The sequence below is a fragment of the Paenibacillus sp. J22FR21 genome (assembly GCF_056269135.1).
In genome coordinates this window covers 115,343-173,013 of sequence record NZ_JBWDNJ010000011.1, presented here as the reverse complement: position 1 = coordinate 173,013, position 57,671 = coordinate 115,343, and the positions used below count along the sequence as shown (strand labels likewise).

The 57,671-nt window shown below is 50.3% G+C and carries 53 protein-coding genes (2 of these 53 running past the window's edge); 10 read left to right on the top strand and 43 right to left on the bottom strand.

Annotated features, from left to right (window positions below; all coding sequences use genetic code 11):
• From AC0YNS_RS28645 to AC0YNS_RS28620, 6 genes are all read right to left on the bottom strand, one after another.
• Positions 1–1,046, bottom strand: partial view of a DUF8034 domain-containing protein gene (locus tag AC0YNS_RS28645; protein WP_475784329.1) — the 5' portion only. 877 nt of this gene lie to the left of the window's left edge; 1,046 of the gene's 1,923 nt are visible here — the first part of the coding sequence; the start codon lies at positions 1,044–1,046; its stop codon lies beyond the left edge, outside the window.
• Positions 1,047–1,066: 20 nt separating this feature from the next.
• On the bottom strand, positions 1,067–1,966 hold the full coding sequence (locus AC0YNS_RS28640; RefSeq protein WP_475784328.1) for an aldo/keto reductase: 900 nt from the start codon (positions 1,964–1,966) through the stop codon (positions 1,067–1,069).
• Positions 1,963–3,900 (bottom strand): right-handed parallel beta-helix repeat-containing protein, encoded by a 1,938-nt coding sequence (locus AC0YNS_RS28635; RefSeq protein WP_475784327.1) that lies wholly within the window; start codon positions 3,898–3,900, stop codon positions 1,963–1,965. Before AC0YNS_RS28635 ends, AC0YNS_RS28640 begins: the two co-directional genes overlap by 4 nt.
• Before the next feature lie 109 nt (positions 3,901–4,009).
• Positions 4,010–5,797 carry a type 2 periplasmic-binding domain-containing protein gene (locus tag AC0YNS_RS28630; RefSeq protein WP_475784326.1) on the bottom strand — a complete coding sequence of 596 codons (1,788 nt, stop codon included), beginning with the start codon at positions 5,795–5,797 and terminating at the stop codon, positions 4,010–4,012.
• A 45-nt stretch (positions 5,798–5,842) separates the two neighbouring features.
• On the bottom strand, positions 5,843–6,739 hold the full coding sequence (locus AC0YNS_RS28625) for a carbohydrate ABC transporter permease (protein ID WP_475784325.1): 897 nt from the start codon (positions 6,737–6,739) through the stop codon (positions 5,843–5,845).
• Positions 6,740–6,756: 17 nt separating this feature from the next.
• Entirely contained in the window at positions 6,757–7,707 is a 951-nt protein-coding gene (locus AC0YNS_RS28620; protein ID WP_475784324.1) for an ABC transporter permease subunit, read from the bottom strand.
• 153 nt (positions 7,708–7,860) lie between these two features.
• Here AC0YNS_RS28620 and AC0YNS_RS28615 point away from each other — a divergent pair, with 153 nt between their 5' ends.
• Positions 7,861–9,417, top strand: coding sequence for a response regulator transcription factor (locus AC0YNS_RS28615; RefSeq protein ID WP_475784323.1), 1,557 nt, complete (start codon positions 7,861–7,863; stop codon positions 9,415–9,417).
• A complete protein-coding gene (locus AC0YNS_RS28610) occupies positions 9,414–11,231 on the top strand; it encodes a sensor histidine kinase (RefSeq protein WP_475784322.1) in 1,818 nt (605 codons plus the stop codon). Before AC0YNS_RS28615 ends, AC0YNS_RS28610 begins: the two co-directional genes overlap by 4 nt.
• Positions 11,232–11,457: 226 nt before the next feature.
• Here the strand turns inward: AC0YNS_RS28610 and AC0YNS_RS28605 are convergent, their stop codons facing one another.
• From AC0YNS_RS28605 to AC0YNS_RS28570, 8 genes are all read right to left on the bottom strand, one after another.
• Entirely contained in the window at positions 11,458–12,789 is a 1,332-nt protein-coding gene (locus tag AC0YNS_RS28605; protein ID WP_475784321.1) for an ABC transporter permease, read from the bottom strand.
• Positions 12,782–13,684, bottom strand: coding sequence for an ABC transporter ATP-binding protein (locus AC0YNS_RS28600; RefSeq protein WP_475784320.1), 903 nt, complete (start codon positions 13,682–13,684; stop codon positions 12,782–12,784). Before AC0YNS_RS28600 ends, AC0YNS_RS28605 begins: the two co-directional genes overlap by 8 nt.
• A 3-nt stretch (positions 13,685–13,687) precedes the next feature.
• Positions 13,688–14,587 carry an ABC transporter ATP-binding protein gene (locus AC0YNS_RS28595; protein WP_475784319.1) on the bottom strand — a complete coding sequence of 300 codons (900 nt, stop codon included), beginning with the start codon at positions 14,585–14,587 and terminating at the stop codon, positions 13,688–13,690.
• Positions 14,580–15,011, bottom strand: a complete 432-nt coding sequence (locus tag AC0YNS_RS28590) for a GntR family transcriptional regulator (protein WP_475784318.1) — start codon at positions 15,009–15,011, stop codon at positions 14,580–14,582. Before AC0YNS_RS28590 ends, AC0YNS_RS28595 begins: the two co-directional genes overlap by 8 nt.
• A 29-nt stretch (positions 15,012–15,040) precedes the next feature.
• A complete protein-coding gene (locus AC0YNS_RS28585) occupies positions 15,041–15,763 on the bottom strand; it encodes a hypothetical protein (protein ID WP_475784317.1) in 723 nt (240 codons plus the stop codon).
• Positions 15,764–16,191: 428 nt separating this feature from the next.
• The gene (locus AC0YNS_RS28580; protein WP_475784316.1) at positions 16,192–16,902 is read right to left on the bottom strand and encodes a M24 family metallopeptidase; all 711 of its coding nucleotides are present in this window, start codon (positions 16,900–16,902) and stop codon (positions 16,192–16,194) included.
• A gap of 21 nt (positions 16,903–16,923) precedes the next feature.
• Positions 16,924–17,139: a hypothetical protein gene (locus tag AC0YNS_RS28575; protein WP_475784315.1), complete on the bottom strand. Its 216-nt coding sequence runs from the start codon at positions 17,137–17,139 to the stop codon at positions 16,924–16,926.
• 132 nt (positions 17,140–17,271) lie between these two features.
• A complete protein-coding gene (locus AC0YNS_RS28570; RefSeq protein WP_475784314.1) occupies positions 17,272–17,634 on the bottom strand; it encodes a hypothetical protein in 363 nt (120 codons plus the stop codon).
• A gap of 108 nt (positions 17,635–17,742) precedes the next feature.
• On the opposite strand from AC0YNS_RS28570, the gene AC0YNS_RS28565 reads away from it, so the two are divergent.
• Both AC0YNS_RS28565 and AC0YNS_RS28560 read left to right on the top strand, forming a co-directional pair.
• Positions 17,743–19,353, top strand: a complete 1,611-nt coding sequence (locus tag AC0YNS_RS28565; RefSeq protein ID WP_475784350.1) for an alpha-amylase family protein — start codon at positions 17,743–17,745, stop codon at positions 19,351–19,353.
• 179 nt (positions 19,354–19,532) lie between these two features.
• The gene (locus tag AC0YNS_RS28560; protein WP_475784313.1) at positions 19,533–19,895 is read left to right on the top strand and encodes a hypothetical protein; all 363 of its coding nucleotides are present in this window, start codon (positions 19,533–19,535) and stop codon (positions 19,893–19,895) included.
• Between the two features lie 418 nt (positions 19,896–20,313).
• Here the strand turns inward: AC0YNS_RS28560 and AC0YNS_RS28555 are convergent, their stop codons facing one another.
• Entirely contained in the window at positions 20,314–21,921 is a 1,608-nt protein-coding gene (locus tag AC0YNS_RS28555) for a (Fe-S)-binding protein (protein WP_475784312.1), read from the bottom strand.
• Positions 21,914–23,329: an FAD-linked oxidase C-terminal domain-containing protein gene (locus tag AC0YNS_RS28550; protein WP_475784311.1), complete on the bottom strand. Its 1,416-nt coding sequence runs from the start codon at positions 23,327–23,329 to the stop codon at positions 21,914–21,916. Before AC0YNS_RS28550 ends, AC0YNS_RS28555 begins: the two co-directional genes overlap by 8 nt.
• A 144-nt stretch (positions 23,330–23,473) precedes the next feature.
• Between AC0YNS_RS28550 and AC0YNS_RS28545 the strand changes: the two genes are divergently transcribed.
• Positions 23,474–24,199 carry a FadR/GntR family transcriptional regulator gene (locus AC0YNS_RS28545; protein ID WP_475784310.1) on the top strand — a complete coding sequence of 242 codons (726 nt, stop codon included), beginning with the start codon at positions 23,474–23,476 and terminating at the stop codon, positions 24,197–24,199.
• 483 nt (positions 24,200–24,682) lie between these two features.
• On the opposite strand, the gene AC0YNS_RS28540 is transcribed toward AC0YNS_RS28545, so the two are convergent.
• The 12 genes from AC0YNS_RS28540 to coxB all read right to left on the bottom strand — a co-directional run bounded on the left by AC0YNS_RS28540 (position 24,683) and on the right by coxB (position 36,106).
• Positions 24,683–25,237 (bottom strand): D-lyxose/D-mannose family sugar isomerase, encoded by a 555-nt coding sequence (locus AC0YNS_RS28540; protein ID WP_475784309.1) that lies wholly within the window; start codon positions 25,235–25,237, stop codon positions 24,683–24,685.
• Positions 25,238–25,245: 8 nt separating this feature from the next.
• The gene (locus tag AC0YNS_RS28535) at positions 25,246–26,493 is read right to left on the bottom strand and encodes a carbohydrate kinase family protein (RefSeq protein WP_475784308.1); all 1,248 of its coding nucleotides are present in this window, start codon (positions 26,491–26,493) and stop codon (positions 25,246–25,248) included.
• 2 nt (positions 26,494–26,495) lie between these two features.
• Entirely contained in the window at positions 26,496–27,656 is a 1,161-nt protein-coding gene (locus tag AC0YNS_RS28530) for a Gfo/Idh/MocA family protein (protein WP_475784307.1), read from the bottom strand.
• 1 nt (position 27,657) lies between these two features.
• Positions 27,658–28,506, bottom strand: coding sequence for a class I fructose-bisphosphate aldolase (locus AC0YNS_RS28525; RefSeq protein ID WP_475784306.1), 849 nt, complete (start codon positions 28,504–28,506; stop codon positions 27,658–27,660).
• Positions 28,507–28,625: 119 nt separating this feature from the next.
• Entirely contained in the window at positions 28,626–29,381 is a 756-nt protein-coding gene (locus AC0YNS_RS28520) for a DeoR/GlpR family DNA-binding transcription regulator (protein ID WP_475784305.1), read from the bottom strand.
• A gap of 28 nt (positions 29,382–29,409) precedes the next feature.
• A complete protein-coding gene (locus AC0YNS_RS28515; RefSeq protein WP_475784304.1) occupies positions 29,410–30,450 on the bottom strand; it encodes an aldose 1-epimerase family protein in 1,041 nt (346 codons plus the stop codon).
• Between the two features lie 263 nt (positions 30,451–30,713).
• Positions 30,714–31,178: a DUF420 domain-containing protein gene (locus tag AC0YNS_RS28510; RefSeq protein ID WP_475784303.1), complete on the bottom strand. Its 465-nt coding sequence runs from the start codon at positions 31,176–31,178 to the stop codon at positions 30,714–30,716.
• Between the two features lie 39 nt (positions 31,179–31,217).
• Positions 31,218–32,120, bottom strand: coding sequence for a cytochrome c oxidase assembly factor CtaG (gene ctaG / locus AC0YNS_RS28505; RefSeq protein WP_475784302.1), 903 nt, complete (start codon positions 32,118–32,120; stop codon positions 31,218–31,220).
• Between the two features lie 85 nt (positions 32,121–32,205).
• Positions 32,206–32,520, bottom strand: a complete 315-nt coding sequence (locus AC0YNS_RS28500; RefSeq protein WP_475784301.1) for a cytochrome C oxidase subunit IV family protein — start codon at positions 32,518–32,520, stop codon at positions 32,206–32,208.
• Between the two features lie 3 nt (positions 32,521–32,523).
• Positions 32,524–33,144, bottom strand: coding sequence for a cytochrome (ubi)quinol oxidase subunit III (locus tag AC0YNS_RS28495; protein WP_475784300.1), 621 nt, complete (start codon positions 33,142–33,144; stop codon positions 32,524–32,526).
• Complete coding sequence (gene ctaD / locus AC0YNS_RS28490; protein WP_475784299.1) at positions 33,141–35,051, bottom strand: cytochrome c oxidase subunit I; 1,911 nt, start codon at positions 35,049–35,051, stop codon at positions 33,141–33,143. The genes AC0YNS_RS28495 and ctaD overlap by 4 nt, the downstream gene beginning before the upstream one ends.
• An 11-nt stretch (positions 35,052–35,062) precedes the next feature.
• Positions 35,063–36,106, bottom strand: a complete 1,044-nt coding sequence (gene coxB / locus AC0YNS_RS28485; protein ID WP_475784298.1) for a cytochrome c oxidase subunit II — start codon at positions 36,104–36,106, stop codon at positions 35,063–35,065.
• A 350-nt stretch (positions 36,107–36,456) separates the two neighbouring features.
• Between coxB and AC0YNS_RS28480 the strand changes: the two genes are divergently transcribed.
• The 4 genes from AC0YNS_RS28480 to AC0YNS_RS28465 all read left to right on the top strand — a co-directional run bounded on the left by AC0YNS_RS28480 (position 36,457) and on the right by AC0YNS_RS28465 (position 39,176).
• Positions 36,457–37,197, top strand: coding sequence for a hypothetical protein (locus AC0YNS_RS28480; protein ID WP_475784297.1), 741 nt, complete (start codon positions 36,457–36,459; stop codon positions 37,195–37,197).
• Positions 37,198–37,438: 241 nt separating this feature from the next.
• Positions 37,439–37,882 carry a MarR family winged helix-turn-helix transcriptional regulator gene (locus AC0YNS_RS28475; RefSeq protein ID WP_475784296.1) on the top strand — a complete coding sequence of 148 codons (444 nt, stop codon included), beginning with the start codon at positions 37,439–37,441 and terminating at the stop codon, positions 37,880–37,882.
• Between the two features lie 82 nt (positions 37,883–37,964).
• Positions 37,965–38,357, top strand: coding sequence for a DoxX family protein (locus AC0YNS_RS28470; RefSeq protein ID WP_475784295.1), 393 nt, complete (start codon positions 37,965–37,967; stop codon positions 38,355–38,357).
• A 42-nt stretch (positions 38,358–38,399) separates the two neighbouring features.
• Positions 38,400–39,176, top strand: coding sequence for a pirin family protein (locus AC0YNS_RS28465; protein WP_475784349.1), 777 nt, complete (start codon positions 38,400–38,402; stop codon positions 39,174–39,176).
• Between the two features lie 64 nt (positions 39,177–39,240).
• On the opposite strand, the gene melA is transcribed toward AC0YNS_RS28465, so the two are convergent.
• The 5 genes from melA to AC0YNS_RS28440 all read right to left on the bottom strand — a co-directional run bounded on the left by melA (position 39,241) and on the right by AC0YNS_RS28440 (position 45,003).
• Complete coding sequence (gene melA, locus AC0YNS_RS28460; protein ID WP_475784294.1) at positions 39,241–40,749, bottom strand: alpha-galactosidase; 1,509 nt, start codon at positions 40,747–40,749, stop codon at positions 39,241–39,243.
• Positions 40,750–40,862: 113 nt separating this feature from the next.
• Positions 40,863–41,762 (bottom strand): helix-turn-helix domain-containing protein, encoded by a 900-nt coding sequence (locus tag AC0YNS_RS28455; RefSeq protein ID WP_475784293.1) that lies wholly within the window; start codon positions 41,760–41,762, stop codon positions 40,863–40,865.
• A gap of 57 nt (positions 41,763–41,819) precedes the next feature.
• On the bottom strand, positions 41,820–43,001 hold the full coding sequence (locus tag AC0YNS_RS28450) for a SulP family inorganic anion transporter (RefSeq protein ID WP_475784292.1): 1,182 nt from the start codon (positions 42,999–43,001) through the stop codon (positions 41,820–41,822).
• Positions 43,002–43,260: 259 nt separating this feature from the next.
• Positions 43,261–43,395 carry a hypothetical protein gene (locus AC0YNS_RS28445; protein ID WP_475784291.1) on the bottom strand — a complete coding sequence of 45 codons (135 nt, stop codon included), beginning with the start codon at positions 43,393–43,395 and terminating at the stop codon, positions 43,261–43,263.
• A 42-nt stretch (positions 43,396–43,437) separates the two neighbouring features.
• The gene (locus AC0YNS_RS28440; protein ID WP_475784290.1) at positions 43,438–45,003 is read right to left on the bottom strand and encodes a HEAT repeat domain-containing protein; all 1,566 of its coding nucleotides are present in this window, start codon (positions 45,001–45,003) and stop codon (positions 43,438–43,440) included.
• Between the two features lie 160 nt (positions 45,004–45,163).
• Between AC0YNS_RS28440 and AC0YNS_RS28435 the strand changes: the two genes are divergently transcribed.
• Entirely contained in the window at positions 45,164–46,054 is an 891-nt protein-coding gene (locus tag AC0YNS_RS28435) for an AraC family transcriptional regulator (protein WP_475784289.1), read from the top strand.
• 57 nt (positions 46,055–46,111) lie between these two features.
• Here AC0YNS_RS28435 and AC0YNS_RS28430 read toward each other — a convergent pair whose 3' ends face one another.
• The 10 genes from AC0YNS_RS28430 to AC0YNS_RS28385 all read right to left on the bottom strand — a co-directional run.
• Positions 46,112–46,837: an ABC transporter permease gene (locus AC0YNS_RS28430; protein WP_475784288.1), complete on the bottom strand. Its 726-nt coding sequence runs from the start codon at positions 46,835–46,837 to the stop codon at positions 46,112–46,114.
• Positions 46,830–47,756, bottom strand: coding sequence for an ABC transporter ATP-binding protein (locus AC0YNS_RS28425; RefSeq protein WP_475784287.1), 927 nt, complete (start codon positions 47,754–47,756; stop codon positions 46,830–46,832). Before AC0YNS_RS28425 ends, AC0YNS_RS28430 begins: the two co-directional genes overlap by 8 nt.
• Before the next feature lie 24 nt (positions 47,757–47,780).
• Positions 47,781–48,614, bottom strand: a complete 834-nt coding sequence (locus tag AC0YNS_RS28420; RefSeq protein ID WP_475784286.1) for an ABC transporter permease — start codon at positions 48,612–48,614, stop codon at positions 47,781–47,783.
• The gene (locus tag AC0YNS_RS28415) at positions 48,611–49,591 is read right to left on the bottom strand and encodes an ABC transporter ATP-binding protein (protein WP_475784285.1); all 981 of its coding nucleotides are present in this window, start codon (positions 49,589–49,591) and stop codon (positions 48,611–48,613) included. The genes AC0YNS_RS28420 and AC0YNS_RS28415 overlap by 4 nt, the downstream gene beginning before the upstream one ends.
• The gene (locus AC0YNS_RS28410; RefSeq protein WP_475784284.1) at positions 49,588–50,709 is read right to left on the bottom strand and encodes a hypothetical protein; all 1,122 of its coding nucleotides are present in this window, start codon (positions 50,707–50,709) and stop codon (positions 49,588–49,590) included. The genes AC0YNS_RS28415 and AC0YNS_RS28410 overlap by 4 nt, the downstream gene beginning before the upstream one ends.
• Positions 50,706–51,230, bottom strand: coding sequence for a sigma-70 family RNA polymerase sigma factor (locus AC0YNS_RS28405; protein WP_475784283.1), 525 nt, complete (start codon positions 51,228–51,230; stop codon positions 50,706–50,708). The genes AC0YNS_RS28410 and AC0YNS_RS28405 overlap by 4 nt, the downstream gene beginning before the upstream one ends.
• A gap of 813 nt (positions 51,231–52,043) precedes the next feature.
• Positions 52,044–53,666, bottom strand: coding sequence for an ABC transporter substrate-binding protein (locus AC0YNS_RS28400; protein WP_475784282.1), 1,623 nt, complete (start codon positions 53,664–53,666; stop codon positions 52,044–52,046).
• Positions 53,667–53,776: 110 nt separating this feature from the next.
• Positions 53,777–54,682 carry a carbohydrate ABC transporter permease gene (locus AC0YNS_RS28395; RefSeq protein ID WP_090985138.1) on the bottom strand — a complete coding sequence of 302 codons (906 nt, stop codon included), beginning with the start codon at positions 54,680–54,682 and terminating at the stop codon, positions 53,777–53,779.
• Between the two features lie 11 nt (positions 54,683–54,693).
• Positions 54,694–55,611, bottom strand: a complete 918-nt coding sequence (locus AC0YNS_RS28390) for an ABC transporter permease (RefSeq protein ID WP_475784348.1) — start codon at positions 55,609–55,611, stop codon at positions 54,694–54,696.
• A gap of 85 nt (positions 55,612–55,696) precedes the next feature.
• A protein-coding gene (locus tag AC0YNS_RS28385) for a beta-galactosidase (protein ID WP_475784281.1) crosses the window boundary here: on the bottom strand, positions 55,697–57,671 show its 3' portion. Its footprint extends 878 nt past the window's final position; 1,975 of the gene's 2,853 nt are visible here — the last part of the coding sequence; its start codon lies off the right edge, out of view; its stop codon occupies positions 55,697–55,699.

The following is a 57,671-nucleotide window of genomic DNA, read 5'->3' as shown; positions in this document are numbered from 1 at the left end:
AGCTTCCAGTTAGCGTCTAACTGCCCCCTTGCTAACCGCAGCCCATTCATATTCCCGGTTAGCAACACGGTATTCATGCATGCGTTCGTCAGCGGTTCAATAATCGTCATAAACCCATGTGGCCAGCGCCAACCGTAATATCCGCCCCACCATTTGCCGTCGTTATACTCTCCGATTTGCCCTGTCAATCCGATGTTGTCGGGAATGATGCCTCCGTTTATACGTGTCCGTTCCTGCCACGCATCCACATACTCGATCACCCAGTCTTTCAGCTTCTGATTCCCTGTGTGAAGAAATGCATGCGTAATCAATCCCGTAGCGTTCAAATTAAGCGGAACATCGCCGCGGTTCATTCGTTCATTCATTATTCGGATGATGTGCTCATAGATGCCGTCGTTCGACCAAGCGCATTTCATGCTATCGAAATCCACGCCCGGAATATCCTCATATGGAGCTAAATAATCGTCGAGGATGCCACGGTGCGTGCTCCAATCCTCTCCATCGACTTCAAAACGCGGCCCTCGGCTCCCATTTAGCGGGGAGCGGATTAGCTTCATATCGGAATCATAGTTCGGCGCTTCCGAGTCTTCCCCTGTGTACATGCGCGCAAAATTAACGGCGCGCTGGCGGTCCTTCAGCGTCGCTGGCCCCGCCAATCCAAGGAAATAGAGATAGAGATAGCCTTCTCCGTGGTGCATCCAGTCATAATAGGCATCAAATTCCCGGTGAAGTTGACCGTACTCTGTCCACTGCCAGGTGATACCGTCCCAGATCCTACGCGACACTTCATAAAGCTCGCTGCTTCCGCCAAGCACATAGAGCAGTGCCAGGTTCATGAAGCCTTCATAAGGATCGTCCGATCCGTCCATACCCGGCCAATGATCAAACCAAATGAGCGTCCCGTCCGGACGCGTATAACGTTCGACGAATTCCCTGGCCGCCTTGTTCAAGGTTTCGAATAGCTGCTGCTCCTGAAGCGCCCATTGCGGAGGAACGATACGTGTCTCCGCGCGTACTTTAGCCACCACGTTAATGCTTGATGTCATTACATTCACTCCTCTAAAAACTAGTCAAACAATGGCTGACCTTGGAACAGATCATAAACGCTCTGAAGTTCTTCCTCTTCCAAGCCTCTCCCATCGCAGTAGGACAGGTTGGTTCGAAGAGACGTTCGCGAGGATGTTCCCGTTAATGTCACATGAATAGCGGGATGGCTTATGCTAAACCGCATGGCCGGTTCAATAAGGCCCTTTGGCTCCGATTTGCGCAGGAATTGCAGCTGGTCGATGCGGCTTTGCGCTTTACTTGAGATTTCCTCTTCCAGAAAATGAGCGGGAGCATCCGCCAGCATGCCCAGTCCCAGAACGCTGCCGTTGATGACGCCGATACCGGTTTCCTGCGCAAGAGGCATCACTTCATCCTTAGCCGTATGGTCGATCAGCATATAACGGGTATAGAATTGAACGGCATCGAAGCTGCCTGTCCTCATATAGTCCATTAGTAGAGGCAGAACACGCGTCGTTACGCCTGTGAAACGAATTTTCCCATCCTGTTTCAATTTCTCGAGAGCAGGAACAGTTTCGCTCATAATGAGATCGACCGATTGCGATTCCACATCGTGCAGCTGCAGGATATCGATCCAATCGGTTTGCAGCCTCTGTAAGCTCTCTTCAACGGAGCGGATCGTGCTGTCGTAATCGTAGCGAAGATCCGAGCGGACCGCTTTCGATGCGAGAATGACTTTATCTCGACGTCCAGCAAGCGCTTTGCCGATTCGGCGTTCGGATTCGCCCATGCCATACTTAGGCGCGGTATCGATAAAATTAATTCCGGAATCGATTGCCTCGTGCACGAGGCTTTGCACCTCCGCTTCATCCGTCTTACCGAAGTCGCCTGCAAGCGGTGCACCGCCAAGGCCGAGCTTGGAGACTCTAAGGCCGGTTTGGCCGAATGTTGTATAAATCATAGCGTTACCTCTTTCGCTGCTTGATGTAAACGAGGAGGATTGCGAATACCGTTAACTTCTATTAACGCACTGACAGGCGTTGTTTGAATTGGCTCCCATGGGAAATCGCTCTTCAGACCGATCAAGCTCTGATCGATCGGTCTAAAACCGAGCGCCCAAGCAGGCGAGTCCGAACGAAGTCTGAAATCTCCACTCTCGGCATCCACGAAGAGCGGATCCTTGCCGAATACGGTATGTGCATCGTGTCCATAAGCCGCCTTCCAGTTCTCATAGGAGAGATAAACGGTACTTTTATCGCCCATAAGTACATCTGTTGACCCCATCGGCTCGTAAATGAGATTATGATCGAAGCCCGCAATCCTCTCTGGCAGCTCACCATCATAAACAGATGTATAAACGGGATTCCCCGCAAAGCCTTCGGGAAGGTGTTCAAAGCCATAAATCGCGGTCGTATTATTGTTGTATAGGATGTTGCAGCCAAGCTTCAAACCATAAGAGACCTCGGCAAATTCTTGCATCCAGATCGCCCAAGTCAGTCCGTTATTCGCAATTATGTTATTAAATACCCGATTCTCAATGCCTTTCTCCATAATGCCGAAAGCATGACCGCCGTGTATCCCATATACGATATTGTTCGTGACTGTCATGTAATCCGAGCAGTCATCTAAGTAGATGCCTCCGAACCAGTTGCGCCAATGGTTGAGATTGACAAAGTCGTGTACGCAGTTATGATCGTATACATTCCCCGTACCTACTCCCCAAGATTCAAGGCCTGCACCGTCTTCTGAATTCGTCATCACGTTGGAGATGTCATTAAACAAGATCCGATTATTTCGGGTATAAAGAAAATCATAGCGATTGTCTCTCGTCACCGGGATCCCATAGATAGCTCCATGATTTTCGAGGACTCCGTAACGATCGCCTTTCATGGAAATGCCATATCGAGGCGCCTTCAAAATGCGATTATGAGAGATCTCGTTGTCACCGCTTTGATGAAGCTGTATACCGGAGCCTCGCGTCAGCTCGAATTTGCCGCTGTCAAAGATGAAATTGTTGGATACGACATTGAACTTGTTGACATAAGCATCTTCTGCAGACAGAAACGGTCCTTGGTCAAAGGACCAACCCGTAAAATAAACCCCGTTTAAACCGGAGCCTTCAATCCAGTTTCCATAAATCTCGTTATGCTGTGCATGCTTGTTGAGCCATATTCCGCACACGCCGGCATTCAAGAGCTTGCAATTCACAACCCTAATGGATTCCGCATTTTCCATATAAATGAGACCGTGCTTTGTTTCTTCACGCTCTGCGTTGCCGTTTACAAAATCAATGGAGTCCACATAATCAAAATGCTGGATAGTATCCGTTAATTGAAGCTGCAGTCCAATAACTTGAATGTTCTTTACCGGGGTAGAAGGCGAGCTTCCAACCAGACGGAACATATCTGTCATGGTCGGTGCGGCAATTACCGCGTTCGTGATTTCCCCGCTTCGCGGCCAATAGAACAGTTCTCCTTCTTGTGTATCTAAATACCATTGCCCTGGGCCTGTAAGCGAGCTGCTTGCGCAACGAATCCCCCATTCATCGTGTTCGATTAAGGATTGAAATGACCAATTACGACCAACCTTCGCTTTATAGACGCTAAATTTGATGTGCTCCCAGTTTGTAATTCGTTGTCCTCCGTAGAGAATCGGCGTTTCGCCCGGGTAATTGCGGTACTGAACGTTAAATCCGTTTGAACCGCTATCTCGTTCGTCAAGCACGAACTCGCTATCCAGATAATAGATGCCTCCACGCAAATAAACGACGTTATCCTTCGTCATTAGGCCATTAATGGAGCGGACGCAGTCGCGCGCCTTCGCAAGCGTCGCAAACGGTTCTTGTTCCGTACCGGGGTTCCAATCACTACCATGAACAGATACGTAATAATTCAAGTTCAACGTCTCCTTCAACCCGTTCTTAAACAGAAAGCGGCTATATTTGGAGCCCGTAGATTCCAAATATAGCCGCGGCACCCATTACACTTATGGATAAATCAGTCTGTTATTGAACGTGATATTCTGTATATTTGGATGCTTTTGCAGATGCGGCAGCCAGCTCGGTTTGAGCCCATTGAAAGTTTTTATCCGCACCTAATTGCGTTGCCTTATCGATCAGCTCTTGCTTAAGCTCGTTGAATTGCGCGTCATTCTTCGCGTATACCATTTTCCATGACATCGTTTTGAGGATTTCACCCAGCTTCTGCTGGATAACCTTGATATCATCCGATGGAGCTCCTGCGAGTGCCACTACGCCATCGTCTTGAACAACCGTCAGATTCTTCTTGGCATAGTCATACACATTCAACGAATTATTCGCAGTCGCCCATTCCTGTTCGGCCGACGTCAGGTTTTTCTTCACGAACTGCGACCAACCTTCATGCGTAATCGACTCGTTCGTTCTTGGATCGATGTTCCATTTATTTAGCATCAAGAAGCTTTCATATCCGGCTGTGGAAGGATCGTTCTTCGCCACTTTCTCCAAGTATTCAGGGGCATACTCGGCTTTGCCGTTGTTGAGCGTCCATGCCTTGCCTTCGACGCCATTCATCAGCTCAGTCGAGCCCTGTACCGTCGCGGAATAGTTCAGCAGTTGGATAATACGGTCCGCATTTTTGGAATTTTTGCCGATGCCGAATACGTAACCGCCGCCGACCGGCAATTCTGCTTGTACAAGCATTTTCGCTTCGTCTTTCGGGAACAGCGGAATCATGCCTGCCATCGGATTGGATTTGACGAGATCATTGCCGTTAAAGATTTGCGATTGCCAGCCCCACATCGTCGTAAGTACACGGCCTTCTTTCGTTTTGCTCTCTGCATTCGGCCATTTTTGGGAGATCGAATCGGGATCAAGGATACCCTGTTGGTTCGCTTTATGGAAGAATTCTACGCCTTTCATGTAATCGCTGGAAGGATCAAATACACTCTTAAGCTGTTTGGTAGTTGGATCGTATTCCGTGAATTGCAGCGTTCCCGAGTTTGCGCTGACACCCATGTATCCCGGAATCGTAAAGTCGACCAAGCTCATACTGATGGAATCCCAATCGCTCCACAGCTGCAATGGATATACTTTCTGACCTTTGTCATTCTTCGGATATTCCGTTTGCATTGTTTTCAATGTGTTCAGCAGATCATCATAAGTTTTCAGTTCCGGAGATCCGGCATTCTTGTAGAGATCATATCTGGAATAGAGAGCCATATGAAGAAGGTTCGTTGGCTGACTGACGCCGATTTGCGATGCCAAGCCATACAGCTTGCCTGATCCATCGCTATAGTTGTCTCTCATGTATTGAAGCATCGAAGGCAGATTATTTGTGATGTCAGGACCGTACTGCGCGACCAGATCATCCAAGGACATCAGAACGCCTGCCTTGACAGCGCTTTCGAATTGCTTTTTATCCTTGAACTCGATCAGGTCCGGCATATCGCCGCTTGCCATGATTGCGGAGAGCCTTTCGTCGAATTTATCGCCGGCGAAGATATGATCGATTTTCAAGCCGAATTTCTTCTCGAAGATCTCTGTTGAAATCTCATCGCTCTGAACGCCGGAAAGACTGCTTGGCCCAATCAACGCCGAAATTTTGACTGCTTCAAGCGGCGCCTTCTCCTCAGTTGCAGTCGTCGTGTTATTCGAATTCGCCGCGTTCGCCGTGTCGTTCGAAGCCGCATCACTCTTCGTGTTTCCGGTAACATTACCGTTATTCCCCGTGTTCGAGCTTCCACAGCCAGCCAAACTTGCAGTGAGCATCGTAGCGATTGTCACCGCCGCTAAAGCTGAAACCTTCTTCTTCATTCTTGTGTGCCTCCCCATTTGTATACATGCGTCTATATTGTAGTTCTACCCTTTCACTGCACCTAGCATAATCCCTTTGGTAAAATAACGTTGCATAATAGGATAGATGCAGACAATCGGGAGAATAACAACCATGGCAATCGTCATGCTGACCGCGGTCGGTGTGAGCGTGAAATTCGAGGCCGATAGGCCCGCTCCACCGTTAACCATAATTTTGCTGGCTAACGCATCCGCTTCCGACATGAACTTGTACAAGACAAATTGCAGCGTATTCAGCCGTGAATCTGTGATGAGAAACAAATTATCGCGCAGGTTATTCCATTGATTGACCGATTCGAATACGGCAACCGTGGCAAGAATCGGTTTGGACAGCGGTACTAAGATGCTCCAGAATACCCGAAATATACCGGCTCCGTCGATTTGGGCTGACTCCTCCAAGGCGCTCGGGATGCTCTCCAGAAACGTCTTGATCAGAATGATATAGAACGGAGCAACGATGTACGGAATGATATAAACGGCGAACGTATTCATCAGATGAAGGTTTTTTATGTTGATAAACCATGGAATCAAGCCTGCATTAAAGTACATCGTGACCAGCACGAACCGGTATAGAAATTTCCTCATAAACATGTGGGGCTTTGTGAACAAGAATGCAAGGAATGACGAGCCTGCGAGCGTACAAGCTGTACCGACAACCGTTTTGAGAATCGTAACCCACAGCGCCATGCCGATTCCGTCAAGCTTTAGAACTTGAATATAGTTCTGGATATTGAATCCCTTCGGGAATACGACCAGCGCACCGGAAGTTACCCATTTGTTGTCGCTCACCGTGAGCACGAAGATGTAATACAAGGGAAAAATACATAACAGCGCAAACAGGATAAACGCCGTACTGTTGATGAAGCTGAAGCTGAAGCTCCCGAATGATGCCTTTTGTTTCATGATGGGCAATCCCCTCTTTAAATGATTCCTTCTCCGCGAACCTTCTTCGAGGCAAAGTTCACCGAGAACAAGAGCGCAATGCTGACAACCGACTTCAGTATGCCGACCGCCGTGGCAAACGAATAGTTATAGCCTGACATGCCGTTTCGTATGCCGACATTGTACACATAGAGATCGAGCACCTCGATGGAATCGGTGTTCAGTGCGTTCTGGAATACCAAGTACTGATCGAGGCCGTTATTCAAAAAGTTGGCTATGCTGAGCATCATCAGTACGAAGAAGGTAGGCATTAAATGCGGTACCGTGATGGACCACATGATCCGGAACCTCCCGGCGCCGTCGATCCTGGCTGCTTCATACAGCTCGTTGTCTATCGACGTTACGGCGGCAATGTAAATAATGGCTGTCCAACCGATCGTTTTCCAAGCCAAGTACGCCGTTTGAGTCAACCAGACATGGCTCGAACTAACCAAGAAGTTGATCGGATCCTCAATGATATGAAGCTGTATCAGCAGCTTGTTGATAAAGCCATCGGATTCCGAGAACATGGAGAATGCAAACGCATACACTAACGGCCAACTTAAGAAATTCGGAAGCGTCGTCAACGTTTGAATGGCTTTCTTCAGCGGCTCAAACTTCATCTCCACGAGGAATAGCGCGAATATTAGTGGCAATACTTGAACGAGCAGGCTTAGGAAACTAATGCCTAGCGTATTCGACATAATCCGCTTCACTTCGTCGACTGTGATCGGATCGCTTAAAATCATTTTGAAGAAGAAGAACCCTTTGAACTCCGAATCGAACAACTTATGGCCGAGCTTGTAATCGAAGAACGCGTACATCCATCCGTAAAGAGGCAAGTAGCTGAAGATGAATACCAGCGCTATGAATGGCAAAGCCATATAAAACAGTTTCTTGCCTTCCTTCTCGGAAACGGTTACAGTTTTACTGCTTGCTGTGCTGCTCATTGTTGAGTGTCACCTCCCTTGACACTAATGGTAACGGAGATGGAGGATGACGCTCAATTGTCAAAACTCTTAATCGAACTGTCAAAACTCTAGAGCCTTTTCACACGATCATCAATTGTGCTATCTTAGATGCTAACTGGAGGGACCTGTCACATGTATAACGTGCTGATCGTAGATGATGAACCGATCGTAGTCGAAGCATTGAGGAAATCGACCGTGTGGGATGATTTTGGCCTTGATGTAATTGGGGACGCTTACAACGGAATTGAAGCCCTTGAGTTGATGGAGAAACACCAAGTCCATCTTCTGATTACGGATGTTCGTATGCCGCAAATGGATGGAATCGAACTCATTCGCAGCATCCATCAGCGTGGATGGGACGTCAAGATTCTTATCCTAAGCGGTCATGACGATTTCTCATATGTAAAGCAGGCTGTCAAGCTTGGTGTCGAGAATTACATGCTGAAACCGCTGGATAAGAACGAATTCGTTGCAAGCATTTCAGCGATCGCCCTGAAGCTGCAGGATACCACGAACCGTCAGATCGGACTTGCCGAACAGTTGAATGCATTTCGCGAGAACATCCTGCTTCGATGGGTTTCAGGTTCTATCTCACGAGCCGAATTGCAAGAAAAATCACAAATCGCTCAAATCGAGCTGAATCTCGATTGTTTTCGCATTGCGTTAATTCGAGTTCTGAGCGGCGAAGATAACGCACAGAAGCACAAGGTTGCCTTAACGATCCGCGATCAACTGGCTCAATGGTTTAACCACGATACGCTGCGTTTGTCTTTCTGTGACTCTTCCTACGACGTGGTTGCCATTTTCTCTGAACCCACTGAAACAAGCGGCGGCGCTCCCCTTCTAGGCCTGCTGAAGCTATTTCTTTCCGAGATTAAAGCTCGAAATGACCTCCAAATCTTAATCACGATCGGGCAACGGACAACCGATCTGCTTGGCGCAGATCTCAGCTATCAGTCCGCCAAAGAGCTGCAAGGCTACAGTTTTCTATTGCCTCCGAACAGTCTGATCGATTCCGACGATGATACGAAGAACCACTCCGGACAAGAACAGATACCGAGCCTTCCTTACGAAACCATCAATAACCTGATTTTGGCCGGAAGGAAAGAAGAGTGTTTGGAATTGACGCGGGCCGCGTTAGGAGGTCTGCAAGACGCATCGCATCTCCCGCTTTCACAGCTCAAGAATGAGCTGCTTGAGCTGCTGTTTCAAATCGCCAACACCGTGAAAAAGTCAGTTGTTAATCCGCAGCATGTTCCCGATCAGTTCAAGCATCTTTACCTTCGATTCGAGTCCTCTACCCGATTCGATGATCTGGCTAAGCTTGTTTATGACACTGTTGCCCTCGCTTCGGATCTCTTCGGCGATAAGAGCGGCACTGCCAACGCGACGATAAAACCGATCTTGGACTATGTCTTGCAGCACTCAAATCAAGATTTATCGCTAAAGACGTTGTCCTATAAATTTAATATCAATGCGTCTTATTTGGGTCAACTGTTCCGGAAAGAAACCGGGATCTTGTTCAGCAGCTACCTGAACCATCTGCGAATCGAGAAGGCAAAGGAACTGCTATTGCAAACCGACATGAAAATGACGGACATAGCAGCCAAAGTCGGTTACTTGGAACCAAGCCATTTTTATAAAATTTTCAAAAAGGCGACCGGTGTGTCACCGGCAGAATTCAAATGAAAAAACGGATACGCATCAAGCTCTTTACCCGAATCCTGTTGCTCTATATTCTGGTTCTATCCGTTGCGCTCTATATTTTCACAGGGTACGTATCCAGAAACTCCTACGCATTGCTGAAGGAAGGACAAATCGGGATCCATCAGCAAATTATCGCAGCGCTGCAGAATACGATGAACGACCGTACGAAGACGATTAAAGACATCCTGCTCAAAATATACGATGACGAACAGTTATTTGCTTATATCATGAGTATGATGGACGTTACGGACCAGTCAGAAACTGTGCCCCTAGACTCCTATGAGAGAAAGAACATGGCTTACAAACTCGAAGACCTATTAAGCCTCGACCGTAACATTAACAACCTCATCTTCTATAACAGCCATTCACAGAGGGCCTATTTGTACATGTATGATTTGGACTATGCCTTCTTTGACCATACCGAAGCGATCCTGCAGAACATTCCCCGACTACGGGATTCTTCACAGGAGAGCTTTATTGTTCCTGCCCATCCTGGGAAATACGTGGCCTCCCAAGCATCCAAGAACTACTTTGACGTCGCCAGTAACTTTTACTACCCGAGCTCCAGCCTCTTTCTGGGTCGGTTCATTGTAGAATTCGGGATGGACGACCTGCAATATACCATCAACCAGTTTGGCAAAGACATGAAAGGCTATTTGCTTGTGCTAACGAAGGATGGGGAGGTTGTCTTCGATTCGTCAGCTGCCTTCTACGGGCGAAAATATCCCTACTTCGAACAGCTCCGCCAATCGTCGGATTCCGTGATGTTGGCCGAGGACAGCATGGTCAGAATGGCCAGCTCCGATAAAGACCCTTTTATTTATGCAGCCGTATTGCCCAAGTCAGCATTGAAGAAGCAGCTGAATATTTTTAACAACTCCACTTATATCGCCGCCATTATTCTGTTGCTCTTCATCTTCTCGGTTTATTTTCTTGTAACAAGCATAATATCCAAGCGGGTTAACCGCATCGTCAAAGCAATGAGCAAAACGGTTGAAAGCAATTTGGCTTACCGTATCCCTCTGAACAATAAAGATAATGAATTCGAACAAATCGCCGTCCATTTCAACAAAATGTGCGACAGCCTGCAGGACCATATTAATAAGTCTTACGTTTACGAGCTGCAGCAAAAAATCGCAGAAATGAAAATTCTCGAGAATCAGATCAATCCGCATTTCTTGTACAACTCCCTAGAAGCGATCCGAGCTAGACTAGAGATCGACGGGAATGACGAGGGCGGAGAGATGATTCATTCGCTCGCTGCTCTCTTCCGGGCATCGCTCAAAGCAGATTCGGTCGTCACCCTGGCTGAAGAAATCGACTTATGTAACATGTACCTCAAAATATTCAATGCGAGATATCAAAACTTCTTTCACTACGAGATCGAAGTCGAACCGTCGATTATGGGGTACGGCATCATTAAATTGATTCTCCAGCCGCTTATCGAGAACTATCTCATGCACGGCTTCGACCGTAAGCGTCAAAACAACCTGCTTACGATTCAGGGCTACAGAGATGAGAATGATCTGCGTATCACAATAGCCGACAACGGAAGCGGCATTGGACCGGATAAATTGAACGAAATCAGGCAGAAACTGATCCTCTCATCACAATCTGCCGAAAGAGGAAGCATAGGATTGTACAACGTTAACGAGCGGATCAAGCTGTTGTTTGGAGCAGCCTACGGATTGGAAATGGAGAGCTCCGAGCTCAAAGGAACGACGATTATCGTTCGAATCCCCTGCAGACAACCGCATGAGATCAAAGCGGCCCAGCTCGAGATTGGCAACGTTTAATTAGGCAAGGCAACACCAAGAAGGCCCTGTTAGTGTTCGAATGGAAAGAACTGCAACGACCTTTTCAATTATCCCGATGATGTAAAAAAGCCAGTTAGATCAATGGTTTGATCTAACTGGCTATAATATCTGGTCTCATTTAGAAGATTTAGTAATCCTCATTAAATATTGTATATAGTCTCAACTATAACCATTACTCGCATCATTAAATTACAATTTCACCAAATTACTTATAAGCGCGCATCGCCTTGCCGAGCTCCTTAAGCGACGGCTTCTTGCCATACATCAGCACACCGGCGCGGTAAATCTTCGCGGACAACCAGCCGAAGACAAGGATGGAAGCCAGCAGTGTCGCAATCGATATCCACACTTGCCACAGCGGCGGGTCGGACAAGCCGAGTCGTGAAACCATCGCGTAAGGCGCGAAGAACGGGATAAACGAACAGATCTTCATCAGCATCGAGCCCGGATTGTTCATGCCGCCGAAGATGCAGATATAGAAACCCGCGAGCGACAGCATCGTAATTGGCAATACCGCTTGACCGAGATCCTCGGTACGGCTGACGATAGAGCCGACGGCTGCGAACAGCGTCGCGAACAAGAAGTAACCCGTCAGGAAGAATACCAGTGAATACGTGAGCAGTACCGGATCGATGTCGCTCAGTGAAATGCCCAGATCGCCGAGCTTATCCGCGTTCTGTGGCAGCGTCATGTTGATCACGATCACGACAACATAAATCGCCATCTGCAGCAGGACGACTAAGAACATACCGAAGATTTTGCCGAACATGGCTTTCAGCGGCGAGACGCTCGTGATGAGAATCTCCATGACGCGGGAGCTCTTCTCGGCCGTAATTTCGCTTGCAATCATCTGGCCACTGATCATAATGGCCATGAACAGCATGATGATGATGACGTATACCGTTCCGAAATCCATCCCCTGCTGTGCCTTCGTTTTGCCTGAACCGATCGATCCTGCACCTTCCACAGTAGAGATCTGCACGGAATCAAGCTCAATCGGCTTCGTCAGGAGCGCCTTCACATCGTCGCTCAATCCGCCTCCGCCAATGACCGCTTCCATCTTAACCACCTGCAGCGCCGCGGACAACGATGACGACACCTTCGATTCCATCAAGCTCTCGGACTTATAGGTAATCGCTGGGAAACCGCTCTCCTTACCCGGCGAGAACTCAATATAGCCATGAATAACATCATCGGCCACAGCCTGCTTCAGCGCTTTCTCATTGGCTTCCGCCGAACCTGCATCCGCAATTGGAACCAGCTTCAGCTCAGGCTTCTCCTGTTTCCCGTAGTAGTTGTTAAGCATATCCGCAATTCGCGTGGTGGTGAATAACTCTGATTTCACCTTCTCGCTCGTGCTGTCCAAGTAACCAACCGCAGTCGGTTTCCCTTCGCCGCTGAACTTATCGATCATGTAGGGTAAATTGATGACAATGCTCATGATGATTGCAATAATGAGTGTCGTAATCAGAAATGCTTTTCCGCGCACCTTATTCTTCGCCGTAAAGCCGACAACCGTCCAGAATCCGCTATTCATGGCTCTCACCTACCGTCTTAATAAAGATTTCATTGAGCGTCGGTTCCAAGATTTCAAAACGATTCACGCCGGTTTGCGCCATGGCCAGCTCCAATACAGGGCGGCCTGCTGTCTCATCAGTGATCAGCAGCTCATAGCCATACTCATGTCGTTTCACGTTCATGACGCCGCCGATCGCTTCAAGACCGGTTACCTCGCCGTCCGTAGCCAGAATAATGCGCTCCCTGGGAAACTGCTTCTTAATGGCTTTCAGGTTGCCTTGCAGAACCGTATTCGATTTATGCAGGATCGTAATATTGCGGCACAGCTCCTCCACGTGCTCCATCCGGTGTGTCGAGAACAAGATACATGAACCGGCATCACGCAATTCCTTAACGGTCGACTTGAGCAGTTCCACGTTAACCGGATCCAGTCCGCTGAACGCCTCATCCATAATAACGATGCGCGGATGATGGATGACGGCAGCGATAAATTGGATCTTCTGCTGATTCCCCTTGGACAGCTCCTCGACCTTCTTGTTGTAGTACTCCGGCACGCCGAATCGATCCAGCCAGCGCTTCAAGTTCTGGTCGGCATCCCGCTTGGACATGCCGCGCAACTGTGCGAGATAGAGGATCTGATCAGACACCTTCACCTTCGGGTACAGACCGCGTTCCTCCGGCAAATAGCCGAGTCCCTTCAGCAGTTCTTTCCCATACGCTTTGCCATCATATCGAATGCTCCCGGAATCCGGATAAATAAGGCCGAGCACCATACGCATCGTTGTTGTTTTCCCTGCCCCGTTGGCGCCGAGCAATCCATAAATCTCACCTTGCGCAACTTCGAAGCTGATCCCATTAACAGCTGTTTTGTCCCCATATTGCTTAAAAACATGTTCAAGCTTCAACGCATTCATCTTCTAGAAAACTCCCCTCGCATGTTCGATATGATGCAGCAAAATCTCATCGAGCTCCAGCTTCTGTTTGCTGATTAATCCAAGCTTCTGTTCCATAAGCCATCGTTCTGCCTGCAGCGCATCCTCTGTTACCACTTTGTACGTCGTTGCGCCTGATAGGCTCGCACCGCGGTAACCGGGCATCTGCTTCCAATTGATATTGACTCCGGCGGCATCGATATACATCGCCTGCCATGCGCTTAGCAAGCTATCCTTCTCATAGATCCCGAGCACCTTACCCTGCACCATGAACACAATATAGTCTGCCAGCCGCTTGACTTCGTCGACAATATGAGAAGCCATTAGAATAGTCCGATTGCCCTGCTCCATATAACGATGCAGCACATCGATCATGGTCTTCCAAGCGATCGGATCCAGACCCGAGGAAGGTTCATCAAGCAGCAGCAGCTCCGGATGATGCGCCATCGCGAGCGATAGATCGAATTTCCGCCGCATCCCCTTAGACATTTTGCCCAGCTTGATCGCTGGGTCTACCTCGAACCGGCGCAGCAGCTCCTGGTAGAGGTGAACATCCCACTTCGGGTACCACTGCCGGACGAAAGCCGCTTTCTGATTCCCGCGCAGTCCATCCTCCAGATCGACCGGTTGCTCCGGCACATAACCCATTCGCTCCTTCAGCTTCGTATCATTACCTGATCCGACAGTCTCGCCCAGCAGCTCAATTCGCCCATTATTCGGTTTGGCGAGGTCCAGCAGCAGTCGAAACAACGAGCTCTTCCCCGAGCCGTTAGGACCGACGATTGCCGTCACGAAGCCGCTCGGAATGACCAGATTGATAGGACCAAGCTCGAAATTCGGCCTGCGCTGCGTCATTCCGGTAATTTGAACAGCAGCTTCACTCATCCTTATCCGCCTCCCCGCCCTGATGGTATGCCGTGCTTCCTTCTCGCTTCCGGCGCAGCACGTCTTGCAGCATGTCAATCAATTCTTCATCGCTAAAATGTACCCGAAGTCCAGCTTCCACCGCCTGCTCCATCGCTTCCATGACCGCGGTTCGCCGCTGTCGATCCCTTGACTCCGTGTCTACCTTCGCGACAAAGGTTCCCGTTCCCTGCCGAGTGCGAAGCAGTCCTTCACTCTCTAAATCCTGATACACCCGCCGAACGGTTATGATGCTGCACTTGGTCAGGTGCGCCAATTCACGTATGGATGGAAGCAGCGTCCCTTCCGGCAATTGACCGCTGACAATGAATGCACGAAGCTGCACCTCGATCTGATGGTATAACGGCTCCGCACTATGTTCATTCAGCTGTATAGGAATCCACACCGTCCACACCTTCTCTCGCATTCATTACGCTATTCCAGCAAATTGCGTTTCGTATTTCGCTTCCGAATCAAAACGCCCATCAGTGCGGCCACCATGATTCCCATGAACACCGACAGAATCGGCCAAAGGATGGCATGATCACGTGACACCTCAATGGTGGTGAACATCAGATGCGTATCTGCCAGCCACAGCATTAAGCCGACTAAAGCGTAGAACAGCAGGTAACAGCAGCAGATGAGCATATAAATTTTCCCTTTTACGGTCTGTTCAAAGAAGATATAAGTGGACCCCGCCATCATTGCATAACCATACCAGATGAACGAGAAGATAACATACTCTCCGGGCGTCATCAGCTCACGAAGCTCATTTAATGCGACGTATTGTAAAGTAAAGAAATAAAGAGAAACGATGGTCAATACAACGATAAACTGCAGCAGCCTTGCCAGGATGATCGTATTCCAGCTAATCGGCATTGTTCGCAGGTAAGCATTATTTCGCGTATACGGATCTCTTCCCCAGTATTGCACCATACTTCGGTTCATCAGGAAACCCATGGTCGGCAGAATGGACAAATAAACGAAATCATATCCCCACACTGAGCCGCCTGTATCTTTATGCAGAAGCAAATCGTTAAATATAGGCATCATTACAACAACCATGTAACTAACGAATACTATCGTAATCAGCAGTCCGATCCAAGAACGGCTCCCATCAAAACGAAGCAATCTCCATGCACCTTGCCAGCTCGTCATCCCCTGCTCGCCTCCGCTCTGTATACTGTATATATTCATATATACAGTATACTCAGTTGACAGTTCAGCTGTCAATCACAACCAGCTCCTACTCCTACTCCTACTCCCGCTCCAGCCCAGAATTCATCCGAATGTAATCAGAAGTGTTGCAGTTTCTGCAGCATTTCCGAGCAATATTGCTCTAATCTTGAGGAATGTTGCACAATAGGCAACATTCCTTGCTATTTCGGCCACCTAGAGGCCAAACTGCTTAGTATTGTTGCAGTTTCTGCAACAATTGCCCATCTACCGCTGCTATGAAGGTTAATATGTTGCAGTTTCTGCAACATTCGCGCCAGACTACCAGGGAGCAACCACCCCGTTGAATGCATTATTTTCTCCAATTGGTCCCATGAAATAACAAAGACGGCTTCAACAGCCGCCCAATCTCATAAGCAAGCAAGCTTGCCCTCGTCAAAATAATAGATATCTTCCCGCTTGAACCCATACTCGCCATTCTTCCGACTGATATGCGGCTCAAACGTAAACAGCGCCGCTTCACTGAGCTTCATCGTATTTCCCCGCTCGAAGTATCTTCGATCGTCCTTACGAAACACAATTGTATGGCCTACATTACCGGCAAAATCAAGATTTTCGTAGCTATGCTGGCGCAGAAGCTCATTGATATATTGATAGACTTGCTCAAACGTCCGGTCCGGCTTCACGTAGCTAATAAACGCATCATGTAGTGCGATCCCCATTTCGACGCCACCGGCAAAATCAATGTCGCTACCCCGTAACTCCTGTTCCTCTACCACCCTGCCATCACAGACGACAAAAGTTCGAGCATGATCACCCCAATACGCGTTCAGCTCCGGGCTGAGATCAACCGTTATAATATCATCGCGACCAACAACGCACGCCGTCGGTTCGTAGCCTCTCCCAGATTCGGAGATCAGCGTCCGCTTACCGACATGGACGAAGGCTCCGATCCCATAGTACCAGAAGCTAGCAATTCCCTTACTCCGCATGAAGCTCTCCGCTCTGTCCACGATGTCGCGCTCCGTTACACCTTCACGGATATAGGTCTGCAAATCATTCATCGTTGCTTTCGCAATCGATTGAACATGACGGTAATTGGATAAATAGTCCATACACATATGCAGGCTGACCTACTTTCATTACGATTTCTTCTTATACTTATATAAACCAATAATGCCAGCGACTAGTAGACCCACGGAATAAATGAGACGAAAAATCAGTACTCTTAGAACGGCAGCATCATCCGGCCCATTACCGACCGGACCAACCCGTGGCCTGTACACATCCCAATAGGCGAGTAGAGCTAAGCAAATCATGATAAATGCTGCAACAATTGCAAACACGTAACGCTTCAATAGACGTTCACTCCCCATCGCTAGTCAGATTACTCCATTATAGAAAACGATCCGTACACTTGTAAACAATTGGAAACGCAAAAAAAACACCTTACCAGAGCATCATGCACGCTCTAACTTGGCGGTTGTAGCTTATTTAGGTCCAGGCTTCTCATTCATTTGATTCACGATTCGAACAATCTCCTCTTCTTCTCTCAACTTTGCGGCAATATCGTAGTAGATGTCGCTGAGCTGCGGCGGAGACTCCTCATGATGATAAACACCGGGGAAGCTGCCCAACTGCTCTTGCTTTGTTCTGCGAATGGGAGGAAGCTTGGCGACTTCACGTTTCAAAATAAAGCGAAGCAGCAGTGCCGATACGAGCATAACGGTACCCGACTTCCATGAATCCGTAAAGCCCAGCACCAGCATAGCGAACAGAATCGATGGATATATGAACAGCAGCGTAAAGAGGAGGATCAGTAGTTGTGTCAGGAGAGACTTAAAGGCTTCCATACCTACCACCCCCGCACCCGATGTTACTTATGTGTATGCCGGGAGGGGTTATCCGTATTAGAATGGATCTATAAATCGATTACATAAGGAGGCATTACTTTGACAGCTATGATTTTGTCAAACGAACCAAGCGCTATCGTCATCCGAACGGATGATAAGTGGCACACTCTTGCCCGCGCCGGGGCGGATAGATGGGAAGCATCCGGTCTGGCAATTACGATGAAACGCAGAGGGAACACAATCGCACTGGAATTGGAAGCGCCTACTGCAGCAGTTCGCACAATCAAACTGCGCTGGAACGAAGCACCTGCAGGAAATTTGCTCATACTCGGCGATCACTGGGAGCGCGGTTATGGGGACCTCGAATGGCGAGGCATCGTGCCGGAGCGCGTTATGCCTTGGTATTTCCTTGCCCATGATGGGCTGCGCACGGCCGGTTACGGTGTGAAAACAGGCGCAAACTCGCTCTGTTACTGGCAGCTCGATTCGGATGGACTAACATTCACGGCTGATGTTACAAGCGGGAATAGCGGCGTATTTCTAGGTGCGCGTACTCTCTCTGTAGCCGATATCATTTATGATCCGGGCACACTGGGTGAAACGCCTTTTGCAGCGGCAAGACGATTCTGCGCTATGATGTGTGACAAGCCTTTAATGCCGAAGCAGCCTGTATATGGCGGTAATAACTGGTATTATGCTTACGGGGAAAGCTCACATCGAGAGATTTTGGAGGATTCGCGGTTCATTTCTTCGTTGTCTTCGAATACGCTCAATCGTCCATATATGGTCATTGACGATGGCTGGCAGTCAGCCAAAGATAACGGAGGCACCTGTAATGGGGGGCCGTGGATCGGCAACAGTAAATTCCCGGACATGGAGCGACTTGCCGGTGAAATGAAAGAGATCGGCGTGAAGCCCGGCCTCTGGTTCCGCCCGCTCCTGACGACTGAGAACGTGCCTGCAGAATGGATTCGCTATAAGGAAGCATCAACCGGAAGCAGCGTGCTCGATCCTAGTATTCCGGATGTCTTGGCACATATTCGCGAATCGGTAGAACGAATGGTAGGCTACGGATTCGATATGCTGAAGCATGATTTTACGACGTACGACATGCTCGGACAATGGGGCTTCACAATGAAATCCAAGCCTCATGCACTGCCTTATGCGTTCCATGACCGTTCCAAGACAACCGCCGAAATTACGCTCGCTTTGTACCGGACCATTGCCGAAGCCTCCGGTCAGGCGGACATCATTGGCTGCAACACCTTCAGTCATCTCTCTGCAGGATTGTTCGAAATTCAGCGGACCGGCGACGATACAAGCGGACGCTGGTGGGAGCGGACTCGGTACATGGGCGTGAATACGATGGCTTTTCGAATGGCACAGCATGGTACCTTCTACAGCCACGACGCAGATTGCCTCGGCTTAACGAAGGATGTGCCTTGGGCGTACAACCGGGAATGGCTGCGCCTGCTTGCAGGCAGCGGCACGCCGCTGTTCGTATCGGCCGATCCGGCCATTGTCACGAAGGAGCAAGAGCTCGAACTGCGCGCCGCTTTCGAGCTGGCGGCTCAGCCGTTGCCTGTTGGCGAACCGCTGGACTGGCTGCGCACGACTTGTCCAAGCCGCTGGGTGCTGAACGGTGAAGAGACTTCGTTCCAATGGAACGAGGTTTCCGCGGAACTGCTGGATGAGAAGGATAATGGTTGGTGGGTGTAATTCACTCACACTCACTCATTCAGCTTTATATACAGGTGTTCATCGGAGGGGCGAATTCGCTCCTCTTTTTTATATGGATTTATCTGTTAAATAGATAGCCATCTATTAACCGAACCTGTCCTCCTTTCATATAGTAGTTAGTAGACTTTCAGATTCGTTAAGCAAGAGGAGGACGAGTTATGCCTATCTATGATTCAGAACCGATTTGGAACGGCCAGGTTCCACAAATCACCAGCCTTTCGATTTGTGTGTTCAGTACTGACCGAAAGCCTTCTACTGCAGCAATCCAAGTTTATCAAGTCGTGCCGTCCGGCACCGGAGCCGGTGAGAAAATCCCTTATGTCATGAAGCTGGTATCGCTAAATCCGATCGGAGAACCGGGCTCCAGCTATACGCTGGACAATGTATATGCAGGGGTCAATGTCTTCGGCGTTCGTATTGAGACAAGCGGTATCGGAGGCAGCAGCGTTGCTTTTGCCGTTTCAGTCACCAGGGACCATGTTCACGTCGAGGATTATTTCCTCATTGGCAGATGTGAGTGAGAGATAGAGACTGTCCGGGACTGTCGGAACGGCAGGCATAAGAGCCATCTTCCAACCTGTAACGGTTGTGACAGTGGTTATTTGGCCACAAAAGTTCGTTTTGATTTTCTTACGGTTGCTAGCGGGCTTATTTGGACATTTTCCGGCAAAAATCACCCCTTGCGCAGTAAATAACGATGCTCACAACCGTTAGAGTTTTAAAGGTAGTTGTTTCTATGAAATAGCCACGCTGACAACCGTTACTAGGCGATAGCGAAGGGTTGGCGACCCGACAGACGCTCATGGCTGCGACTGTGCAGAGTACGAAGAGAAAAGCTATTAAACAAGCAGATAACGCAAGAAACCCGACGTTTATAAACGTTGGGTTTCTCTTCATTCTGCATTTGGGACTGAGACCCCGGACTGTTTCTTTATGTGCCTATTCCGACTTACATATCCGCTCATGCAGAAAATCAACCAGATGCACGGCCTCCATCTTGCCGCTCATCCCATGCTTCTCGATGCCGAGCTTCATCTGCAGCAGACAGCCGGGATTGCTCGTGAGCAAGTAATGGGCATCCGTTCGTTTCACATGATCCATCTTATGATCGAGAATTTGACCGGCCATATCCGGCTGGGTCAAATTATAGATCCCTGCCGAGCCGCAGCAGCGGTCTGCTTCGTGGAGTTCAACGAACTCCGCGTTCGCCACGCTACGCATCAGCTTGCGCGGCGCTTCGGATGAGCGCATCGCGTTGCGAAGATGGCAGGAATCCTGGTAGGTGATGCGGACCTTGTCGGTGGATGCGAAGCTTACGCCGCCCCCTCCGCAGGAGCTGCCGCATCCGGCAGCGGCGGTTTCAGCCGCACTGCTCGAGCTCGGCTTCGCCACGTCACCGCTGCCGCTTGCTGCGGCTGCTGCCGCACTGCTCGAGCTCGGCTTCGCCGCGTCACCGCCGCCGCTTGCTGCGGCTGCCGCCGCACCGCTCGAGCTCGGCTTCGCGCCGCCGCAGCTCGGCGCCGCGGCAGCCTTGCTCGCCGCCACGGCCAGCGTCGCCGCAGCCTGCAGGCGGCCGTGCTCCACGAGCAGCTTGCTCACATCAAGCGTGCGCTTCGCAAACCAAGCTGCGCCTTGCGCCCACTGCGGATCATCGTGCAGCAGGTGGTCGTATTCCACCAGCAACGCGCCGCAGCCGCCGGCATTGGAAGCGATCCAATCGACGCCTGCGGATTGGAACGCCTTGATGTTGCGTTTAGCCAGCTCCTTCGCCCCAGCTTGCTCGCCGCTGTGCGCATGCAGTGCGCCGCAGCAATTTTGCGTCTCGGGAATAACGACGTCGAAACCTGCTTCGTTCAGCAGTTCAACCGTATGCTTATTCGTTTCCGTGAATAGGACATCCATAATGCAGCCCCGAAACAAACCTACCGTTCCCACGCGCTCACCTGAAGCCGGATGATAGGAGCCGATTTGCTCGACCACGCCGCGATACGAAGCATTCGGCAAGATCTGCTCCATCTGCCCCATATGGGCCGGGAACAGCTTCATGAGACCGACGCCGCGAACGAGCTTGCGCAATCCGGACTGCTGATAGATTTGCAGCGCTCCTCCAAGCAGCCGCATCCGATTCTGATGGGGGAACATCCCCTCAAATGCGGTCTTGCGTGCCAGCTTCACCCACCAGCGATGGCTCGTCGTATGCTGCTCGATGGAATCGCGCGCCTGCTCCAGCAGCTGCCCGTATTTCACATCGGCAGGACATGCCGGCTCACAAGCACGACAGCCCAAACAATGATTCATCTGTGTCTCAAACGCATAGTCGGGATCCATGATCCCATCCGCAACTGCCTTCATTAACGCGATACGTCCGCGCGGCGATTCCGCTTCAATGCCTGTTTCGCGGAAGGTCGGGCACGCCGGCAAGCAGAAGCCGCAGCGCATGCAATTGGTGAGCTGATCATAATCGAGCGTACTCTTCAGCGTCGTCGCGAGCTCACTGCACTTGCCGCCTTCCCTGGATTCAAGCAGGGAGACAAGGGAGTTAGCCATGGCCGAGCACCACCCTTTTGCGTGTTGATTTGGCGAACATTTTGCCCGGATTCAAGATGTTGTTCGGGTCAAAAGCCGTCTTGATCGCCCGCATAACCTCCATGCCAGCCGCGCCTACCTTCCACTCCAAATACGGTGCTTTCACAAGGCCAACGCCATGCTCTCCCGTAATCGTGCCGCCGAGCGCAATTGCGGCCTCGAAGATTTCCTCGAAAGCCAGCTCCACACGATGAATTTCATCCTTATTGCGCGCGTCCGTCGTAGCGGTCGGATGCAAATTGCCATCCCCGGCATGGCCGAACGTACAGATCGTCACGTTATGCCGCTCGGCAATCTCGTTGATCGCGAGCACCATCTCGGCGATCTTCGAGCGCGGTACCGTCGCATCCTCCAGAATCGTCGTCGGACGCAATCTGGCCAGCGCCGTAAAAGCACTCCGCCGCGCAGTCAGCAGCTTCAGCGCCTCCGCATCATCGGCTGCTATAGTAACCCGCTCCGCATTCTCGCTGCGGCAGATCTCCGCGATTCGCTCAATATCCCGCTCCACCATCTCCGGATCGCCATCCTGCTCGATGAGCAGAATCGCATCCATATCGAGCGGAAGTCCCAGCTTCGCGAAATCATCCACGACTCGAATCGTCGGATTATCCAGAAACTCCAGCGTCGCCGGAATAATGCGGTTCTCAATGATCTTGGAGACCGTGCGTGCCGCGCCGTACAAATCCTTATACATCGCGAGCATCGTCTTCTTCGTCTTCGGCGGCGGGATCAGCTTCAGCGTCGCTTCCGTAATAACAGCAAGCGTGCCTTCCGAGCCGACCAGCAGCTTCGTCAGATCATAGCCGGCAACGTCCTTCATCAGCTTCCCGCCGGTACGAAGAATCTCGCCGCTTGCGAGTACAGCTTCAAGGCCGATGACGTAATCCTTCGTCGTTCCATATTTCAAGCCGCGAAGCCCGCCTGAACACTCGGCAATATTGCCCCCGATAGTCGAGATCGCCATACTGCTCGGGTCCGGCGGGTAGAACAGACCAAGCTGCTCCACATGCGTAATAAACTGCTTCGTATTTAAGCCGGGCTGCACGGTAGCGGTGAGATTCTCGAGATCCACTTCCAGAATGCGGTTCATCCGGTGCATCACCATGACGATCCCGCCTTGGACCGGCACCGTTCCGCCGCATAGATTCGTACCGGAGCCACGGCTGACAACCGGGATGCGATGCTCCTGCAGCAGCTTCAATATGGCCGACACCTGTGCCGTATTCTCAGGATATATGACGCCATCCGGCAGCGATTGCAGCATCGGCGTTCCATCATAAGAATGTGTAATTAGCGATTCCGGATCATCCTTGAACCACTGCCCGCCAACAATGGAGCGCAGCTTGCTTGTAACCGTATCATGAAGCATGAAAGAGTTCCCCCTCAGTGGAAAATAGATCAGGTCGTCTGATGACTTTGCTTTGAAAAAAGTATATCATAGGATGGAGAAATGCGACATCGATAAATAACCGTCATTTTGAACATCAGCTGCTCACTCAGGAGGTTTCTCCCTATGAATAGAATGGAACGCCCGCTCAAGAGTAACGAATGGGTTTCTCGCGAGCTCTACAGCCGCATTACATCAGGTGCTATTCTCCCCGGCGACAAGCTTCCGTCCGTTGTAGACCTCGCCGCCGAATACGGGGTCGGACGCTCTACGATCCGCGAAGCATTGAGCGCGCTCAAAGCGAAAGGACTGCTCGATATTCGTCAAGGCGGCGGCACCTTTGTCTTATCGCCTGAACCCGCTCAGCTTGAGGACAGCGCAACTGCCGCCCTCAAGGAAGACTGGCTGGATCGGGCCGACTCGCTGCTTCAATTGCTGGAGGTGCGCAAAGTGCTCGAAACCGGCTGCGCCGCACTCGCCGCTAAGCATCGCAGCGCTGACGATCTTACCGCTCTGCACGAGACGCTTCTCCAGATGGAGCAGCAACTGCCTGACGAAGCCTTCAGCGAGCAGGCCGATGTCCGCTTACATGAGCAAATCGCAGCCGCGACTCATAACCCGATGCTAATCGAGCTCATGAAGTCGCTTTCGATGCGGCTGCATGAGAGCATGAGCGATACGCGCTCCCTCTGGTTCTACGCTGAACGGCAGTCTGCGCGCAGGCTGCTCGAAGAGCACATTGCCCTCGTCGATGCAATCGAAAAGCAGGATGAAGCTCTCGCCTCCTCCCGCATGGAAATTCATCTCGCCAAGGTCGAGCAGGTGCTTCGCGATAAAACCGGCAACCTATAGCGGCAACTACATTACGTTGGGTCTTTTTGTATTTTCTAAATTACAGCGGGGCTGTTCCGGTCATTTAATTATGACTTTTTGAACAGCACCATAAGCTACTTTTTGCTCCTTGGAGTTAATCCGGGGAAGAGCAAAATTTTAACGGTTGTCAGAGAGGCTATTTCTTGAAAATTAGCCTGTTTGAAAAAAATCTAACGGTTGTTACAGAGGTTATTTGCAGCAAATAGGTTGATACCTAGTGGAAAACGTCCAAATAAGCTCTACAGCAACCCTTAGAATATAAAAAAGGTGAATTTAGGCCAAATAACCACTCTCACAACCGTTAGAGTTGGGAGTGACCAAGCATGCGTTCATCGCGAAGGTACAAGTGAGTGGATTCCCACCTTAACCTACTCATTCAAGAGATCCAGGACAACAGCGAAAAGGGGCTATCCCAACGTCATCATGGATGACTTTTGGGACAGCCTCCTTTGCTCTGCCATTCTATAAATCTTCTTCAATGACAGGAATACGCAGTACGTTCGGATCGGTAAAAATATCAAATTCATCGCGGCTCGTGCTGGAGAACTCCGACACAATCGCCCCTTCACTGCCTGCCTGGAACCAATGCTTCGTTCCCGGGGAGATGGTGTATTGCTCGCCAGGGTTCAGCTCAATCTCATGAAACACCGTGTAATAGGGCTCGCTGCCTGCCGGTACTTTCGCTTGGATCGCGGCAGCCTGCTCTCCTTCAACATAGAGCCACACTTTACCGAAGCGGCAGCGGAATGTTTCCAGCTTGCCGGGATCCGCGCCAACCGGCGGATGCAGATGCTCGGGGCAGGTTTGGCCGGCAAACAAAACAAGTTCTTTCGCGCAATAGCGATCATTATTAATGTACGTGATGAGTTCGAGCCCTTGCGATTCCAAGTCTTCTAATCCAAACGTTGCAACCTCAATGTTGTCACGTTCCTCTGCCGTCAATACAATCCCGACTTGACCAAACAACTCCGCCGTCCGCTGCTGCGCAGCACGCACATCGCTTCTCTTCACACTCATTCGCCTCCTTAGGATTCAGCCATTCGCGTAGTCATCGTGACAGCTTCCAACAGCCCATACCAAACGCCTGCCTCAGCTTCACTGCTCCAGCCGGGCAATGTCAACGTCACCGCTTTTCTTCGCCACCCTGTCGCCATGCGCTGCTGCAAGGTTTCCCACGCCGGAACGCCGCTCGTCGCATCCGCATGCTCTACATTGCTGGCGCCTACCGCAACCGCGCCATTCAAGACTGCTTCAGGGCTCAACCCCTTCAGCAATCCGGCTATGAATCCCGCGATCGTGCAATCTCCCGCTCCTGTAGTCCCTGCAACGTCGACCTCAAAACACGGCACGAGCAGCTCACGGTCCAGCCAAGCATCTACATCCGCAGGCGCTCCGGCCCCCATGGCCGCCAGCTTCGCACGGTTGTCTGTTGTCCGCAGGTAGAGCCCGTGCTCGCCGAGCTTCAGCACAACTACGCTGACGCCAAGCTCCAGCAGTTCTTGCGACAGCTCCCGCAGAAGCGGACCGTCTGCGAACGGCAACAAATCATTCGTATCATGAACGGCTGACAGCCGATCGTATTCTTCCCGCCGGAGCATATACAGAATCTCCTCGAAGCTGGGCAGAAACACATCTACGTGCGGGAGCGCTTTCACAAATACGCTTCGCCAGTCCGCCAAACCTGCAGGCGACTCCGGATCGGGTTTCGCCAGATCCAGCGATACCGTCAGCCCTTCACCCTTTACGCGCGACAGCAGCTCAGCCAACTCCGTTCCGCCGTCCTCGTACATTTTCCGCATCAGCGGCGGGTAACCGAAGTGGAACAACCGCGCGCCTCTCAGCGCTTCAATAGGCAGATCATCGGCCGAATACGTATCGTTAGCCCCCGTACAATGGAGGAAAATCCGGTCGATATTCGGCGGACTGATTACCAGCGAATAGGAGGTATGCTCACCTGCTGCGACGATCATGCCACCTGCAAGCTCCTGTCCATATCCGCGCAGCACATCCAAGATAGCCCCTCCGAACAAATCATCGCCGATCTTGCCCATCAGCTTCGTGCCTACACCAAGCCGGTGCAGCGCAAGTCCCGTGTTCGACACGGCCCCACCGGTTGATATCACGGCTGCCCCAATATCCACCAGCTTACCCGGAACGAGAATCGCGCCCATTCCGTCTTTCTTCGCCTGCATAGCAGGGATAACATCCAGACAAATATGACCGGCCACCACAACTTCGACATCCGCGTTTGCGCGTAAAGCGCTCAAGCTCAAGGCTAATCCCTCCAGTCGATCGTTACGGTTTCTCCGGTGCGCTGCGATGCAAGTGCCGCCGTGAATACGAGGTGGCTGCCACGCGCTTCTTCCGGCGTTGCGCAATAAAACGGCTGTCTCATCCCATCCTTGCCGCTGACAAGTTCATCACAGAACGCAGCCCACATTTGCAATATCGAATCCGAAAATCCAAACTCGAAGATCCCTCCCGTAATCGTCCCATAAGCGGATTTATACGGTACATCCACCGTATGCCATGCCTGCTGCTTACCCGGTGAATAAGGGAGCGAAGAGACTTGCTTCGGATTCTTCGTGCTGAATTCCGCGGACATCTCTGTTCCTTGAATGCGAATAAACCATGTATTCGCATGTCCCGGTGCAATTCTTTTCGTGGACAGCACCATCGGGAACTCTTGATCGGCTGTCTTCACTTCACAGGCCAGGACCGCATTATCCCATGTTTCGCAAGGAACCTTATCGCCTTTGCTATCCGGTCGTTCGGATACGATCTTACTTAGCAAGGCCCGCACGTTCTCTGGCTTCCAACCGAACCGCATCGGAAGATGAAGCACATGCATCCCCAGATCGCCCATACAACCATACTCGCCATTGGTAGCTACGCGGCGTTTCCAATTGATCGGTTTCGTCGGATCAAGGTCACTCGAATGCCAGAAGCCTGCCTCCACCTCGATAATTCGCCCAAATTTACCTTCATTCACCCATTGAATGATCTGATGTGCGCCCGGATAGAAAGGGAACTCCGATGAACAGCGGACAATCACCTCGGGATGCGCGATCATTGCGGCATTGATGCGTGAATTCGCTTCTTTGTCGATGCCGAAGGGTTTCTCGCCAAGCAAATGCTTGCCTGCAGCAATAATATCCACGTAGATTTGCGCATGCAAATTATGTGGAACGGCGCAATATACAGCATCCACATCAGGGTCGGACAGCAGCATCTTATAGTCGGAGTATACGCGCTCTACGCTTGGCACCTGACGTTGAAACCACTCCGCCGCAGATGGATTTGCATCACATACCGCCACAATACGGGGTTCAAACCCGACTCCCTCCAGGTGCAGCCATCTTGCCGCCGCACTGGCGAACTCCTTGCCCATCAAGCCGCAGCCAATAACGCCGAAACGAACGATATGTCTCTCCATCCTACTTCGCACCCTCTCCACCTAGAATGGCCAGCGCTTCCGATGCCGCTGCACCATGATGCACGATCGACATCAATGCATTCGTCATACCTGCCGGATTCGGGTGCTGAATGACATTACGGCCGTAAACGATACCTGATGCGCCTTGGTTCATCAGCTCAACCGTACGATTTACGATTTCTTCGTCACTTGCTCTGCCGCCGCCGCGAACCAACACCGGAATTCCGGAGGCTACCTCTATAACGCGGTGATATTCCGTCACATCGTCGCATGGATCGGCTTTAATGACATCCGCGCCAAGCTCCACGCCTTGGCGAACAAGCGGCATAATTTTGTTAATATCGCCGTCAACCATATAGCCGCCCTTCGCCGCATTCGGCAGCATAACCAGCGGTTCGACCATAAGCGGCATGCCATATTTCTCACATTCACTCTTGAGCAGCGAAATGTTACGCACGCACTGGTGGTGCAGCTCCGGCTGACCCGGCAGCAGCAGCAAGTTCACACATACCGCGACGGCATCGAGCGCGACCGCCTTCTCAATTGCACGATCCACAAGCTCGCTAAACAAGAAACGCGGCAGCTCTGTTCCATAGATATTCGCCGCATCCGTACGCAGGACAAGTCCGGGCTTCTTCTTGCCGGGAACCGCCTGCAGCCACCTCGCCTGACCGATGCTGAGCTGAATGCAATCCGGATTCGCCTGGACGATCGTTTCAATCGCCTGCTTCATATTCTCAATACCCGATAGGAAGGAAAACTCATTGAAGAAGCCATGATCTACCGCAACATCAAAACACTTTCCTTGCTCGCTAAACATCCGATTGAGACGTGGTGCTGTCGATGCCATATCTACCATCCCCCTCTGTTCTGTTGGAACAAATAATGTTCGTTTATAACATTATTCTATATGAGCTCTTTACACCTGTCTATCAAAATGTTTAAAACAAACACACAATGGCATGCCAACTAAGCTTCCAACAGCTGCAGCCCATTCTCAAGGCAAGCCTCAATCAGCGATTGCTCGGGCAACTGATCGCAAATAACGCGATGGACCGCTGACAGCGGAGCGAACGAGAACAGCTCCTTCGCCCCGTATTTCGTATGGTCGACGACGACATTGACCTCTGTCGCTTGCACGATGGCCATCCGTTTGATTTCAGCCTCGTACATGTTGGAGTTGCTGAAGCCATGCTTTGCCGTAATCCCTGTTGCCCCAAGGAACACGCGGTCAAACGCCATTTTCCCAATCGCCTCTACTGTTCCGGGGCCTACTAACGTAGACGTCGTTTCCAGCGCCATCCCCCCCGTGACAACGGTGGTAATCCCTCGTTCCAGCAGCTCCATCGCGATATTCAGTGCATTCGTCACTACCGTGATATTCATTCCCGCCCTCAAATGCCGCGCGACATAGAGGGTAGTCGTGCCGCCATCGATAAATATCGAATCGTTCTCGATTACGAGTGCTGCCGCTGCTCTTCCGATTCGATTCTTCTCCTCGGTCATCACGACGGAGCGATCCTGCAGCGCCACATCCTTCGATGCCAATATGGCACCGCCGAAGGTTCGCTTCACATAACCCGCCAGCTCCAGCTTCTCCAGATCGCGACGAATCGTCATCTCCGTCACGCCAAATGTTTCCTTGAGTCCGGCTACCTTCACCTCGCCGCTGTTCTCCAGCATCCCGAGCAGCTGCTGCTGCCTCTCATTCATGCTCATCGTCATCTAGCTCACTCGCCCTTCCGCGCTGCTCTTAGCTAACTGTCAATTCCAATTCATAGACTAGCGATGCTCCGGGCTCCAGCATAACCAAGCTTCCACGCTGCCGTTCGGTCTCCATCCCTTCAACATCGCAGTTGGAAGGTTCTATGCCAAGAGCATGCACACCGGCACCCGGCATCTTCCACTGCACCAGCTTCGGAAGCGTATCCGTGTTCCAGCTCAGCTTCACCGCTATCGGCGAAGTATGTCCCATTGCAATCGGGAACTCAGGCTGATGAATGGTTACGGATGCTTTCTCGCCTACACGCTCGGGCAGTTCATGATAATACACACGCTCCGCGTATTCCGGATCCGGCTTATCCCACCGGTCATATCCCGCTACCGGAACTTCCGCTTCTCGCGGCACAACCTTATCCCCATCCGGGAACTCAATCCGCGACTGTTCTGTCAGCAGCGGATAACCAAAATTCACATGATACAGCATCATATGCGGACAAGCTTTGAAGCCCGCATTCTCTACGACGTCGCGGATCGCAACTCGATTCTCGCCCAGTCTGCATCTGATCTCACGTCTAAGCCGAAGATGACCGCCGAACATGGACGTTTCCTCCAGCGTACCTGCGATTCGCATCTCGTACTCATCGCCTTCCCACCAACCTTCGGCAACCACTTGCCTTGCAGATGTATGATGGGCTCTTCCGTGCAAGCCATAAGAGCGGCCATCCACTTGGCTCGGTGATCCCGCACTAATCAAACCGCAGGTCATCAGCAAACCACCCGAAGCGGTGCGCAGCCACCCTGCTTCCTGATCATCATAGTGAGAAGAATGCACATCTCCATTTGCTGACTGCCAAGATAACGATCCACCTCCGAATGACGCAGATGAGATATCTAGTCCCTTATCAGGCATAACTTCAAACGATAAGCCTGCTCCTGTTCGAACAGACAGCACCGATGAACCGGCTTCATTGCCTTCCGTCAGCGTCAGTCTGCGAATCCCGCCAATTTGTTCGATTCGCCCGACTCTGGCTTCTATTTCCCGGCGTGTATATTGTCGTCCATGCAGCTGCATCGATCGCACTCTCCTGTTCGATTCAAACATCATTTGTTCCTTATTCACATATTTTACTGGTTCCCTACAAGTCTGTAAACATAAGCCTTCAAATCCCCCCGATACCGCTTCAAATGATGCATTTCTTGCAACATTTCATAACCAGGTGTGCGATAAGAGCACGCATTGCACCTCCCCCTAAGCAGACAGCCCCTAAACGCAAAAAAAGGGACGCAGAAAATGCTTCTGCGCCACCTTTTGATACATTATTATCTCTTTTTTGCTTAACTACCGAACAATACATCCAGTACCGGCTTCGTATGACCGCCCGGATACAAGAGATAGAGCAGCACGTAGACTGTAATTCCGGTAATAGCCGTGAAGAACCAGATGACTGACGTCACGCGGCCCCATTTGCGATGTTTGGCGAAACGGCTCTTGAAGCCAAGTGTCAGCGTAGTCAGTCCGAATACGGCGCCTACTGTTGCCAGCACGATGTGGAAGAATAGGAATGTCAGGTAGTAGGGCTTCAATTCATCAGAGCCGCCCCAGTCTGTATTGCCGACGAATATCGTACGCGATACATAGATGATAAAGAAAAACAACGCAGACACAGCGCCTGCAATCATCACTTTCTTGTGAGACTCAAACCTTCTCTGAATAGCCAGGCTCCAGCCGATCGCAACGAGAATCGCACTAAGTGCGATAAAGGAAGTACTTATAGTAGGTAGTAACGTGTAAAGTGACAAGGAGCATCCCGTCCATTCATGAAATATCAAACTTATTTATTAGCTAAGCGCGCCACTGTCCGGCAATTCATCGTCGGAATCAGCATGTTCTTTCTTATACCAATGGAAGAAGACATAGGCCAGAATTGCGCCGTACATCACTTCCTGAACCAGCTTCATAACGATACCGCCTAGCTGCTGGTCCTCGGTTACGCCCATTAAATTGAAGAAGGTCGGTCCGCCGTCATAACTCGAGAGCAGCGCACTCGGATCGCCGGCTACGCAATAGCCCATCGCCTGAGCCCAAACTTCAGGGTCGTTGTAAGTCGCATACATCGGATGACTGGCGAAAATAATAAGCGCACAAGCCGGCGTAAGCAGCATGCCGCTTGCGAATATATACGCCATTTTACGGACATCGGTCAGACGATTCCACTCCGGCACCGGGCAGGTAATCTGGAACCACATCATAAACGAAGTGGCAAGTAGTACCAAGTAGTAGATTCGATGAATCGTAAAATGCGTCATCACATAGTCATGAACAGCCGGTACGTGATACACCGAGAATAACATATTAAACACGACTAACGTGAAGATTGGATTCATTAAAGAGCTGTATCTTCTCCAGAACGGTCTGGCAAACACATAACGCCAAATATATGCGGGAATGCCGAGCAAGAGCAGCGGCGGCACGATTAAATACGATAGGGACATATTCACCATGTGGAAGGTGAACATCATATGGCCAAGCAGTTCGAGCGGTCCGCCTTGCGCTAAATAATAAAGCACCATTCCAGATACAAACAAGATCTTCTGCAGCACCGTGACACGAGGTTCATTGGGCGCATGTTTTTCCTTCCAAGGTCCAGCCAAGTAGAAATAGAGGATAACCAATGCTGTCATCATGAAGAAAAACCACGGGCTCCATAACTCTTCAAAGCTGAAATATTGCAATCCGAGCATGATGGTACCCCTTTCCATACAAACACACATTTACAACAAAAGAGGGGGCCAACTAGGACCTCCCTCTCTTCAATTTAAACCCGTATTACCACCAAGCCCAATATTCGGCCATGATGACAATCGTGAATACTACGAATACACCTGTTAGAATACCGACCAATGGGAAGATATGACCGCGGTCTTTCATGTGCATCCAGAAGCCCATTTGAATGAAGACTTGAACGAATGCCATCAGAACCAGCGAGATGTAGATAAACGACGTGTTGATCTCGCCTGCTGCAACCATTGCGAATGCAATAACTGTAAGCAGAATCGAGAAGATGAAAGCGATAATATGCTTCTTCGGACCTTCATGCTTATGATGCTTCTTCTCTTCGGTAGCGGAATGTTGATTAGCCATTCGTTAGCCCACCTTTCCCATCAAGTAAACGACGGTGAAGATGAATACCCACACAACGTCGATAAAGTGCCAGTACATACCGGCAACATATATCTTAGGAGCCGTAACGACATTCAAACCTTTTTTGAAGATCTGCAGAATCAGTAGCGAAATCCAGAGAACCCCGAACAATACGTGAGCACCGTGGAAGCCGACGAGCGTGTAGAACGACGTACTGAATGCGCTTGTTGAGAACTTATGTCCTTCGTGAACGTAATGATTGAACTCATAAATCTCAAGCCCCAAGAAGGCAAGACCGAAGATTACCGTGATAACCAGCCACCATACCATCGACTTCACTTTGTTCGTGTGCATCGATTGGATCGCGAACACGCTGGTCAAGGACGAAGTCAACAAGATGAATGTAGCGATTGCCACTGTTTTAAGATCGAACAACTCCATCGGAGTTGGGTTGCCGTCGCCGACTTGATGGCGGAGTGCCAGGTACGCCGAGAAGAGCGTACCGAACAATACCGTTTCACCGCCAAGGAACAGCCAGAAACCAAGAACTTTATTACGTCCCTCAAGGGTTGCCTTTTCAGGCTCATGAGGGAGTTGGCCATCTACGTGTGTATGTCCACTCATGCTTTAACCCCCTTATTCCCTTGAATCTCATCCACTTCGATATGGAATCCATGATCATCATACACCGAACGCAAGAACATGCATGCAAGTGTAATTAGCATTCCGAATATCGCGATAATGTGATGATTTAGAATATACGCCCATGCGCCTGTACCGTAATCGCCTTTGGCATACATGAATCCAAGACCTGCGATGAACAAGCCAACAGCCATGAAGAACGGAAGAATAGAAGGTGAAGGCATATGAATTGGACCAAGCGGTTCAGCAGGGACCATTTCTGTTTTGCCTTCCATTTTCTCTTTCCAGTAAGCATCATATCCGCGAACAAGCGGAGTTTGAGCAAAGTTGAACTCTGGTGCCGGAGAAGGAATCGTCCATTCCAGTGTACGTCCGTCTTCCCAAGGGTCATTGCCCGCATCACGCGGTTTCATTGAAGTAATGACAACGTTAATCAAGAATAAGATCGTACCGACACCCATCAACATAGCGCCGACAGTACTAATCATATTCAGATTATTGAAACCCATACCGTCTAAGTAAGTCCATACACGACGCGGCATACCCATTAAACCAAGGAAATGCTGTACGAAGAATGTAAGGTGGAAGCCGATAAAGAATGTCCAGAACATGATTTTGCCGAGTGTCTCGTTAAGCATGCGACCGAACATTTTAGGCCACCAGTAGTACAGACCCGAGAACAGACCCAAGATCAATCCACCAACGATTACGTAGTGGAAATGGGCAACGACGAAGTACGAATCGTGATATTGGAAGTCAGCTGGTGCTGCTGCAAGCATAACGCCCGTTACGCCACCCATTACGAACGTTGGTACGAAACCAACCGCGAACAGGTTTGCCGTTGTGAAACGGATCGAACCGCCCCACATCGTGAACAGCCAGTTGAAAATTTTGATACCTGTCGGAACGGCAATCAGCATCGTTGCAATGGAGAACAATGCGTTCGCAACCGGTCCAAGACCTGTCGTGAACATGTGATGCGCCCAAACCATGAAGCCCAAGAAACCGATCAGCACCGTTGCGAATACCATGGAGCTGTATCCGAACAACCGTTTACGCGAGAATACGCTGATAACCTCGGAGATAACCCCGAATGCCGGCAGGATCAAGATGTAAACCTCAGGATGTCCGAAAATCCAGAAGATATGCTCCCAGAGTACGGCATTACCGCCGTTAGTCGGTTCGAAGAAGTTACCGCTGAATACGCGGTCGAACATCATCGCAACCAAGCCTACTGTCAGAGCAGGGAAAGCGAACAGGATAAGCGCCGAAGTGATGAACGCCGTCCATGTAAACATCGGCATACGCATGAAGCTCATGCCTGGAGCACGCATATTAATAATTGTTGCCAAGAAGTTAATACCGCCAACCAACGTTCCGATACCGGCAATTTGAAGACCGATAACATAATAATCGAGACCGTGCGTTGTACTATAAGTCGATGTCGAAAGTGGTGCGTATGCTGTCCATCCTGCATCCGGCGCGCCGCCGGCAAACCAGCTGACGTTTAGAAGAACGCCACCGGCAAAGAATGTCCAGAAACCAATAGCATTAACGAACGGGAATGCAACGTCCCGCGCGCCGATTTGCAACGGTACGATCGCATTCATTAAGGCGAATATGATCGGCATCGCCGCAAGGAAGATCATTGTTGTACCGTGCATCGTAAGTAATTCGTTGAACGTATGCGCCGCTACGAAATCATTTAACGGCTTCCATAGCTGAATCCGAATCAGGAGTGCTTCCAGTCCGCCAACCAGGAAGAAGAATCCGCCTGATAACAGATACAGAATGCCGATTTTTTTATGGTCAACGGTTGTCAGCCAATCCATCAGGCCACTATACCGTTTAACCGCATGTCCGTGAGCCAAAGTAGGTACCTCCTTCATTCCGTAAGTAATTAATATTCTAGCTTCAAGCCTGCCAGGTATTTCGCGATGGCATCGACTTGCTCTTTGGTGAGGTCAACCTTAGGCATTAATGTGCCTGGTTTTACTTCTTGTGGATTTGTAATCCATCTCTTCAGGTTCTCTTCAACCGTACCTTCGTTAGCGTATTGCGCTTGGTCTGTATTAACCAGAATACCTGCTACCGATTGTTTGCTTCCGATACCCGTCAGATTCGGATAGATTTGTCCGCCGTTACCGCCGATTGCATGGCAAGACAAGCACTGTTTATTAAGCAGTTCCGCGATTTCCTGATTCTCAGGCAGCGCAACCGGATTCTTCATAGCAGCTACCCATCGATCAAATGAAGCGCGGTCTACAACCTTCACTTTGAAATCCATCAAGGAGTGAGAAGGTCCGCAGAGCTCGGCACATTTACCTAAGTACACACCTGTCTTCGGTGCTTTGAAGTACATAATGTTCACGTTGCCGCCCGGATTCGTATCTGTTTTACCAGCTAGCGATGGAATCCAGAAAGAGTGAAGCACGTCTGCTGTTTTCGCTTCGATCGAGATAACCGCATCGTTTGGAATGAGCAGCTCTTGTGCAGTCTTCACACCAAGGTTCGGATATTCGAACTCCCACCAGTATTGGTGAGCTGTAACCTTAACCTGTATTGCAGCCGGATCCTTCGTATAGTCCTTCGCAAGTCCGAATACGGACTTCACCGTTGGAACGCCGAGGATGATCAGCAGGATAATCGGAATGACTGTCCAAATAATCTCCAGCTTGTGGTTCCCTTCCACTTGAACAGGGATCGATTTGTCGCCTGGACGGCGGCGAAAGCGAATAATAACATAAACTGCAATAGCGAAAACGACTAGAACGACCCCGATCATAACCCAGATCGTTAATTTCATTAGTCCGTACTGTTCTTCGGCAACCGGCCCTTGCGGTCTAAGCGTCGACAAGTCAGCTCGTCCGCAAGCTGACAGCAGCAACACCATTCCGGCAAGAAGCGGCATTAGCCGTTTTAGAACGTGCCACCGATTCATCATCAATCAACCCCACTTTTTACGTTTTCGCAGCTGCCGTAGATGGCGCAAAAAGCGGCTGTGCTGCGTGAAATCCTAGATGTTTAGACAACTTCTGCAATCTAATCACTTTATTAAATATAAAGTTGAAGGTGTTATTTGTCAATGTTCCCAGGCGTGTTCACAAATTGTTCTCATACCAGTAAAATCGCTGTTTTTCACGGTTTTTCCGCTTGCCATTTTACCGTTTCGAACCACCATGTCTATCCTACATTGTGTGCAAAAACCATGGTTCTTTATGTATCGAAATAGCATGCATATTTGTTTCCCTCTAGCCCATCCTAAAGCTAGGTTAATGAAAGGAGCTACCCTTAATGAAAAAGCGAGCAGCTTATCGTTTGTTTCTCATTTTGATTGCCGCCGGTGCAATGGTAACCGTCATGGCCTTAAGCGGCTGTAACTACGAGCGCCATGTTCAGAACAGCACGTTCGACTACGGCTCTAAGAAGAAAGGCGATCCGAAGATGCTCGGCAGCCGGATGTATGGCACAATGAGCGGATTGCCGGGTCAGCACGACAACGACTGGTTTGAATACAGCTCCCTCATTTCGAATGATGTGTCTAATGTTAACGGTGTCGCCGGTGCAATCGTCATGCTTACCGATAAGAATGCTTATGTCGCCATTACAACGGACTGGACTGCTACAGGCACGCGCAAAACAGGCGGTCCCAAAGAACAAAATAACGGCGGTACAACGGAAGGCGTCTATAATGTCGACAACGGCAGCCCTTATTGGAACAATCAGCGGGTCGCAACACCTTACAACTCTGCTCTCACCATCAATGACCACAATGAAATCTCCGGTGAATTGAAGCAGACGATTGCCATTCATGTCCGCAAGCTGGCTCCTGCTGTTCAGGAGGTTCATATCTCGGCGAACAAAGAGTTCAACAACCACATGGTACAATACGCACAGGAGGCTTGGGCAGGACATTCCCTCACGCCGTGGCTGTCTTCATTTAATAAACTCGTTAAGCATCAATTTGTAGGCGGGGACGAAGTTCCGCAACCGATCGATAGTCAGCTCCGAGCTCGCGCTCATATGCACCAATAATAACAATTGTGTTCATACGATTAGCCGGACTGAAGCGCAGTATGCGTTTCAGTCCTCTTTTGCGAGTTGTAAATGGCATCTATATAATGAAGGAAAAATTCAACGCTTTGCATTTATTACATGGTACAAGTGTGCTCAAATCGAGGATGCGGTAGTCTTGACAAATAACCGGAATTCATTTATCTTTAAATTAAGATATCAAGTATTAAGACAAAAACTTGCCGCATTCGAGGTGAATATCATGTCTAACGAAATCGATCAGGAATTGCATCTCTTCATTACATTGTCCCGAGCACATCAGTGGGTCAGCGCTCATGTTCATCAAGATATTCGCAAGCACAGCCTCAACCCGACGGAGTTTGGCGTACTCGAGCTCCTTTACCATAAGGGTGAACAGCCGCTGCAGCAAATTGGCGAGAAAATTCTGATGACGAGCGGAAACATTACTTATGTCATCGACAAACTTGTGGCCAAAGGATTGGCGCATCGTAAAGCATGCCCTACCGATCGTCGTGTGATCTATGCTGAAATTACGGAGCAAGGCATACAATTTCTTGATGAAGTCTTTCCGAGTCACCGTGAGGTTATCTCCGCGGCAGTGAGTGGTTTATCGTCCGAAGAACAGAAGCAAGCCATTCTTCTATTAAAGAAACTCGGTCTCGCGGCACAAAGCAGCTACTCGTAGAGCTTCTTCCTTTCAATTAGACGGACCGGATATCTTAATGTTAAGAAACTTAATATTTTTATTTTATGGAGGATAATCATTCATGAGTGTTGCACTGGGCTTGTTGCTTATTCGGTTGGTTGTTGGTTTGACGTTTGTCGGACACGGCGTGCAGAAGCTGTTTGGCTGGTTCGGCGGATATGGCCTAAAGGCGACCGGAGGCTGGATGGATTCTATCGGTTTAAAGCCAGGCGTTCTAATTGCGCTGACAGCCGGTCTTGCGGAACTTATCGGCGGTACGCTCTTTGCCCTTGGCTTATGGCTGCCGGTATCTGCTGTACTAATTGTACTTACGATGCTTGGTGCAATCATTGCCGTTCATCGCAGAAACGGCTTCTGGATTACCGGCAATGGCATGGAATACAACATTGTCCTCATTGCAATCGCAATCGGAGTTGCCCTTATAGGAGCAGGCGAGTACGCAATCGGCGGTTGATCGGATTAACAATACATTCACTCATTGGAGGTAAATTGTATGATACAAACACTCGTATACGGTCCTTCTCTTCAAGCAACAGGCGCATTTGATGGCGGCAAAATCACGGAACAGAAGCCAATCGGCTTCTCCGGTGAAGGTTCTGTCGTGAAACGTGTGAGCACCTTGTTCTACTGGGCATGGGCTCACGCCAAGCAAGATGGCTATATTCCGCTTCATCCTCATCAAGCTTTCGAAATCATGACCTATGTTGTTGCAGGTCAGGCGGAACACGGCGATACGCTCGGCACCAAGAGCACGGTTGGTCCCGGCGGCGTGCAGCTGATGCAAACCGGCTCAGGCGTCAGCCATGAAGAACGTTTTGTCGGTCCGGACATGGAAGGTTTTCAAATCTGGTTCGAGCCCTCTATCCAGGAAGCCCTTAAACAGCAGCCGACGTACAACCAGTATGAGCATAAGGACTTCCCAGTAGTTGAAGGTGCCGGTTATACCAAGAAAACGGTAATGGGCGAAGGCTCGCCAATCTCCATCACGGCAGATGCGCTGATGTGGGATGTTGAACTTGCACCTGGCGCGCAATTTACACATCCGATCGCAGGCGGACGGACATTGACTGCTCTGGCCATTCGCGGAGAAGGCTCTTGGACTTATTCATCAGATGAAGCGAAGGATACCACTTTTAAACATAAAGATTTCATCTTAGCCAGAGCAGCCGAAGCGCAAGAAGCCGTCATCACTGCAGCCGGCAACACACCGCTGCGTCTCATTCTGATTGATGTGCCTACAAACGTTGACTACCCGCTATATCCTAAACGTTAATAATTACGGTGTATGGCAAAAGGGGATCGAAGTGCCGCCTTGGCATTCCGATCCCCTTCTTTATTTAGTGTGCTGCAGCCGGACGTTCCTTCGCTTTGTCCGCTTCGCCCGCGTTACGGGTTGCCGCTTCGCGATCCTCCAGCATCTCTTCGATTGATTTGGTTTTGAGACGGGCCGCACCTTTATAGTCTTGGCGTGTCGGAATGAGATTACCTGCAGCTAGCCGCTCCTTAGCTTGCTCAATAGAAGCGCTGTATTGCGGCAGCCATTTCGCCTGCGCAACAAGCATCTCGTCGACCATTTGCCAAATTTCCTTCGGATTACATACAGCACCCACAAGCGGATCCATCATCATCGCTTGGCGGAGCAGCTTATCGTCGCCATGAACAGCCGCTTCCACCGCAAGTCGTTGAACGGAAATGCTCACGTTGCACACGGCCGCGCAGCCAAGAGGCAGCTCGCCGACGACCGGCATATTGATGCCATTCGCATCGACATAACCAGGTGCTTCAATAATGGCATCATCCGGCAGGTTCGCAATTACGCCATTGTTCACAACGTTGAAGTGTCCACGGTACAACCGGCCTGTTTCCAGCCCTTCAATAATGTAGGAACCGTGCTCCTCCGAGCGTTTCTCCGGGCTGTATACGTATGGATCGCCTTTCATCCAGTTCGGGAAATCTGTCTCGAACCAATTACGCCCTTCCGTACATACGCGCAAGTAGCCGCCGGTTTCCCCATTGATCCATACGCCCATATCGATCCAATCCTGAATCTCATCCGCGCGTTTGCGGTACCAAGGCAGATACTCGCTGAGATGTCCATTCGATTCCGTCGAGTAATAGCCGAATCTGCGCAGCATATCGATGCGCACCTTCTCTGTCTTCTGGAACTCCGGATGGTTCTCGAATGCCTCAAGCAGCTCGCCTGTCTTGTCTACTCCATTATGTTTAACAGATACATACCAAGTCTGATGATTGATGCCTGCGCAAATAATATCGACCTCTTGCTTCTTCAGCCCAAGCGCAGTCGCGATTTGATGATGACCGCCTTGAACGCCGTGACAAAGTCCGATTGTCCGCACACCACCGTATTTGTTGCAGGCCCAAGTCAGCATAGCCATCGGATTCGCATAGTTCAGCAGCAATACATCCGGTGATGCAACCTCGCGGATATCCTTGCAGATGTCCAGCATTGCGGCGATACCCCGCTGGCCGTACATGATTCCGCCTGCACAGAGCGTATCGCCAACGCATTGGTCTACGCCATATTTGAGCGGGATGTCAACATCATGCTGGAAGGCTTCCAAGCCGCCGATACGAACAACGGTAAGTACGTATTTGGCATCCTTTAATGCTTCGCGGCGGTCGGTCGTCGAATGGATTTGGATATGAAGGCCATTCTCGATGATGTCTCGTTGGCACAGCTGCGTCACCATGTCCAGATTGTGTGCATTAATGTCTGTAAATGCAAGCTCTATGTCGCGAAATTCGGGTACCGCAAGCAAATCACGCAGCAATCCCCTTGTAAATCCGATACTGCCCGCTCCGATAAAAGTAACTTTGAAAGACATGCTAAACCCTCCTGAGGTTAGTGGAATAGAATACTCGTTCATTACCCTCATTCTAGCAGGAGCATCAAGAATGCGTTTCCACAAATCCAACCGGATTGCGCCAAGCATGTCAACTATTGCAACTGCTTATCGAAGCCTTGCATCGTTTCGATGGATCTGCGGTAAGCCGCCGGAGACATTCCGGTCACTTTCTTAAACAGCATGCTGAAATATTGGCGGCTGTTCAGGCCGATATAATCAGCGATATCGATGATCGGGACATCGGAGCGGGCGAGCAGCATCTTAGCTTTCTCCACGCGCAGCTCGGCTAGATATTCCGTAATCGTCACATTCATATTCGCTTTGAAAATCCGCTGCAAATACACCGGATGTAAGCTTACTGCTGCTGCAACATCCTTCGCCTGAATATCGCAATCATAATGCTGATGGATATATTCTATTGCCTTGCGCACATAGCGGTGATGCTGCCCATGGGCAACATCCTTCGCTTCATCTGCCGCTAGCCGAGCAACACGAACGAGCAGCTGCGCAAGCAGCAAATGTGTCATGCTGCGGCGCTGCGCTCCGCCGGTATCCATTTCCATGACAATACTCTTGAGCGTATGATGCACTTCATTGGGATCCCGCAGCACGATCGTACTGATCTTGCGGTCCAATAGCTGAGCCAACGCTTCATGCCCTTGGGCAAGCTGCGTCATAGACGGATATATGCCATCGCATTCCGTAAAGTTAAACTCAACATTGAGCATCCGGCAGGGACTTTCTTTCGGCACGATAAGTTTATGCGATACGCGAGCATCCAATAAGATCAGATCTCCTTTGCGCATCTGGAACACCTCATTCATCGTCTCCACCGTACACGTACCGGAAATCACATACATAAATTCGATCGCGTCATGAGCATGAAAGTCCATATCGTAATCGAGCCACTGCTTATAATAGTAAGCGACGATGTTGGGGCGGAAATCTCCGCCTTCTCTCCAATAAGGATCGTATAAGCTGTAAGATCGCATACAAGCACCCGCCTCCATTTCACCGTTTAGTAGTAGACTTACAGCCGAAGATGAAGATTACCCTTCAAGCGAACCGCTCCCCAGTGACTTCTGCAGCAAGAGGATCAAGAAGCTGAGAATGACGCCGACGATAACACCAATCGCAAGGTCATGAGTAACTACAACCGCAGCCACGGTAACCACCATAACAATCGTTTCGCTGGCAGGGACGGAGCGCAATTTAAACACCGATTTCCAGTCAAAAATCGCAATACATACCATCAACATAATGCCAATGAGCGCGGCCATCGGAATAAGAGCGAGCAAATCGCCAAGCACGACAACGAGCAGTAACAGGAATAACGCCGCAACGAGCGTCGACAGACGATTCCGTCCGCCCATCTTCACATTAAGGACAGACTCCGCAACAAGCGCGCAGCCTGCCATCCCGCCGAAGAATCCCGCGATGAAATTCGCGATCCCCTGACCTCGCATTTCTCGGTTCTTGTCCGTCTTGTCTCCGGTCATCTCATCGAGCAGGTTCTGCGTCAGCATCGTTTCGGTGAAACCGACAACAGCCAGAGACAGGGAGTACGGCAATATAATGAAGAACGTTTCCCACGTAAACGGAATATCCGGCAGCAGGAATGATGGAAGCGAAGCATCGATGGCAGCAATATCCCCAATACGAGTGACGTCGCTAATCCCTAGCACCCATACAAGTATCGTCAGCAATGCCACGGCAACAAGCGGCGACGGCACAGCCTTGAAATAACGAGGAAGGATATAAATGATGAGCAGCGCTGCTGCGATCAACACATACATCATGAAGGAAGCATTCACCAAATAGCGCAGCTGTGACAGGAAAATCAGTATCGCGAGCGCGTTCACGAAGCCCGTTAAGACCGGCTGCGGCACGAAACGCATCACTTTGCCAAGCTTGAAGACACCCATGAAATATTGGATAACGCCGGTTAACACCGTCGCTGCGAATAAATACGCGATGCCTTGTTCTTTCACCAGTGTCAGCATCAGCACCGCCATGGAGCCGGCTGCCGCCGAAATCATGCCGGGCCTGCCGCCCAAGAACGTAATGACCAGCAAAATACAAATGGTCGCGTAAATCCCCACTTGAGGCGGCACCCCAGCCATAAACGAAAATGCCAAGGAGTCCGGTATTAAAGCAAGTGTTGCCGTCATGCCGGCAAGCACATTTAATCTGACATCCGATGTCCATTGATCACGCCAAGATCCATTCAAGAACCGTTCACCTCTAACTATAGATATAGATGCCGAAATTCCGGTATTCTATCGGTTAGCATAACCCCCGATTCCACGGACGGTCAACGTTCTTTTATAAGTTTCTACATTAAAAAGCCCGCAAGCCGGCACCTTTCGAAGAAAGGCGCAGTTTGCGAGCTTGATAGGGTAAATTAGCGAATCCGGTATTCGTCAAAATAGCGAGGAAGTATCGTCGTTGAAGCACCTGGCTGCTGCGGGAGCGTGTAGAAGCCGTCAACTACAGTAGCCGGCTCCTCGAACCGATCCAGTGCATCGGTCCAAAACGCAGCTCATCCCAGATCTGTTTGATCATCGTCGGATCCTTGCCAATCAGTACGGGAGCGTAGTAACGGTCGATCGTATCCGCAATCATCTCGTCGCCTTTCGCAGTCGTACCGGGTCTCCTCCGCTACTCTTAAAATGTACTTGCTTTGTGCGTATCCGGACACCAACGTGCCGCGCGATAGTGGGAAATGAGGACATCGATCGCTTTATCTGTTCGAATGGCGGTCAGCGCCTCGAATGCATAGGCACGCGTATAACGGTCTGCGCTGAGCAACCCGAACTGCAGACCGGACACCACGAGATCAGGATCGCCGGACTTCCCGATGCGAAGTAAGGACAGCGCTGCCGTATAGCCGATTTTGTTCTTGATATATTCTTGATTGTGTACATAGAAGCTTGTACTGCCAGCCGCTTCATTCTCTGATTGCTCCTGCAGGACAGCTTCCTCAATGACACGAACCAGTGCCGGTACCGTCATTTCAGCCGCTCCGTTAATCATCCCGAGAGATTCTACGGCGTTACGTCTCACCCATTCACTGGAATCAGCAAGCAGGGCTATTAAGGCAGGCACTGCGGATGAAGCCTCTTCTCCGAGCATACCGAGTACGAAAGCGGCAAGCGCTCTGCTGTTCTCCTCTGCATGCTGAAGTACGTCGATCAGACTCGGCACTGCTGGAGCGCCTGCTGCTTGAAGTCCATAGGCTGCACGCTGCGAAGTTAATTTGGACCCATCCTTAAGGACGCTTAGCAGCTCTTGCATCCCGGCCGATCCCATGTGACCCAGCGCATATACCGCGTTTAATGCCGCATCTTCCACAGGATCTTGAATGAATGCGGTAAGCTTCGGAGCTGCGGCAGCCGCCGCCTCGCCCATTAAGCCCAGCTTGTCTGCAGTTCGTGCACGAATAGCTGCGTCTGCGTCTGCGCCCGCCAGCTCTTCAATCAGAGCCGACACCACTTCTTCGTTACCGATGATGACAGGCGTAAAGTTCTTCTCTCCTCTGAGCCAGTTCCATGCGTCATGCCATAAATTAAGATGCGCTGTCGGTGCTTCAACCGGAAACGCCGGCGTACCGTTCGTATGATTCCAGCTTGGCGACTTCGGCTCCCGCAAACGAACGAATTGGAATTTCAACATGTACCGGTCGAGATTCGAGGTGTTCAGCGATGCTTTATGCCAGATGTCGAAATGGACTAATGCAATCGTCCCTGCTTTGCCGGTAGGCAATACGACTTCTTGATTCGGGAATTTCTCGTTGTATTGGGAGCCGGGCATAATAGCGGTCGGCCCCATCTCTTCGGTAATGTCCTGCGTATAGTAGAACATCATGACCCACCAAGGACGATGGCTCCGCATCGAGGACCAGTAGCCGTCCTTATGCCACTGACCGCCGCCCGGTGCTTGATTCCCCGGCTGATTGTAGTGCATATGCCGGTGAGGATGCATATAATAGTCAGGTCCGAGGACGCTTGTCAGTGCACCTTTTACAGTTGGCGTATCAAAGAATCGTTGGATATCAGGCACACGCGGCAAAATATTATTGCCCGGATTACCTTCATTCTGCAGCACGTAGTCAATTTGTCTCATTACATTCTGGTGCAGCGCAGACGGCAACTCATTGTGTAAAACCACGAATCCATTGGTAATAAATGAGATCATCTGCTCGTCGCTTAGCAATTCCATTTCATCAAGCATTGTGATGCAGCCCCTTCATTCGTAAGTTATTGTGTTATATTTAATGTATACGAGAGGGTGAATTTTGTATTTAGCTCACAGTCATCCAGTTGCACAATAGTCAGGTTGTTTTTAGCCCAATCATTTCGTTTGCAAGTTTGCGATAAAGGAGATTCTCGCCATGGATTTCAGCAAGTTCCATCCCTATGTCTATTACGCGACCAAATATGCCTTCTATCGCGGACAGTCCAGCTTAAACCGTTATGTCTATTCGAGCTCTATCTACATGGTGACGGAAGGAAAAGGCATCTTCGGCTTGCGCGGCAAGCAATACGAAGCACTGCCCGGCATGATGGTCTATATGGAAGCCGGACAGCCCCACGATTGGATTGCTGACGCCACCGACCCGCTGATTCATGTATGTTGCTATTTCGATTGGTATTATGTAGACAGAACCGAAGTATTCAAGGATCACGCCGCGCCGCTATGCTACGACTATCCCCAGCTGCGAACCGAGCTCGTAGGCGAAGCGTTTCCTTACCCGCTGCCCGAAATATCCACAATAAGCGGCGCATCCATGCTCAACTGGACGGACCTGCTGCAGAGAAGCTTTATTTCGAGCGAGCATACGACAGAGCGAACCTTCCTGCGGAGCATGGCTGCGCAGAGCCATTTTGCCGTATTCATCAATCACTTCTTAACCTACTCGCTGCAAGAGAGGCATATCCCGGATCCGAGGATTAGCAAGCTGCTCGAACGCATTGAGTCGGATTTAATTAACGGCAAAGCTATTGAATTGGAGCTCTATTCGGAGCAGCTTGGTGTAAGCCGAGGTTATTTCTTCGAGCTGTTCAAGAAAACAACGGGTTTATCACCGGTTCAATACATCAATCAATTCCGCATTAACAGAGCGAGGGAAGATCTGCGCTCCTCCAATTTGAGCGTTATGCAGATCGCGGACAAATACCAGTTCAATTCGGTTCACTACTTCTCCAGAATGTTCAGCAAATATGTCGGCATGTCTCCTCAGACCTACCGAGAATCCGAAGTCTCGAACAGAATTCTGTTCTAAAACAAATAGCCCGGCAGTGTATGCACTGCCAGGCTAAAGGGTCATTTGGAACAGGAACTATCCGCTGTGTACGTCTGCTCTACGGAAATATAAGCCGATAAAGAGAAGCGGAACGAAGAATGCAATCAGCATCGTCGTTACTCCGGTGGAAACAGAGTTATGATCCGGCGACATGTTAAGAACCAGATTCAGCGGCGCACTCCACGGATAATACATAATGAATCTGGACTGCATGATGGTGAGTTCCGAAACGACGGCAAACACGCCAAGACCCATTGCCGGAATATAACTGCGCCACATAAGAGCCACTGCAGCCGCAATTGGCAATAGGGCATATTGCAAGATGAAGAGCAGACCGTATTTGCCGGCTTCTTTTCCGAATACAGCTAAGGTCGGCATCTCGCTTGTAAACAGGAAGCCTGTACCAAAGGTAAGCAGGAACGAGAGCAGGATAACCGATAACAGAACCGGAATAGCGATGATAAACTTTGCTGCAAGCACTTGATTGCGCGAATGCGGCCCCGTCAATAGATTGTTTACGGTACGCTCTTGGAACTCCCTTGCGAATAAGTAACCACCCAATAAGGCAAATAAGGCCGGACACATCAGCATCGTCAAAATGAACAAATTATTCTCGAACAACCCCTTCCACTCAAAAGCCCCCGAATTGTTCAGTTGTATGAAGAATCCGAGTGCTCCCGGAAGCAGCGCACCAAGCAGAATCAGCCATAACATGCGGGAATTACGCCATTTGAGCCATTCACAGGCAATGAGATTAAGCACGGGCCGCACCTCCTTCCACAAGGCGCACAAAGTAGTCTTCGAGCGAATCCTTCATGGCGGAAAGACTATTCACAAGAATGCCTTCCTTCACGAGCAACCGGTTCATCTCGCCCGGAATCAGTCCATCATCATAGACACGGAGCCAGCCATCCTCATCGATTCGGCAATCGCGAATGCCCATCTCCGAAACTAACAGCTCTCTGGATTTCTCCAGCTGATCCACCTGCAAACTAATATAATGACGATTGCGCTCCTTAAGAGCATGCATCGTTGTCTCTTCCAGCATAACGCCGCGATGGATGATGCCGACTTTCGTCGCCAGCTGCTCCACTTCACTTAGAATATGGCTGGAAACGAGTATCGTAATTTTCCGTTTCTGCGCGAGCTCCTGGATCAGCAATCGAATTTCTTTAATCCCCATTGGATCGAGGCCATTGGTCGGTTCATCCAGAATGAGCATCTCCGGACTGTGAAGAATCGCTCTGGCAATGCCCAGACGCTGCTTCATACCAAGGGAAAAGTTAGCCGCTTTGCGGTTTCTGGCCTCCCATAGACCTGTCGTATGAAGAGCATCCTCCATCGCGTCTTGACCTTGAACACCCATCATTTTGCGGTGAACGTCCAAATTCTGAATAGCCGTTAGATTCGGATAAAAGCCAGGATATTCAATGACCGATCCGACTTTCCGCAGCACCGCATTGCGGCCCTTGCCGATCCGCTCTCCAAGCAGCTCTACGGATCCGGCCGTCGGCTGGATGAGTCCCATCATCATCCGAATCGCTGTCGTCTTGCCGGCTCCGTTCTGTCCGAGGAAGCCGTATATCTCGCCGGGCATTAACGTCATGTCAATGCCATTCACGGCTTTAACGCCTTTATAATGTTTGCAGAGTCCGCGGACCTGCAGGATAGGTTGATTCATTGTTAGTAACGCTCCTTCGATAATTTAAGCAATATCTTTGCGCAGGAACCCGAAGCATCCGGCAACGAGCAGCACAAGCAAATAGAAGACCGTATACAGAATAAATGCCATACTAGGCACATTGATGGCGGATAACGGACCCATCGTGTTCACCATATCGGTCGTCACCGGCAAATCGAGTCCATTGAGGAGCTCATAAGTCACCCGCTTCAGCATCATATTGGATGGCAGCAGCATGGAGAAGAACAACGCGAACTGTGAGATCTTCTCACTGGCGAACGGGAGATTCTCCAAGAAACCGCTGAATAGACTTATTCCATACAGCATGGCGCAAGCGACGCCGTTTCCGAGCATGGGCAAGAAGATCGAGCCAAACATCGTAAGGGCAAGCAGCAGCAGCGGCGCCCAGATGAATAGCAGCAGCGACTTCAAGATGACGAGCGGATATAGCGGGAAATCCAGCCAGAAGTGGATCGGAAGCAGAATCGCGAAGAACAAAACGATACTATACCCGATGAGCCAGCATGCGATACCCATATATTTACCCAGGTACACTTTCCATCGCGGGATCGGGCGGGCTAATACGGCCAGCATTAGTCCGTTCTCCACTTCACCGGAGATCGCTCCCATCGTCGTGAACAAAACCAGAAAAGCAATGATCATTTGCGCGAAGAGCAGTCCAAGTGAAAGCAGCATCACGCCGTTCATTAACTCTGCCACCTGTAGCTGATTATGATCATCAGGGGTACGGGATAATCCATAACAGAACAACCCGACAAACAGCACTGTCAGTACAACGCTGACCCATATGATTTTCTTGCGGAACAATTCTTTGCCGGCAAACGCAATCCACATCATGAACGTACACCGCCTTTACCTGCACCGCTGTTGCCCTGTTCGCCGGACATGGCCAGAAACCATTCCTCGAGCCTGCCCTGAACCGGCCGTACCTCATAGACCGTGACGCCTTCTTCGATCAGCAGCCGGTTCAAATAACCGATCTGCTCCCGACCCTTTGCAGACACATGAAGGACGGCGCTGCCATCCCCATCCTGCTTTGCAATCGTAAAGGACATTCCCGGCAGCAGCTGACCCGAAAGCGATTCCTGCAGCTCCGGCAGCCAGCCCGAAGTCGTAACCTCCCAGCTCGTGCCGCTTCGCAGAAGCTCTCGCATCGGCCCCACTGCACGCAATTTGCCTAGGTGAAGGAATGCGACATCATCACAAACCGCTTCGACATCCTCGAGCAAATGTGTGTTCAGGAAAACGGTCTTCCCCTCCGAACGAAGCCTTTCCAGCAGCATGCGAACTTCATAACGGCCGATCGGATCTAGTGCCGAAGACGGTTCATCCAAAATAATAAACTCCGGGTCCATTAGCAGCGCGCAGGCGATGCCGAGTCGCTGCTGCATGCCTTTAGAGTAATGACGGACACGGTTCCAGCCTCGTTCGTTCAACCCGCTAATACGAAATACTTCCTCAATACGGGCCGTAAAGTCGGCTGATTTCGACTGAGATCGCGTCATTCCGCATAATCCGGCATGATAACGGAGCACTTCTGCACCTGTCAGCCATTCCTGGAAGCGAAACAGCTCCGGCAAATAGCCGAGCTTGATTCGTGATTCAGGATGTCCAATCGGTTTGCCGAAGAGTGTACCGCCGCCGGAATCCGGACGCAGCAAACCGACAACCATCTTCACAAAGGTGCTCTTGCCTGCGCCGTTCGGACCGAGCAGACCGAAGATTTTCCCCTTCTCTATTTCCAGGGAAATATCGGTGCAGCCCGTTCCGGACGCATAGGTCTTAGACAGTCCATTCGTTTGCAGAATCATCATTTCATAATTCCTCTTGCTTCATTAATTAAGGCCTCTTCCGATGGATAAGCCTCAGTGGAGCCGCTTAGCTGATAGACCCATTCATTTTGCAGCCAAATCAGGGATCTGCCGCTGCCCGACATGGTCAGGATGGCGTCATTGCCATCGACCTTCAACGTGCGGACGTTGTCTGTCGAAGTCGATGGAACCGGCAGCGTATGGCGCCAATCGCCAATACCCGCAAGCTTCGCTCTCATTTCATCGGGGATGATAGGCAAATCAAGGACTGCCTGCCGAATTTGCTCCACATCGACGTCATCGGATACTTCAATAGACGGGGCAGGCATCTGTAACAGCTGCTTAGCCGTACTCCCATCCTCGGCTGCCTGATCCATCCTAAACGTGCCAGGCATACGAATGACAATCGGCGAATCCTCGACGGAAGCCGGGAATTTCGTTTCGCCTCCGAGCAGCGCGATCATTTTGTTAATTTCCTTCGGATGCAGGTTAAAGGTAATCTGCTGCTCCGGCATGTAGGTTATAATGCTTTTCCCATCGCCCGGAAGCTGCTTAAGCTTCTGTTCTCCGGCTAAGGTCGCTGCCTCGGCAGCATCGACATCGCGCGCCGTTCCTCCGCCTTCTTGCTTGATATCGCCGTACCGATTCAAATCAAGCTGTTGGATGCCGGCCGTTCCCGCTTGCAGCGCATCGCGGAAAGATGTGATATCGGATTGGCTGATTTCAATCGTTTCAAAGTGCTGCACGCGGAACGTCCCCAGCATGGACGCCATGACGTCTTGCCCCCAGGACGTGAACAACAGCATGCCTGCAAGCACCGCTGCCGTCGCGCCGGACAGCCACCGTTTCTTCAGCCTGCGAGGTTTCTTCAGACGTGTTCCTTCATTAATAGCTGCAATTTGATTTGGCGCTGGCGGCTCTTCGCGCGCAGTCAGTTCCTCACCCAATAGCTGCTCGTTTGGTTGCTGATTAGCTTGGTTCGGCTCAGCATTCTCCATCCAGACAGCAGGTACCTCCTCGTCCTTCACCGCCTCGAACAATCGATCGAGCGCATTCTCGACATCAGCATCGCTAATGCCCAGCTCTTGCGCATCTGTATGATCCAATGGTTTATGTTTCATTGCTCCATGACCTCCTCAGCATTCATATTCTTCTTAAACCGACTAGCCGCCCGCATGAGCAGGGTCCCGACAATCTTGGGATTCACCTGCAATGCCTCCGCAATCTCAGCATGCGTATAGCCTTTTTCTTTGAGCAGCAGTGCCTGACGGTCCCGCTCGGATAATTTATTCAGTACATTTCGGACGACATCTCGTTCCCAATTCTGAATGACAGCTGCATCATTAGATGGATGGACCTGTTCTTCCGTTAACGCTTCGTTCATCTGTTTCTCCGTCAGATTCTGTTGTCTGCCGGACTTGCGATAATGATCATATACGATACGGGTCAGTACCCGGTGCAGCCATGCTCCCATGCGATCTAGCTCTTCCGGTGGATTACGGTAAAGCCGCAGGAATACCTCTTGAGTCAAATCCTCCGCTGCTGCGCGATCTCCGATAAGAGCAATAATTTTCCGCAGCACGGCGGGATAATGTTCCCGGAACAACGCTTGAAACCGTTCCGGCCTATTCTGGTTTACCATGTATTCGCCTCCTTCATCTGTTAAGACGACGCATTTAGCCCAAATATAGCACACCGGTAAAAAAAAGCTAACGTTTGCTCCCAGTACGCTTGGTGCTGAGAGTGCGAGCGTCGCAAGATCCACTCCCGAATACAAATGATGCGACAGGTTTTCTTCGCAGCCACTGAGAAACTCAGGTTTTCAAGCGATCGTAGCGATTCGATTTCTTTTGTGGTATTGCTCTCCAGCTGCCAAAGTAATGAGGTACGAGGGATCAACTGTCGCGCGGCTCGAAGATGACGTGTAAGGAGTACAACACAATCGCTGCATTTTAATCTCAAATGACGTATGACTTGTACTTCGTACAAGTCATACGTTTCCTTCTAATGAATATAGCTGGTTATCCGTATTTCAAATGCATTTTATACACGTTAAGTACCTTATTTCTCGGAAGGCTTCAGTTTGTCGTGTAGTTTGTACAACTCAAGTAGGAAGCCGATAAAAACTTCTATAACCGCTGGCTCTAACGAACCGTACAGGCCTTATCAGGCCGAATTTTGGGACTTTGAGAATCTAACGAACCTTACGAGCTTTATTCTGGCAAAATCCACCTCGAATCCCCCCACAACCATCAAATAGAAACTCTACGGTTCGTTAGAATTTTTTTGAAGCTATTCCGGGACGAATAAGACCTCTACGGTTCGTTAGCGTATTACGTATCCCTTTTTTCGTGTCCGCACTCCTCAACTCGCTCCCCCTGAGTCTCCCTTAAAAACAAAAAAACAGCCGCAGAGTAAGCTCTGTCGGCTGTTTTCGATAGAAAGATGATGATCATTAACCTTCAATTAGTGTTTTGTAGGCATCCAGTTGTTTTTGGATTTCGTCTTTCACTTTGTCATAGCCGGCAGCTTTCAGCTTGTCGCGAAGTGCGTTAACTGCAGCAGCAGGGTCGCCTGCTTTACCGAACAGAATTGCGGGCAGTTGCTCGCCAACTACTTGAGAGATTGCAGTCATCTCAGGATCAACGCTTGCTTTGTCGAATACGAATTTGCCGTAAGGGAATGGCTTCTTGATTTGGTCGTATTTCGCATACACATCGCCTATGCCGCTCCAGTCCGTGTCAGAAGGAATTTCGAATTTGTCGACGCGGCCGCCCCAGAAGTCTGTGTAGAAGCCGTCTTTTGCTTCATCGTAAGCAGCTGGACGGAAACGCTTGCCGTCTTTGATTTCATACTGAACGCCTTCAAGGCCGTAGTTGATCAGTTGGTACACTTCTTTGTCTTGACGGATCAGCTCATAAGCCATCAGAGCGCGTTCCGGATGTTTGCTGTGCGCGCCTACCGACGTGCCGCCGTGCGTAATTGGCATGGAAATCAGGTTGCCGCGAGTATCGGAGTAGGAGAACATTTGCAGCTCGGAGCCCGGTTGTTGTTTATCCATTTCAACGCGAAGTCCTTTGTACGTTTGCGTATGGTGGGAATCTGCACCGGTGAGACCTGCTTTAAGCGCAGCACGCGTATCTCCTTTATAGTTCAGTACATCTTCACGCCAGAAGCCTTTGTCAGCCCATTCCTTCATCAAGCCAGCAAATTTGATGAAATCGTCGTTGAAGATCGGGCTGTCAACTGTGTAGCGATCGTCGTAGGATTTGGCATAGTAAACGTTCGCATAACCTGTGGAAATCGGCAGCTCAATGTTATCTGTGTACGTAGTAGCAAAGCCGTTATAGAACGTGCTTGTTCCGCCGTTTACATCGTAAGGAACAACGCCTTCTTTCTTGTCTTTCACGCCTTGGAAGTACTTGCCAAGTGTTTCGAAATCTTTAATCGGCTCTGTAATGCCGAACTCTTTCGCCCAGTCGCCGCGGTAGTAAACACCGTGGTTAACCCATTGCGTGTAGTGATTCTCCGGAATCAGGACGATATCATCCTTGAATTTGCTTTGCTCCCAATCCTCTTGCGGAATTTCAGCAAACGTTTGCGGTGCATATTGCTCCAGCAAATTGTTTAGCGGCAGGAAAGCACCGCGCTGCGCATTGCCCCATGTATCGAGCCAGTCCGTACCGATTGTGATCAAGTCAATCGGTTCGCCGGAAGCAAGCAGCAAGTTGTACTTCGTTTGCCAGTCTGCCCACTCTACCCATTTGAACTCGAGCTTCGCGTTGATTTTTTCCTTCATAATCGCATTTACTTTCTCCATAACGGTTTCGAGCTGGCCGTTCTTTGGTTTATCGCCCAGCACGACATACGAAATGGTTTCAAATTCACTTGTATCGATCTTGCTTACATCTGCACTGTCATTGCCGGTATTGCTGGTGGAATCACCTGATGTGTTGCCGGAAGTGTCCCCTGTGTTACCTGTGTTACCCGTGTTGTTGTTGTTACTTCCGCAAGCCGCGATACTGAAAACTAGGATGAGCATAAGTACGATAGTGGATACCCGCTTCAAGTTTCCCATTCTTTGTAGCCTCCCTATTTTAGATAAATCGCTTTGTTCCGCTCCAAAAGTTACGAAAGCGCTTTCGTGCGGCTATGGCAAGAGGGCCGGCAAACTCCCTCATATACCTGTTACCCTTTTACTGCACCAACCGTAATCCCCTGAATGAAATAACGTTGTACGAACGGGTAGAACATGATAACCGGCCCTGTCGCAACAACTGCGGTTGCCATCTTCATCGATTCCAGCGGCATATCCCGGAGCGGAACGTTCGATGAGGCTGACGAGTTTCGAATAAAATCCGCGCTCGTGATGACGTTATAGAGGAACAGCTGCAGCGGTCGATACTTCATGTCCGGTGACAGAAACAGCATCGCGTTATACCACTCGTTCCAATAGCCCAGTGCAATAAACAAGCCGATCGTAGCGAGCGCGGGTGTTGTCATCGGCAGAATGAGTCGCATGAAGATGGTGAAATCGCCTGCACCGTCGATCTTAGCGGATTCGGTAATGGCATGCGGGATCGATTTCGTGAAGCTCTTCATCATAATGATAAGGAAGGGGCTCATCAATCCCGGCAGCAAGACCGCAAGGTAATTGTCACCCAAGCTTAAGTATTGTTTGATAAGCAGATAGAATGGAACCAGTCCGCCGGAGAACAACGTTGTGAAATAGATAAAGAAGGATATGGAATTCCGCTGCTCGAAGTCCGGCCGCTGCAGCGCATATCCGGTCATGGCAACCAAGAATAATCCTGCAATGGTGCCAACTATCGTAAGTCCGATCGTCACCGCGTATGAACCGATGATTAAATCCGGATTCTCGAAGACGATTTTGTAAGCAAATGTACTGAACTCCCGCGGCCATATGTTGAAGCCGTGTTTCGCGATGGACGCTTCTTTGGTAAACGAAGTGCCCAGTACGACTAGAAACGGGACCAAGCAGCAGAGTGCGAACAAGCCGATGAATACATAACCGAAGCCTCGAACCATTAAGGACGTCCCATCCGTCCGAATGCGTTTGTGGACCACTTCCATGCGAGTCCCTCCTAGAATAACGAGTTATCCGGCGATGTTTTCTTCACAAGCCAGTTTGCTGTGAGGACGACGACGAAACCGAATACTGACTGATACAAGCTTACTGCGCTGCCCATCGAGAAATTAAAGTTGTTCATCAAGGAGCGGAATACATACGTTTCGATAATATCGGTTGTGGCGTAGAGAGATGTATTGTTCGCGCCGACGAGGTTGTAGAACAAACCGAAGTTGCCTCGAAGCACGCCGCCAAGTGAGAACAGAAGCAGAATAATAAACGTCGGCTTCAGCCATGGCAGAACGATGTAGCGTATCCGCTGCAAGGCGTTGGCACCGTCAATCTCGGACGCTTCGACGATTTCGGAATCCAGCCCCATGATGGCGGCAAAATAAACGATTGACCCGTAACCTGTCGACTGCCAAAGGTAAGTAATGATAATGATGAACGGCCAAACATGTGGATTGGAGTACGTCTTGACCGGATCCGCACCAATGGTTTTCAAGATCCCGTTCAGCATCCCGTAATCGTAGCTTAGGATGTTGTAGGCAATAAGCCCAATAATAACGAACGAGATAAAGAACGGCAGGAACATGATCGTTTGCGATACCTTCTTGAACCATTTCTTGCGCAGCTCATTCAATAGAATGGCGATAAAGATTTGCAGGAAATTTCCAAGTATGATGAAGGCCAGATTGTACAGAATCGTATTGGCAGTCAATCTCCAGAGATCGCCTGTCATCACTAGGAATCGGAAGTTATCCATTCCGATAAATGCGCTTTTGAAAATCCCGTCCGTATAGTTGTATCGAATGAAGGCAAGGTACAAGCCCGGCATTGGCAAATAGGCAAATATGGCGAAGAACAGAATAGCCGGTACACACATGAGAAGCAGCGTACGATTGTTCCACAGCTTCTTCCTTCGCGTTTGCATCGACTTTGAGGTCGACTTCGCGGCTGCTGCCGGCTGCGCGATTGTTTTCATCCTAACTCCCCCCTCCAGATCAAGTTGTAACTAACTATAGCTGCACGCCGGCAGGTACAAAGGATAAGCTCTCGAGCTGCGATGTCGATCCGGCTTCAACCGCTTCCAGCAGAATAAGAAGCTTGTTATCGCCTTCCGCGAACCAAGGCCCCGGGAGGAAGAAGGAATCTTGACTGCCTCCGCTCATTGCCGGTCTCGACTCTCCGCCTGCTGTCCATAGACGCCCTACAATCACGCCGCCAAAATAAACCGTCGCTTTCATCCCGCTGCCTTTCACATACACCCGCCAGCCATTCGAGCCGCTGGCTTCCGGCAATGTTCCGTACAGCCAAGACACACTTCCCGCTTCCATGGAGACCGGCAGCGAAGTTGGTGCTGCACCCTGCTGCGAGGCTTCCGCATGAGCGAGCAATCCGGCTTCGTCTGCAGCGGATAGCTGCCAATTACGAGCAGCGTTTCCTTCGTATACGATAACCTCCCCGGCTCCTAATCCGAGTACACGTTCCAGGAACACGGTTACCTGAACCTCTTCGCCCGGTTGTACATGCTCTGAGATATTGAGATACGGATCAAATGGGTGAACCGTACCGACGGATGCACCGTTCACGAACACCTGCGCCAACGCTTGGATACCTTTGAAGTGCAGCGTCCACGAATCTGCGCTCTCAGACGCCGTGAAGGTTTTGCGATAATATTCACTGGATGGATGATCCGGTGAGAGCCATCCGCCAAAGGTGCAAATCGCCCACGCTTGATCATCATAGTCGCGTTCCAGCACTTCCGGCTGCAGCGTGCGCGATTTCACTCGCAGTATCCGCCAATGCAGCAATGGCTTCACGCCCGTGACAGAGACAAGTCCGGTCAACCCTTTCTTGGAGTCAAGTCTTAGCGCCGGCAGACGAGGATCATCGAAGTTGGTATGTCCCCAAATTTCCACGCGAGCCGTAAGCTTGCTTCCCACACCGCCGATACCGCTATTGTTGCGGATAAATCGGCTGCCGCCGCCGGGCGTAATCGTTCCCAGGTAGCTGTCTCCTGCATAGAGCGAGATCATGTCGCTGCCATTCTGAACGAGGATCCCTTGCACAGCTTGTTCAGCCGTATCGATGCCGCTTTCCGCTTCGTACCACGCATAACCGCGGTAGATTCCGTTATGCTCCAGGAATTCCGCCGCTGTTAGAGATACTGCTGCATTTGTCGACAAGGACTCCATTGGTGATACCGCTTTCAAAGACCAATCTACAAGTTTCTCACGAGGAGCTACATCATAAGTAATCGGGCTGCCGATCGTTACTTCGCCATCTTGGATGACATTCATCAGCAGTGCATCCGCTCTTGCCAAGCCTACCAGCTCAAGCACCGTACCATCCGCCAGCTCTAATGTACATGAAGCAATCGTTCCGACTTTCGCTTGGAAGACGAAGAGATAATCGCCATCTTCACCGTTAGCCGAAGCTGCAACGCCATTCTCTTCGATGCGAACTGCCGGCTGGTTCAAGTTCAGCGCGACTTCGCCTTCATACTCACTGTGGAATACGATAACCGTCTTCGCAGCTTCGCGGTGTACATCCGACAGCTCTGCCGTCGAATAGCGCAGTACGCCTTCTATCCCCCAGCCGCTCATCGGCACTCCGATTGGCAGCATTTCGCATCTGGCCGGAATGGTGCGAAGCTTCGAAGCTTGCGGAATCAAGCCACCGCCAGTTCCTTGCAGTTCTAGCTGCACGACTTCCTCTTGCTCGCCTACATTGGCTACGAACAAGAGATGTCCGCCTTGCGCAAGCTGCAGCTGCCGTTGAACCAAAGTACCCGTCGCTGCTCCATCAGCTGAATCGCCGAACCGTCTTGCAGTAACAATGTCCGCTGCTGAAGCAGATTGCGCTTCTGCAAGTGAGCTGCCGTAAGCCGTAATCACGCGGCGCATCAATCGGCCTTCATACGCTTCCTTGCGAATGTGGCCTTCCGGCGAAATCATGCCATAGAAGTCATAATCGGATGTCATGAGTGCC

Coding starts and splice junctions, on each gene's coding strand:
- AC0YNS_RS28410 (WP_475784284.1), bottom strand. CDS start 50,709: ATGAAACATAAACCATTGGATCATACAGATGCGCAAGAGCTGGGCATT.
- AC0YNS_RS28605 (WP_475784321.1), bottom strand. CDS start 12,789: ATGAATAGCGGATTCTGGACGGTTGTCGGCTTTACGGCGAAGAATAAG.
- ctaG (WP_475784302.1), bottom strand. CDS start 32,120: ATGCTCGGATTGCAATATTTCAGCTTTGAAGAGTTATGGAGCCCGTGG.
- AC0YNS_RS28515 (WP_475784304.1), bottom strand. CDS start 30,450: ATGCAGCTGCATGGACGACAATATACACGCCGGGAAATAGAAGCCAGA.
- AC0YNS_RS28600 (WP_475784320.1), bottom strand. CDS start 13,684: ATGAATGCGTTGAAGCTTGAACATGTTTTTAAGCAATATGGGGACAAA.
- AC0YNS_RS28405 (WP_475784283.1), bottom strand. CDS start 51,230: ATGGTAAACCAGAATAGGCCGGAACGGTTTCAAGCGTTGTTCCGGGAA.
- AC0YNS_RS28390 (WP_475784348.1), bottom strand. CDS start 55,611: ATGCAAACGCGAAGGAAGAAGCTGTGGAACAATCGTACGCTGCTTCTC.
- AC0YNS_RS28480 (WP_475784297.1), top strand. CDS start 36,457: ATGAAAAAGCGAGCAGCTTATCGTTTGTTTCTCATTTTGATTGCCGCC.
- AC0YNS_RS28620 (WP_475784324.1), bottom strand. CDS start 7,707: ATGAGCAGCACAGCAAGCAGTAAAACTGTAACCGTTTCCGAGAAGGAA.
- AC0YNS_RS28545 (WP_475784310.1), top strand. CDS start 23,474: ATGAATAGAATGGAACGCCCGCTCAAGAGTAACGAATGGGTTTCTCGC.
- AC0YNS_RS28530 (WP_475784307.1), bottom strand. CDS start 27,656: ATGGAGAGACATATCGTTCGTTTCGGCGTTATTGGCTGCGGCTTGATG.
- AC0YNS_RS28425 (WP_475784287.1), bottom strand. CDS start 47,756: ATGAATCAACCTATCCTGCAGGTCCGCGGACTCTGCAAACATTATAAA.
- AC0YNS_RS28495 (WP_475784300.1), bottom strand. CDS start 33,144: ATGAGTGGACATACACACGTAGATGGCCAACTCCCTCATGAGCCTGAA.
- AC0YNS_RS28440 (WP_475784290.1), bottom strand. CDS start 45,003: ATGCTTGATGAAATGGAATTGCTAAGCGACGAGCAGATGATCTCATTT.
- AC0YNS_RS28565 (WP_475784350.1), top strand. CDS start 17,743: ATGATTTTGTCAAACGAACCAAGCGCTATCGTCATCCGAACGGATGAT.
- AC0YNS_RS28415 (WP_475784285.1), bottom strand. CDS start 49,591: ATGATGATTCTGCAAACGAATGGACTGTCTAAGACCTATGCGTCCGGA.
- AC0YNS_RS28475 (WP_475784296.1), top strand. CDS start 37,439: ATGTCTAACGAAATCGATCAGGAATTGCATCTCTTCATTACATTGTCC.
- AC0YNS_RS28395 (WP_090985138.1), bottom strand. CDS start 54,682: ATGGAAGTGGTCCACAAACGCATTCGGACGGATGGGACGTCCTTAATG.
- AC0YNS_RS28520 (WP_475784305.1), bottom strand. CDS start 29,381: ATGACGATGAGCATGAATGAGAGGCAGCAGCAGCTGCTCGGGATGCTG.
- AC0YNS_RS28400 (WP_475784282.1), bottom strand. CDS start 53,666: ATGGGAAACTTGAAGCGGGTATCCACTATCGTACTTATGCTCATCCTA.
- AC0YNS_RS28585 (WP_475784317.1), bottom strand. CDS start 15,763: ATGACGAGCTGGCAAGGTGCATGGAGATTGCTTCGTTTTGATGGGAGC.
- AC0YNS_RS28455 (WP_475784293.1), bottom strand. CDS start 41,762: ATGCGATCTTACAGCTTATACGATCCTTATTGGAGAGAAGGCGGAGAT.
- AC0YNS_RS28560 (WP_475784313.1), top strand. CDS start 19,533: ATGCCTATCTATGATTCAGAACCGATTTGGAACGGCCAGGTTCCACAA.
- AC0YNS_RS28525 (WP_475784306.1), bottom strand. CDS start 28,506: ATGGCATCGACAGCACCACGTCTCAATCGGATGTTTAGCGAGCAAGGA.
- AC0YNS_RS28570 (WP_475784314.1), bottom strand. CDS start 17,634: ATGGAAGCCTTTAAGTCTCTCCTGACACAACTACTGATCCTCCTCTTT.
- AC0YNS_RS28445 (WP_475784291.1), bottom strand. CDS start 43,395: ATGATTGCGGATACGATCGACCGTTACTACGCTCCCGTACTGATTGGC.
- AC0YNS_RS28615 (WP_475784323.1), top strand. CDS start 7,861: ATGTATAACGTGCTGATCGTAGATGATGAACCGATCGTAGTCGAAGCA.
- AC0YNS_RS28500 (WP_475784301.1), bottom strand. CDS start 32,520: ATGGCTAATCAACATTCCGCTACCGAAGAGAAGAAGCATCATAAGCAT.
- ctaD (WP_475784299.1), bottom strand. CDS start 35,051: ATGAAGGAGGTACCTACTTTGGCTCACGGACATGCGGTTAAACGGTAT.
- AC0YNS_RS28625 (WP_475784325.1), bottom strand. CDS start 6,739: ATGAAACAAAAGGCATCATTCGGGAGCTTCAGCTTCAGCTTCATCAAC.
- coxB (WP_475784298.1), bottom strand. CDS start 36,106: ATGATGAATCGGTGGCACGTTCTAAAACGGCTAATGCCGCTTCTTGCC.
- AC0YNS_RS28595 (WP_475784319.1), bottom strand. CDS start 14,587: ATGAGTGAAGCTGCTGTTCAAATTACCGGAATGACGCAGCGCAGGCCG.
- AC0YNS_RS28580 (WP_475784316.1), bottom strand. CDS start 16,902: ATGTGTATGGACTATTTATCCAATTACCGTCATGTTCAATCGATTGCG.
- AC0YNS_RS28630 (WP_475784326.1), bottom strand. CDS start 5,797: ATGAAGAAGAAGGTTTCAGCTTTAGCGGCGGTGACAATCGCTACGATG.
- AC0YNS_RS28470 (WP_475784295.1), top strand. CDS start 37,965: ATGAGTGTTGCACTGGGCTTGTTGCTTATTCGGTTGGTTGTTGGTTTG.
- AC0YNS_RS28540 (WP_475784309.1), bottom strand. CDS start 25,237: ATGAGTGTGAAGAGAAGCGATGTGCGTGCTGCGCAGCAGCGGACGGCG.
- AC0YNS_RS28610 (WP_475784322.1), top strand. CDS start 9,414: ATGAAAAAACGGATACGCATCAAGCTCTTTACCCGAATCCTGTTGCTC.
- melA (WP_475784294.1), bottom strand. CDS start 40,749: ATGTCTTTCAAAGTTACTTTTATCGGAGCGGGCAGTATCGGATTTACA.
- AC0YNS_RS28555 (WP_475784312.1), bottom strand. CDS start 21,921: ATGGCTAACTCCCTTGTCTCCCTGCTTGAATCCAGGGAAGGCGGCAAG.
- AC0YNS_RS28435 (WP_475784289.1), top strand. CDS start 45,164: ATGGATTTCAGCAAGTTCCATCCCTATGTCTATTACGCGACCAAATAT.
- AC0YNS_RS28550 (WP_475784311.1), bottom strand. CDS start 23,329: ATGCTTCATGATACGGTTACAAGCAAGCTGCGCTCCATTGTTGGCGGG.
- AC0YNS_RS28420 (WP_475784286.1), bottom strand. CDS start 48,614: ATGATGTGGATTGCGTTTGCCGGCAAAGAATTGTTCCGCAAGAAAATC.
- AC0YNS_RS28640 (WP_475784328.1), bottom strand. CDS start 1,966: ATGATTTATACAACATTCGGCCAAACCGGCCTTAGAGTCTCCAAGCTC.